Source organism: Chryseobacterium hagamense (genome assembly GCF_007991455.1).
In the GTDB taxonomy this organism is placed as follows: domain Bacteria; phylum Bacteroidota; class Bacteroidia; order Flavobacteriales; family Weeksellaceae; genus Chryseobacterium; species Chryseobacterium hagamense.
In genome coordinates, this window is sequence record NZ_BJYJ01000022.1 from 1 (window position 1) to 57,671 (window position 57,671).

Below are 57,671 nucleotides of genomic sequence, written 5' to 3' on the forward strand. Positions count from 1 at the left end.
GCTTGGGCTTAAATCAATGTTTGACCTTTCACAAAGATCTTGGTCAGGAATTAATGTTTCACTCGGTTTTGGCGGAGGAGCACAATGGAGCCGTATAAATATAAGTATTTACAATGGGAAATAATAAAAAACTTTATATCTGTATTATTTTATTGTTGATCATTATATCCTATAATTTGTTAAACACTAAATCTTTCATAAATCATATGAAACATGATTATTTTCCCAAAGAAATTAGTGGTAATATATACGATATTAATATAGTAAAAGGAGGGACATTATATTTAAAAGTTGAATCTACTTCTAAAGATGATGAAATAACTATAAGGAATTCTAACTTTGTTTTAAATCATATTAAGAAAGGTGTATTCATTACGAAATTAACTAATAGTAACAAATGCTATATTATCAAAGGTGATAGTATAATGTAATTTAACTGCTATGTTTTTTCAAAAGATGATTCTTTACAAATTGGAAAAGTGAGAAATTGGAATGATAGTTGCGGGATTAAACCACGCGATGCACAAGATAGATGGTCCTTTTCAAGATAAACAATCTCAACAAAAGAATCCTTGGGATGCAGATGGAGATGGAAAGATGAGTTTGGATGAAGCCAATAGCTGGTATAGAAAGGGAGATGGGAAGGCGGTTACTTTAGATGCAAGTAAAATAGATCTAAATTCTGTTGATACTAAAGGTTGGGTTAAGGGAAAAACATACAATGTTCAGACTTTAGTAAATTCAAGTGATGGAAGGGTTTTAGGTAATATTACGGTAAAATACCTAGGAAATAATCAAGTGAGTATATTACCTGATACTTATAACTTTGAACAACACGGAAAATTTATAGATAGTCCATTCAGAAATGCAGCAACTGTTCTTGGGAAATGGGTTGCTGGTGAAGGACAACAATATCAAATCAATTTTAAAGGAATAAATACAATTAGACCAAGAGTATATCACTTTGAAAGAGGGCCTAAATATTAATTATATGAAATATTTACATTTAGTTTTAATAATAGTTATTTTTTTATTGATATCTTGTAATAATTCCGATTTTACAGAGAAAATGCCTTTAGGTTATGAGTTTATTTTTGAGGGAGGAAATCAAAATAGATTACTGAAGGATAATAATTTAGTCATAGACAGCGGACTGGTGGATTGTAAATACAATAAATATTACATTGTTGTTTCTGTTGATACAACATTCTCTGATAACCCTCAAAAGATGCCTAAAAGTAGATTGAAATATTTAATTCAAAATATAAAGAAAGACACTGTTTTAAATAAAATTTCTTTTAGTGATTTACAAAAATTAATAAAACGCGATAAATCTTTACAGGATATAGATATTACAAAATAAAACTTCCCGGCTTTCGGTGGGATTTTTGTTTTTATAGTTCTGGATATTTTTCGGGATCTTAATAGGTATTGAAAACGGAATATATATAGACTGTTTTTTCGTTTTCGTCAAAGGAAAAGAATATCCATGTACGGAAAAGATTTAAAAGGCGCAGGGTTTAACCATTATATACATCAACCTAAAACTTCTTTTAAAGTTTATGATAGTGAAGGAGACTATATAGGAAAAATGAAAGTTGAAGCATACGAATTAATTACTAATCCAGATAATGGAGAACAAGGAGTTCATTTACAAGTAAGTTTTACGAGCACTTCAGATAAATATAAGGACTATAAATGGGTTCAAACAGTGGCGACAAATGGTCCTGATGCAAGGAGTCAAGATTTTCATATTTATAATGATCGTAGTCTACCAGATGAAAATACCAGTCCTTTTTACTATGCTAAGCGTGATTATGAAAGGTTTGGTTCTCTAATAAGAGAAGGAAATCGATATACATTTACAGATTCACCAACCAGAAGTAGACCTACTACTACTACTACTACTACTGTAGGTTGGAGGGCTGAATTGTCATTAGTCGGCTTTAACAGCAGTGGAGCTCACGCTGTACATACATTGTATTATGGATTTAATTTATATCCATCAGGTCATAGTCTAGCAATGCCTCTTACAAGCATTCAATATCCAAATAGATATCCATGGTTAAAAAAATAAAATATGAAAAATTTACTCATTGTTATAGTTATATTTTTTCTAAGCTGTTCTAAAAAAGAAACTGTAAATATTAACGCTTATCAAATAATGATAACTTACATAGGTCCACGAGACGCTCCACCTCCAGAAATTGTTCTCAGAAATAGCAAGACGGATAAGAAAGTTTTTCCAGTAACTAATTATCAAATAGAAAAAGAAGATTTGATGAAAATTGAGGAAGCATGCTATTCAGAAAAAACAGAGGCCATTAAGAATTCCTTAGTATTAGTTGAAATAAACAAAGATAACCATATTAAAAAATATTATTTCAATAAAGAAAGAGGTCTTAAGATTTTAGATAGAATTCAGGACCTAACTTCCCATTATAATAACAAATTTTTAAATAATGATTTTTTAAATTTAAAATTTATAACTAAGCAAGATTGGTATAATGATGAAGGGATTATAGGACGCTAAACTAAAGGTAATACATATTGGTGGTTAAAAAAATAGAATATGAAAAATTTACTTATTACTGTACTTATATTTTTTTTAGGTTGTTCTAAAAAAGAAACTGAAAATATTAATGTTTTTCAAATAACTGTAAGATATACAGGAGATTAAAACTCTCCATCGACGCGAATTATTCTTTCAAATAAAAAGCGGAATGAGAAGATTTTCCCAGAGGTCAATTATCAAGTAGAAAAAGAAGGTCTGATGAAAATCGAAGAAATTTCTTACTCAAAAATGAAGGAATTCAATAATGGTTTGTTGGTATTAGTTCAAATAAATAAAGATAACAAGATTCAAAGATATTTTTTCAATAAGAATGATGGTGTTGAGATTTTAGATAAAATAAAAAAAATAACTTCACATGACAATAACGATCGATTAGATGCTGATCTTTCTGATCTACAATTAAAAACTAAAAATACAAATAAGCATGCTTATAATTCATGAAAAGGTTATGGTATAAATTTTACCATAATCTTTTTTTATCATGCATAGGCATTCAATAGGAAATGCAATAAACAATTGCATTTTGATTCAGCTTCCTTCAGTATCAGTCAACAAGAAAACTCCCCGCATCCATCATCCTGCTCCCATCCCATAAACCTACGGCGCCTCCGGATCTGCGCTTAAATACCTTTTAATTTCCTAGCAACAATACTTCGTGGTAGTAGTATGGTATATCTTATTATCCCGGAAAAAGACAATAAAAATACAGAATTAAATCTGCCTTATCATATTAAAAATCCGTAATGGTTTTAACGTCTTGTTAACCAAAAAACTATAGGGTGTTGTTAATTATAAATTAATATAGCGTTTAATAATTCTTTAATATCTGTTAAAACCGTGTTAAAACGATACTCATAATGTCGTTCTATTTTTGCGCAAACAAAAAGGATATGCGTAAAGCAACACAGAAAGTACTCATCTTATCATTAACAGGACTCATCAGCGTGGAAGTGGCTGCCCAGCAAAGGGTGAAAAAAGACACTATTAAAAACATCGATGAGGTAGTAGTAACGGCTTTGGGAATCAAACGACACGACAAGTCATTAGGATACGTGGCGGAAACCATTAAATCCGAAGAACTGTTAAGAACCCAGAACAACAACTGGTCCCAGGCGTTGGAAGGAAAAGTGGCCGGTCTGAAAATCCAGACGGCAGGAGCAGGACCTTTGGGAAGTTCGATCATTAAGCTGCGAGGGGACATCTCCATGAATCCCGATCAGAATAATGCCCTGATCGTTGTTGATGGGATTCCGCTGAACAACAATACCACCGGTACCGGATTTTCAGCATACGGAGCAGGTTCCAAGGCAGATCTTCCCATTGATTACGGAAACGGGATCAATACCATCAATCCGGATGATATCGAATCCATCACCGTACTGAAAGGAGCCACCGCATCTGCGCTTTATGGTTCAAGAGGGGCGGGCGGAGCCATCATGATCACTACAAAATCGGGAAAAAGCAGGAAAGGGAAAGTGCAGGTGACTTTAAATTCCTATTCAAGTTACGACACGGTACTGAAATGGCCTGATTACCAGTACGAATATGGTCAGGGAACCCTTCAGAAGGATGCCAAAGGAAATTTCTATTATTCTTACGGCGCCTCGGCAGACGGCGTGAATACCGGTTCTACCAGCAGCGCATTCGGGCCTAAGTTTGCCGGGCAGTCTTATTTTCAGTACGATCCCGGTGTAGAAGGGCAGAGTCTGCAGCGTCAGTTATGGAGGCCGTATAAAGACAACATCAAAGGATTCTGGGAAACCGGAGCTACCTTTTCCAATAACATCGCCCTCGAAGCTTCCAACGAGAATACGTCATTCAGGTCATCTTTAACTTATCTCAAAAACGAATGGATGATGCCGAATACCGGTTTTAACCGGTTCACCGCCGCTTTCTCCCTAGATCACAAGCTAAACGAAAAACTGAAAGTAGGCATCAAGTTCAATTACAGCAAGACAAAAAGCGACAACCTTCCGGCAACGGGATACAGCAACCAGTCGATTTCCTACTTCATGATCTTCCAGAACCCGAACGTAGACCTTTCGTGGTACCGGCCGGTCTGGAAAGCCGGGAAAGACCAGGTGGAGCAGATTCACCCCTTCAGTTCCTTTATCGATAATCCTTACCTCATCGCTTACGAAATGCTGAACGGCGTGGATAAGAATTTTATAACCGGAAATGTAAACCTTAATTATAAGATTACCAAAAACTTTGAAGTAATGGTGCGTTCGGGAATGGAGCTTACCAATGAGCTGCGTACCCAGAAAAGACCGTGGAATTCCGCCAATTACCTGCAGGGAATGTACAGGGAGCAGTATGTGAAGCTGATGGATATGAACAATGATGTGTTGTTTACCTATAAAACCAAATTCAATGACTTCGATTTCAGCGCATCAGCCGGAGGAAATATCCGGTATATGGAATATGTCATGAACGACTATATTGCGGAAGGACTCTTAAAACCGGGCGTATATACCTTACCGAACGGAATCTCCAATATTTCCAAATTTGCCAGACCCAATGATAAGCAGGTAAACAGTGCCTATGCCCTGGCAACCCTGGGATATCAGAACAAAATATTCCTGGATCTTACCTCCAGAAACGACTGGAGCAGCACGCTTCCGGAGCAGAACCGCTCGTATTTCTATCCTTCGGCGGCTACCTCTTTCATCCTTTCGGATATTTTTAAGCTGACTTCAGACCGCTTCAACTTCTGGAAGCTGAGGGCTTCATGGTCCAGGGTAGGAAACGATTCCGATCCTTACCAACTGATCAAATATTACAACAACAGTGATTTCCAGGGTTCCGTAGAATCCCCGTCTTTATATCCGAACCCGAACCTGCGCCCCAATATGATTACCAGTATCGAAGCCGGAATGGATTTCAGCATCCTGAAAAACAGGCTGAGCTATACGCTGACGGCTTACCAGAACAATTCCAAAGACCAGATCGTGAGGATCCCGACCCTTTGGGAAACCGGATTCAGCAGCAAGGTCATCAATGCCGGAGAGGTCAGGAACCGCGGACTGGAAGTGACCCTGAACGCTTTCCCGGTAAAAAACAAGAACTTCTCATGGGCCGTGAATGCCAACTGGTCGATGAACAGGAATAAAATCCTTTCCCTGCCGGAGGAATTCAACGGCGAGCCTTACACGATGGGAAGTGTAGGCGGTGTGGTTTATTTTAATGCTTATGTCGGCGGTTCTCTGGGCGATATGTACGGATACGGACTGATGTATTCCCCGGACGGACAGGTCATCTATAACGCAACAGACGGATTGACGGCAAAACCCACCCAGATGAAAAGAATCGGGAACGCCTATCCGGAATGGAGGGCCGGAATCCAGAATGAATTCAGGTATAAAGGATTTACGGTAAGCTTCTCCTTCGACGGTCAGTACAAAGGGATGGCCTATTCCCAGTCCCATCACAAAATGACCGAGCAGGGGAAGCTGGAGCATACCTTAGCCGGAAGGGAAAACCCGAACGGAATGATTATCGGGGCCGGGGTGGTGCAGAATGCGGACGGATCCTATTCCCCTAACACCAAGGCGATCCTGCTCTCTACCTATTACGGAGATTATTACAGAAGGGCCAATGTGGAAACCAATACATTCGATACTTCATTCATCAAACTCAGGGATGCCCGGATCTCTTATTCCTTCCCGAGAAGCGTAACCGAGCAGCTTAAGATCACGGATCTTACCCTGGCTTTATTCGGAAGGAACCTCTGGATGTGGACGAAATTCCCGCTTTTTGATCCTGAAGCTGCTACCCTGAACGACAATCAGATTACCCCGGGGGTAGAAATGGGACAGCTGCCGACCGCAAGAACAGTAGGGATCCAGCTTAACGTTAAATTCTAAAATTTTACAACATGAAAAAATTACTTTTAAATATCGCATTGGTTGCAGGAATCGGTTTCATCCCGGTTTCATGCAGCAGAACCCTGGATGAGGTGAATACGGATAACAGCCGGATCAGCGAACCGGTGGCTTCAAAACTGCTTGTACCGGTACAGTATAATATGTCGGCCGTAAACTACATGAGGGCGAATGATTTCACTTTCGATCTGATGCAGGTTTCCCTCGATTTTCCGAACGAAGGAAATACCCTGAGCCGGTACAACATCACCGAAAATACAGGGGCCGGCTTCTGGAACAACAGCTACAAGTGGATCAAGCAGGTGAAAGACATGAGGGTGGCTGCAGAAAGAGACAACGATCCGAATTACCTCGCCATTTCCATGGTGCTGAATGCCTGGATTTATTCCAATCTTACCGATACTTACGGGGATGTGCCGTTTTCGGAAGCTTCCAGCCTGGAGGATAATATCTCCCAGCCTAAATTCGACCGTCAGAAAGATATCTACGTCCAGTTGCTGAACGACCTGAAAACCGCCAATTCCCTTTTTGTCACTACCAAAACACTGGGCGGGCCGGATCTTTTCTACAAAGCGGAAAGCGACGTAAACGGGATTACCAACTGGAAAAAGTTCTGCAATTCGCTTTCCCTGCGTTTGTTAACACGGATCCTCAGCAAGGACGGTGAAGTGAATGTAAAAGAGCGGATCCAGGAGATTATCAGCAATCCTACGATTTATCCTATTTTCCAGAGCAATTCGGAAACTGCTAAAGTGGCGGTAACAGGAGTGGCACCATTGCTTCCCCCGATTACGAGGCCTCAGGATTTTACAACGGGAAGAGCCGCTTCAGCATTCTTCGTGGAAACTTTAAAGGCGAACAATGACCCGAGAATGGCGCTTTTCTTCAGCCAGGCAAAAAATCTTTCCAATGCGAATATCGGGTATAAAGGCGCTCCTTCTGGGTATGCCTACGGAACGGTTTTCGATTATCAGCCGTCCAATATGAACCAGAACCTTTCCAAGGCTCCGCTTAATATTCTTGTATTCCCGTATGCCGAGCTGCAGTTTATCCTTTCGGAGCTGGCTTTTAAAGGCGTGATTCCGGGAAGTGCCCAGACGTATTATGAAAGCGGGGTAAAGGCTGCCATCGAACAGTGGGGAGCTACCATGCCTGCCAATTATTTCACCAATGCGAATGTAGCGTACAACGGAACCCTGGAAAGGATCATGCTTCAGAAATATGTGGCCCTGTTCTTTGTAGACCAGCAGCAGTGGTTTGAAAAGAGAAGAACCGGATTCCCGGTCCTGCCGAATAACGGAGGCTTGCTGAACAACGGAATCATGCCGTCAAGACTCATGTACCCGCCAAATCCGAGGGTATTGAATACCAACAATTACCAGGCAGCCGTACAGCAGATGGGCGGCGACAACATCAACGTAAAAGTGTGGTGGAATAAATAATCGTATAGAAAATTCAATGATTCAAAATTTGCCAGTAAGACTCTGTGTTCTCTGATAAGCAGGAAGTTATGCTGAGGTTGCGAAGTACCTCTGTGAAACTTAAAGCGGTATTGCAGTAAACAAAACTTACTGCACTCCGTTCCGGAAGCAATCTATCATGAGTAGGCTCTGTGATCTTTTATAAGTAGAACGCCTTTGTGAAACTTTAAAGCGGTATTGCAATCAAAAACTCAGCGTACTCCGTGTTCCAAAAGGAATCAACGCACAACGGATAATTTAAAGAAGTATTATAATTCAACAGAATAAACAATGAACATAAAATTTTTAATGCCCTGCCTGCTGATTTCAGCCATGGCGTTCTCCCAGGCTTCCGTTTCGGGATATGTATATGAAGACGGTAACAAAAACCAGAAAAAAGAAAACCGCGAAAAAGGAATTGAAGGCATAGCCGTTTCCAATGGCGCCCAGGTGGTCCTTACCGATAAAAACGGGAGGTACAGCCTGCCGGTTCAGGACGGGCAGACCATCTTCGTGATCAAACCTTCCGGGTACATGACGCCTGTGAACGGGAATAACCTTCCTCAATACTACTACCAGTATAAACCGAAGGGGTCGCCGGCCGATTTGAAATACAAAGGTTCGGCGCCTACCGGGGAACTTCCGAAAGAAATTAATTTTGCCCTGAACAGGCAGAACGAAAGCAAGAATTTCGACATCCTGGTCTTCGGCGATCCGCAGCCTTATACCGAAAAGCAGCTCGATTATTTCAGGAGAGCCATCGTGAACGAGGTGAAAAATACAAAGAAAAATGCCGTATTGGGAATCAGCCTCGGGGATCTGGTTGGGGATAACCTGAGCCTTCAGAAACCTTATGCGGATGTAATGAAAGAAATCGGGCTGCCCTGGTACAATGTGATGGGAAACCATGATATGAATTACGAAGCTAAGGAAGACCGGCTTTCCGACGAAACGTTTGAATCCAATTTCGGTCCGGCCAACTACTCCTTCAATTACGGAAACGTTCATTTTATGGTACTGGATGATATCCTGTACCCCGATCCGAGAGATAACAAAGGCTATTGGGGCGGTTTCCGCGAAGACCAGCTGCAGTTTATAGAAAACGACCTGAAACTGGTGGATAAAAACAAACTGATTGTCGTTTCCTTCCATATTCCGCTGGACCATAAAAACGAAGACAATTTCAGAAACTCAGACCGTCAGAAGTTGTTCGATAACCTGGCCCCTTTTAAGAATGCTTTGCTGTTATCGGCACACACCCACATCCAGCAGCAGCTGTTCTACGGCAAAGAAGCAGGGTGGAACGGTTCCAAAGACCTTCATGAGTACAATGCCGGGACTACGTGCGGCGACTGGTGGTCCGGAACTTCGGATGACCTTGGGCTGCCGACTTCTACCATGCGCGACGGTACGGCCAAAGGATATTCGTTCATCAGTTTCAGCGACAGCGATTACAAAATGAAATACAAAACTGCCGGCAAGCCGGAAGATTATCAAATTAACCTGTACGTTCCCAAAGTCGTTCCTTTCCCTTCAAAAACCTCTGCCAAAGTCCTGGCCAACTTCTTCATGGGGAGCAAAAAAGACAAGGTGGAATACAGGATAGACGGTGGGAAATGGGAAGACATGCAGTACGATGAAACGGTAGACCCGAACTTTGCGATGTCGGTTTTCAAATGGGACACGACACAGACCATGCTGGCGGGCAGAAGACCTTCCAATCCGGAAATGTCCAAACACATCTGGATAGGAGAGTTTCCGAAAAAGCTTTCCCTCGGAAAACATAAGGTTGAGGTAAAAGCAACGGATATGTACGGAAACGAATTTTCTGCAACAGAAGAATTCGATGTCCGGGATCAGATCATAATCCCTTAACTTTCATTTACTACTATACTTTCAAGGAAACCGGCCCGCTTTTGGGTCGGTTTTAATTTTTAATAATTAACCGGAACAATCGTTCACCGCAACAAACCTTCAAGGTTTAGAATAGAACGCGTTTGTGTCGTTTTAATCTCAACTTCAACCTCAAAAGTTACAGATTTATTATATCAATCGTCACCATATCGTTGGGAACACGAATTTCCGGATCATCTTTTGTAAATTTGCGGACACGAATAAAAAATTCTAAAAAAATGAATATAAACGGAAAAAATGCCGTCGTAACGGGAGGCGGAAGAGGACTGGGAAAAGCAGTGGCTTTAGCGCTGGCTGCCGAAGGGGTACACGTGGCCATCACGGGAAGAAATGAAGAAAACCTTAAAATGACGGTTGAAGAGATTAAAAAGTTCGGGGTAAATGCAACCTATGCCGTCTTTTCCGTAGACAATGAAATCCAGGTAAAGGCAGGAATCGAGCTGGTGGCAGAACAGATGGGCGGCATCGATATCCTTATCAACAATGCGGGCATCGGCGACTTCGGATCCATCGAAGAAATGCCTTCCGAAACCTGGGAGCAGGTGATCAGGACCAATCTTTTCGGAGTCTATTACGCAGCCAAAGCGGCTTATCCGTTCCTGAAGGCCAAAGGAGAAGGGGATGTAATTAACGTGGCCTCAACAGCCGGTCTGAAGGGCGGCCCGAACATGTCAGCTTACGCAGCCTCCAAAGCAGCGGTGGTTTCCCTGTCGCAATCCATGATGGCGGAGTGGAGAAAACAGAACATCCGCGTGATCACCTTGACCCCGAGCACCATCGCTTCCGATATGTCCATCCAGGGCGGCCTGACCGATGGGAATCCTGAAAAAGTCCTGCAGCCGGAAGATTTTGCCGAGTGGGTACGGGATATCCTGAAAATGAACAGACGTGCTTTGATCGCCAACGGGTCTATCTTCTCAACGAATCCGTAAGGGTTAAAGTTTAAAATTTCAGGTTCAGGGTTTTGTCTCAGGAACCTGATCGTATATCTAAAGCGGGCTCCGGTCCGCTTATTTTATGGCAGATGATTCGCGAAATACAAAAATTCTGTAAGAACCGATCATTATCCATCAGTCATCATTTATTTCGGAGCTGTTTCCGGCTATCCACTCTTACTCCTCGCGCCGCCGCTAAAGCCTCCGCCTGCTGTGGGGTAACCGTTGCTATCCGGGCTATGGCCTTGGTGGGTAGATTCGGCATCCGGGCATGAATCAACACGCGTCATATAATGTTCCCATAGATTCCACAGATTTCACGCATGGTGTGGCCTCGGCTCCGCTCAGTCACCGGATAAGCGTTCCTTAGAATCATGGGATTTAAAAATCAAAGATTTGACTCATCTTTTATTTATATTGTTATATGAATTCGCGAACCTCTTCGGGGGTTTTAGCTCATCAGGAATTTCAATCTGCAATTTAACCAAGCAATTTTAAAAATTCAATTTTTAAATATTTATTTTTGCAGCAAATTATTCACATGCAAAATTATTTAGAATTCGATTTCAGAATTACCCCGCTTCAGCCGTGGAACGAAATCCTGATGGCCGAACTGATCCAGATCGGTTTCGACAGTTTCACAGAAGAGCTGGAAGGGATTTTAGGATATATCCAGAAAGACCTTTTTAATGAAGAGGAACTGAAAGCCTTACCGCTTTTTCAGAATGAAGAAGTAAAAATCGGGTATACCTTCAAAGAAATGCCCAACATCAACTGGAATGAAGAGTGGGAAAAAAACTTCGAGCCGATCAACATCGACGATAAGGTGCTGATCCGGGCTGAATTCCACGAATCGGTTCCCGGAATGCACGAGATCGTGATCCAGCCGAAAATGTCTTTCGGGACAGGCCATCACCCTACCACCCACCTGATGATCCAGCAGATGATGGATATTGATTTCCAGGATAAAAAAGTGCTGGATATGGGTTGCGGAACTTCCGTCCTGGCCATTTATGCCAAACAGAACGGCGCCGGGGAAACCAAAGCGATCGACATCGACGAATGGTCGGTGGAAAATTCAAAGGAAAATGCCGCCCGCAACAATGTAGAACTGGATATCGAGCTTGGGACAGCCGATAATCTCGGAAACGAAAACTACGATATCATTCTGGCCAACATCAACAGGAACATCCTGATTTCCGATATCCCGACCTATGTGACCGTATTGAACGACGGAGGAAAGCTTCTGCTCTCCGGATTATGCTTCTTCGATGTGGATGACATCCTGGAAGTCTGCAGAGAAAGCGGGCTGGAGCTTAAAAAGCAGCTGCAGCGGGAAGAGTGGGTGAGCCTTCTTCTCGAAAAATAAACACCCCGGAATATTAATATGAAAACCTTTTTTACCGCTTTACTCCTGCTTACCGTTCAATTCCTCTTTGCACAGGAAGAAGTGTATGCCGACGGAATTTTTAATTTCGAAGAAAACAAACCGCAGAAAATATTTACCGCCGGTGCAAGGATCCGGCAGTCTCCTGAAGTTAACGCACAGGTCCTGGATTCTCTGCCGGCCAATCAGGAGGTATTCATCCTCAAAAAAGAAGAGAGGGTACTGAAATTAGGCGAGAGAACGGCCAACTGGTATAGGGTTTCTTATCAGAAAGGCGACCGGGCTTCCGAAGGTTATGTCTGGGGCGGGAACCTCTGCACAGGCTACCGGAATAAAAACGGCTATGATTTCCTATTGGGCCTTGCAAAGACCATCACTAAAAAAGATCCGCAGTTTCCCACGGAAACCATTCAGCAGAACATGGCTGCCGTAAAGATGATGGAAGGGCCTGCCGTAATCGATGAGGTTTCCTTTGAAACGGGCTCGGGAGAAAGTCTGAGCTATGGAACTTTTACGGTAGAAAGCAACCACAAACTCAAAAATGTTGAATTTACCTTAAAAGCTGCTGTTTCCGGGGAGGCATGCGGAATTCCCGGGTACGACCAATATATTTTAGTTACCGGTAAAAAACTTATTGCCCTGCCCCAGCTGATGAGCGTAGGAGATGCCGATGTCTATTACCATCACGAAGAATTTATTTTCCCCAATGATAAAGGCGGGGTCACCAATGCGTTCATTTATAAAATGGAGGAAATGGAAAAAGATGAAAAGGACCGTGAAAAAAGGAAAAAAGCTTCGAAAACGTATCTTTGGGACGGAACTGCTTACCGGCTGAAACAAACCCGTTGATTCCAGACAGGACTAATGAAAAAGAATACAAACCACCACGATGAAAATCTTTTCCCGGTTCTGACTACCGAAAGACTGCTGCTGCGGAGATTTCAGCAGGATGATATTGAATCCGTATACAGAGGCCTGTCGCATCCGGAGGTGATCAGGTATTATGGGGTAAGCTACGGCAGTCCGGAAGCCACTCAGGAGCAGATGGACTGGTTTGAGATGATTGAGAAAGAAGAGAAGGGTCTCTGGTGGGCCGTTTGTAACCGGCAGGACCAGGCTTTTCTTGGGGCCGTCGGGTTCAACAACTGGACGAAAGAGTACCGGAAAATCGAAATGGGCTACTGGCTGCTGCCCGAATACTGGGGCTCCGGAATTATCGGGGAAGCCGGACAGGCCGCCTGTAAATATGCTTTTCAAAAAATGGAGATCCACCGGATTGAAGCCGTCGTAGAAACGGAAAATGGCAACAGCAAAAAAGTAATGGCCCGACTGGGTTTTGAGCTGGAAGGCGTCATGAGAGACTGTGAAATAAAAGACGGAAAATTCATCAGCCTGGAAATGTACGCAAGGCTGAACCGGATTTAAAAATTAATCTTTTATCCGGATTTAAAAAACGATAGAGCAGTAATATGAAACATTCTATATTTGGAATAATGGAAGAATTTATTCCTGAAAATCCTGAAGAAGCAGATAGGCGTTATTCAGGTTTCGGGAAAGATCTTTATAGAAAAATCCAGCAAAAATTTCCGGATGTTTTCAGAAATCTGCACTATTATCAAAGAATAGGTATCCGGATCGAAGACAGCTATGCGGTATATTGTAACCATGAAAATTCATTTTGTATTCAGCTTGATCCGTTATGCGAAAAAATAATATTATGGAATGAAGAAACACAGATCGAAATTGGTATTGGTCCGATGACGAATATGGAGAAGCTTTACAATTTATTGAAAATGAATTGCTGCACAGGCAATAAACATGTAAATAGCTGTAAGAAAATGTAGATATCTTGCTGGATTCAAAAATCCGTTAGTTTTATTGTGTATAATTTAATGATTCAGAACCGGTCTTGCTTTTGGGGCCAACTCTGAAAACCGGACTTTTAAAACCATTAAAAATGAAAACTTCAAAAAAGAAGTGGTCTTGATTGTACAGAATCTACGATTTCAAACGGATCAGTTACAAAATTTTGACCGTCCCTGTTTCAACCGGGGCGGTCCTTCGGCTAAGCTTCCTTAAAACAAAAAACCTCACAACGGAAGTTGTAAGGTTGAAAGTGAGCGCGAAAGGATTCGAACCTTTGACCGTCTGCTTAGAAGGCAGATGCTCTATCCAGCTGAGCTACGCACCCTGAAATGTTTTTGAAGTCGGGGCGGCAGGATTCGAACCTGCGACCTCCTGGTCCCAAACCAGGCGCGATGACCGGACTACGCTACGCCCCGATTGAGGTCATCTTTTAACAAGAATTACCTTGTTTTTTGTGGGTGCAAATATAGAATGTTTTTTTGAATTATAAAAATAAATGTACAAGAATTTTTCGTCAATCTTAAATAAATAAGGCTTTGCCTTACTTACTTCATTCATAATCATTAGCTTAGATAAACTTATATTTAGGACAATTATTTTTACCGTTTTTTTTTTTTTTAATATAAGAAAGCCGGATGCCGGGTTTCCGGAAAATATTTAATCACTTTTTCGTGAAATGGGGTATATCTTTCTTAAAAAAATATTTTATGTGTGTATTTTCTTTATTATATTTATCACATAATGATTTATGATTAAAATATGAATAGTTATCCGGTTCCTGATAATGAAAAAGAGCGGGTTGAAAGAATGCAACTCTTTGATCTTCTGCATCAGTCTGAAGATCCTCAGATGGATATATTTGCAGAAACGGCATGCCTGATCTCCGGTTGTCCCGCCGCTTACATTGCGCTTATGGAAAGCAATACCCAGACGATCCAGAGCTGTATCGGTACTTCCATCGGAATTCTGGAGCGCAAAGATACGGTCTGCCAGTATTCAATTGCAAGTGGTGAAATAGTGGTCATCGAAGATACTTTGCTGGACGACAGAACCTCCGGCAATCAGCTGGTTTTGGAAAACAAAATCCGCTTTTATGCAGGAATGCCGCTGATGGATGAAGGATTTGCGCTTGGGACAATCTGTGTGCTGGATTATCAGCCGAGATCCTTATCCGGAGACCAGATAAATACGCTCAAAAAATTAGCCGAAGCAGTGACAAAATTGCTGCTCGCCAAAAAGAAGAATATCCAGGCCGAATATTTTCAGCAGATTTTTGATGTTTCAAATAACCCGATCTGCGTTTTGAACGATAAGCTGGAGGTGAAGGATATCAATCCTGCCTTTGAAAAAGCTTTTAAGATAAGCAGGGACGAGGTGGCCGCTGTACCTTTTATGGAGCTTTTGGGAAATCAGTCCGAAGGAGTTCAGGAAAAGATAGAAAGCTTTTCCGTGAATAACGGGGAGCTGATGATTACTACGTCTTCAAAAACGGACGACACACATAAAGTCATTATCGAGTGGTATATGAAAAGCAACCATAGCCATTCTGAAATTTTTTGCTTCGGAACCAATATGACCCAGCATATTGAAGAAAAAAGTCAACTGGCAAGTTCTGAACGCCGTTTCAGGCGCTTTTTCGAAAACGCCATCGGCCTGATGAGCATGCACGATATGGAAGGCAATATTCTTGAAGTGAATAAAAAAGGGAGGGAGATCCTGAATTATTCGGAAGAAGAGGTAGAAGGGCTGAATCTGAAGGATCTGGTTCCTGAAAAAAACCATCTGCTTCTACAGGAGTACCTCCGGCAGATCAATGAGAATAAGGAACATCTGGGTACCATGGTGCTGAAGACAAAAGAAGGGGAAGAACTGATCTGGATGTACCACAACCGGGTGGAATTTGATAAGGAAGGTAATCCCTATGTATTAAGTACCGCCCTGAATATAACGGAAAGGATGCTGCTGGAAAAAGACCTGCTCTATACAAAGAAAATACTGGAACAGACCAGTGCTGTGGCTCAGGTCGGGGGATGGGAGGTCAATCTTAAAAATCAGTCCGTATTCTGGTCCGATACCACAAAAGAGATTCATAAAGTAGCGCCCGGCTATCAGCCTGAATTCCAGGAGGCGTTACATTTTTACCGGGAAGAGGATCAGGCGAAGGTCGGGTTCTTGTTCAACAGGGCGATTTCGGAAGGAACCGGCTATGATGAAGAATTCCAGCTGGTGCGGCAGGACGGCGTCATGATCTGGGTGCGGGTGAAAGCCATTCCTGAATTTGAGAACGGATCCTGTAACAAAGTATTCGGGATTATTCAGGATATCGATGCGTTCAAGAAGCTTTACCTTGAGTTATCGAAAAAAGAAGCCATGCTGCAGTCTTTTGTCACATATGCTCCGGTTGCGGTTGCGATGTTTGACCGGAACCTCAACTATCTTTCTGCAAGCAGTTGCTGGCGCGAGGAGTTTAATATGAACGATATGGAACTTGTCGGCGAGAATATGTTTACCATCTCACCGAACGCTTCCGATGAAATCAAGAGCATTTACCGGGATGCCATCACAGGCAAAGACTATAAGAATGAGGATTTTACGCTTTCGGTCAGCCATAAGGAAGAACTGCAGCATTATAACCTTGAGGTAAGGCCCTGGTATCTTTCTGATGGAATAGTCGGGGGACTCATTGTTTCCGTACAGAATATTACAAATACCATAAAAACCAATAATGAGCTTAGAGAAGCTAAGAAAATGGCCGATATCGCAAGCAAGGCAAAATCCGAATTCTTAGCCAATATGAGCCATGAAATCCGTACCCCGCTGAACGGGGTTATCGGTTTTTCAGACCTTCTGCTGAAGACGCCGCTTAATGAGACGCAGAAACAATATCTGAACTATATCAACGAATCGGGCGAAAACCTACTCACGATCATTAATGACATCCTTGATTTCTCTAAAATCGAATCCGGTAAGATGGACCTCGTTATTGAGAAATGCAATGTGTATGATCTGGTTAATCAGGTCATCAATGTCATCCTGTATCAGTCGCAGAAGAAAAATATCGAATTGTTGCTGAATATTGATCCGGGACTTCCTAAAACTTTAATGATGGATGAATCCAGGCTGAAACAGATCCTGATCAACCTGTTGGGAAATGCCGTAAAGTTTACCGAACAGGGCGAGATCGAACTCAAGGTAGAAAAGCTGGACATAAGCGGCGAAAAAATTGTACTCCGGTTTGCCGTCCGTGATACAGGGGTCGGAATAGCAGAAGAAAAGCAGCAGTACATCTTCAATGCCTTCACCCAGGAAAACAGCTCGATCAGTAAAAAATACGGCGGAACAGGTCTTGGGCTTACCATTTCAAATAATATCCTGGGCTATATGGGAACCCATCTTCAGTTAGAAAGTACCCCTGGCAGAGGCTCCGTATTCTATTTTGATATTGAAGTTCCCTATGAACTTTCCGAACCAAATGGTGATGAAGAACTGAAAATCGAAAAAGCACTGGTCGTAGATGATAATGAAGCCAACAGGATCATCCTTCAGCATATGCTGGCTTATAAGAATATTGAATCGAAATTGGCAGCCAACGGGATGGAAGCTTTGCAGATCCTGCTGTCCGGTGAACGTTTCGATATTATCCTGATGGATTATCACATGCCGGTAATTTCAGGATTGGAGACCATCGAAAAAATAAAAGCTTTATTCAGCAAACAGGATGAGACGTCTCCGCTGGTCATTCTCCACACTTCCTCAGAGGAACATGATGTCATTAATTCTTTCCGCCAGGAAGAAAATTCCTATTTCCTGCTGAAACCCATCAAATCTGAAGAACTGTACAGAACCCTGAGAAGGGCAGTGGAAAACAATGAAAAGGAAATTCCGGGAATCGCCTCGCAGGAAAAGCAGGAACCTGTTTTACAGGTACAGGAACTGCGGGTACTGCTGGTAGATGACAATCCGGTTAATATGATCCTCAACCATAAAATAATGACCTCTCTCATTCCTGATGTACATCTTACCGAAGCGGTTAACGGACTGGAGGCCTGGGAGCTGTGTCAAAATCAGGATTTCTCACTGATCCTGATGGATGTGCAGATGCCGATAATGGATGGGATGGAAGCCACGAAAAAAATACGGCAGCTGCCGGGCTATACGGATTTGCCGATTATCGGAGTGACTGCTGGAACGATAGCAGGAGAAAAAGAAAAATGTCTGGCATCGGGAATGGATGATTTCCTCCCGAAGCCCCTGCGCCAGGCCGATCTGTTGGAAATGCTCAAAAAATATCTGACCCCGGAGAATGAAAATGTCCGGAATACGGCAGGCACGGAAGACTATCTCGACATGAGCCTGCTCTATGAGCAGACCGGAGATGATGAGGATTTTAAACAGATGTTTTTAAATCTGGTGACCAGCGAGCTCAGACTGGCAGAAAGCAGCATCAGATCGGCTGTTGCAGAAAAAAATGATGCCGAACTCGGGAAAATACTTCATAAACTCAGAGGCACGGCCGGTACGGCGGGATTGGTGAAGCTGGCAGAAACCACTTTGCATTGGGAAACAAAAAAAGATTGGCAGACCGATTCTCTTTCCCTGTTACAGGAAATTACCGGCGAAATAACCAACGGATTGAATGCGATAAAATCTTTAATCAAGTAAAAATAAAATTATGCTGGTTTGGATAAGAAGATAATGATGTATAGATCTTAAAATAATAGAGCATAAATTATTGAAAGCAGATTTGTTTGAGTAATAGATGCAGATAATTTAGTTCGTCTGAAAGCTGTTTTGAATTAAATCAAAATCCATTTTTACTTGGCTTCTTTCAGTAATTTAAGTCTGATGTAGGAATTAATCAGTCCTGGGCAGATGGTAGAAATTACCCCGGGCATCGCATGGGGTTAGATAAAGCACAGACCAATTTAGCCCTGAAAAAGTGTAAGCATTAATACAGGTTGTCACTCGGATGAGCTATTGGATTCATGACATCCTTTTATATCTCATGGAGCGTCTTCTTCGGATATCTTAGAATCATCTTTTCTCCGGATTTACGTTAAAATAGTTTGATAATCATTTATTTAAGCAGAAAACATGAAGAAGTTTTTACTTTTTTTCTTTTCAATACTTTCCCTTTCCTTTATCTGTAATTTTTATCTGGAGAGAAGGATAATTCTTGCTTTCTCAGTAATAAAGAGAAAAGAAATTAAAGATCTTGAACATAATTCCAACAAAAATTTTTACAAATACAGAATTGAAAACATAGGAGTGAGTTTACAAAAGGAATTGATAAAAATGAATACTGACGAATGTCTGTTTAAGGTAAGAAAAGATTATTTCTACTTTTTCCAGAATAAAGTTGTCTATATCCGTAATCAGCAAAGGTGCCTTAAGGTCATGGTATGCTATAATTTTCCGGAATCTGTTTTTAAAATAGAAGGATTTCAAAGCTGTAATTAATGAATAAACTAAAGGTCGTAGGAATCAGTACTAAAAACAGGTGAACTAAAAGTTCCAGAGGTATATCTTATAGTTATAATCTTCTATCAGAAAATGATTTTCATACCATCGATTCCCAACCCACATCATTGCGTTACGGGACTGATTCTTTTTTTAAGTGAGCGCAAAAGGATTGATTTTATTGAATCTTCGATCTCGAACTGTTGACCGTCCCGGTGAAGATCAGGATGCTCCGCTCAGCTGAACCGTAGCCCCTAAAAACAAAAAAACCTTACAACAGAAGTGGTAAGGTTTTTTAAGTGAGCGCGAAAGGATTCGAACCTTTGACCGTCTGCTTAGAAGGCAGATGCTCTATCCAGCTGAGCTACGCACCCATTGTAAGGTTGATTCCGCTTAGGTTGTAATTAAGCGCGTTAAAAAGTCGGGGCGGCAGGATTCGAACCTGCGACCTCCTGGTCCCAAACCAGGCGCGATGACCGGACTACGCTACGCCCCGAAAAGATATATAAGAAAGCGGAGGGTAAGGGATTCGAACCCTTGCGACACTTTCGCGTCGACAGTTTAGCAAACTGCTCCGTTAACCACTCCGGCAACCCTCCTGTTTATCTTCGTTTTTTAATGATCGTTACTCCTTTATTGCGAGTGCAAATATAGAACAGATTTCTTTATTTACCAAATATTTTTCAAGAAAAATTTCCGTATTTTTGAGGTAATAAACGACTAAAAAAAGTAACTCATGCGTAATACATTATATATCATCGGATTAAGCACGCTTGTTTTTTCCTGTACCTCGCAGCAGAACGCGAAAAAAAAACAATATATCCCCCGGACGCCCGCGGTACAGCCGAAAACGGCAGGTAAAACACAGCCGGGCGATAAGCTGAAGCCGAAAGTAACCACTGATCACGGCGTAGAATTTTTTACCACCAACATCGCCGACATTGCGAAAAATGACAACACGGCCAGTTACGGTTCCATCGTTTCTGCAAAGCCGGCAGGCTACAAAGTGGTAAAGACCTATTTCCCTGCCATTGCGCAGAATTTCAGACAGCGGTATCTCATCTTACACTATACGGCTTTACCGGATGATAAATCGGTTACCGTTCTTTCCCAACAGTCGGTGAGTGCCCATTATCTGGTCAACAATACCGGCGATAATGAAATCTATCAGTTGGTGGACGAAAACAAGCGCGCCTATCATGCAGGAGTCAGTGCCTGGAGAAACGACCGCAACCTGAATGACAATTCCATCGGGATTGAAATCGTAAACACCGGTTTTACCACCGATGCTTCCGGAAAAAGAATTTTTGTGCCGTTCGATGAGGCACAGGTGAAAAAAGTGGCTGCTCTGGTGAAAGATATTGTAACCCGCTATAATATTCCGGCAACGAATATCCTGGCCCATTCGGATATTGCGCCTACGAGAAAGCAGGATCCGGGACCGTTGTTTCCATGGAAAAAGCTGTACGATGACTATCAGATCGGGATGTGGTATGATGATGCCATTAAGCAGGGATATTATGACCTGGCAACCTCTACAGGCTTTCAGAATACGTACAACGATCCGGCTTTCATCATCAGTGTTCAGACGCAGCTGCAGAAATTCGGTTATGCACTGGATCTATCCGGAAAGTGGGATGATGCCACCAAAAAAACGATCGAAGCATTCCAGTACCACTTCCGACCGCAGAATTACGATGGAATCATGGATGCAGAAACCTTTTCGATCCTTCAGGCTTTAAACCAGAAATACCCGGTAAAATAAAGGTAACAATGTATCAATTTACCCATGAAGCAATCGGTTAGCAGAAGAATTATGCAATGCTTTTATTGTTAAATTGTTACCTTTTTAAACGGCTACATTAAATATGAATTATGGAAGATTTTAGAAAAGAAAGCGATTTACTGGGCGAACTGAATGTTCCGGTAAATGCTTATTATGGAGTACAGACGCAACGGGCGATCGATAATTTTAAAATTTCGGGACAGCTTTTATCATCATACCCGGAGTTTATCCGCGGACTGGCATTCGTAAAGAAGGCTGCGGCAAAAACCAACTACGAGCTGGGCCTGCTGGATGAAAATTTATATTTTGTAATGTCGGAGGTCTGTGATGAACTGATCAGGGGCGAACTTCACGACCAGTTTCCGGTAGATATGATCCAGGGAGGCGCAGGGACTTCGGTGAACATGAATGCCAATGAGGTAATCGCCAACCGGGTGCTTGAAAAAATGGGCAAAAACAAAGGGCAGTATGAATTCTGCTCGCCGAATGACCATGTGAATCTCTCCCAATCGACCAACGATGCTTATCCCACCGCGATTAAAATGGGACTGCTGCAGATGAATAGTTCGCTGGTGGAAAAGCTGGAAAAAATCGTAGAAGCTTTCCGGGCCAAAGGGCAGGAGTTTCAGGATGTGATTAAAATGGGAAGGACGCAGCTTCAGGATGCGGTTCCGATGACCTTGGGCCAGGAGTTTGAGGCATTCGCCGCTACTCTGGAAGAAGATATTTCCAAGCTGAATAACAACGCCGGTCTTTTTGTGGAAGTCAATATGGGCGCGACAGCCATCGGAACCGGAATTAATGCGCCGGTAGGATATGCCGTACTCTGTGCAAAAAACTTAGCGGAGATCACAGGATTTCCGGTAGTTTCCGCACCGGACCTGGTGGAAGCAACACCGGATACGGGATCGTATGTCATTTATTCATCGGCGATGAAACGCCTGGCGGTAAAATTGTCAAAAATCTGCAACGATCTGAGATTATTGGCGTCGGGGCCGAGAGCGGGACTTTCGGAGATCAATCTTCCGCCGATGCAGCCGGGATCATCCATCATGCCGGGGAAGGTAAATCCAGTAATCCCGGAGGTAGTCAACCAGGTTTGTTTCAAAGTATTCGGAAACGATCTTACGGTAACGTTTGCTGCGGAAGCAGGGCAATTGCAGCTGAATGTGATGGAGCCGGTGCTTTCCCATGCGATTATGGAAAATATCCAATTCCTGGGCAATGCGTTGGATACCCTTCGTGAAAAATGTGTTGCCGGTATTACAGCCAATAAGGAGATCTGCCTGAATATGGTGAAACACAGCATCGGGATCGTCACGGCCCTGAATCCTTACATCGGGTACAAACATTCTACCGCCATTGCTAAAGAAGCCCTGGAAACCGGAAAAAGCGTTTATAACCTGGTGCTGGAAAAAGGAATCCTTTCCCAGGAAAAACTGGATGAAATCCTTGATCCCAAGAATATGCTGAAACCGCACAATAAATAATCAATAATAAGTGATCACTGATGAACGATGTATCTGGATTTAAATCATTGATCACTTATTATGAACTGATTTATTTAAACTCTTTATCGGTGGTAAAAGAAACAAAAATGTTGAAATGACGTAATTAAGCCGGAGGTCAGAATGCTAAAAGCCCGCAATTTTTTTGCGAACTTTCACTAGATGATCTTATAGTAATAGACGCTTGTCTTTTGTATCTTTTGCGGTTAAATCAAAATCAGTTTAGATAAAATAATTGTAATTTATTCATTTTTAAATAGTTTTCTTGAAATTCTTAATCATCATTCCTGCCCATAACGAGGAAAACAACCTTCCGTTTACTCTCGGTTCCCTACTGCGCCAGAGCCATGCGGATTTTAAAGCCGTAGTTGTCAACGACGGTTCCACGGACGCTACCTCTGAAGTGATCGGAAGATATACCGGTACGGATTCCAGGTTTACTGCCATCCATCTTGGGAAATCGGCCCATCAGCCGGGTTCAAAGGTCGTCAATGCCTTTAATAACGGGCTTCATACTCAAGATATAGATGAATTTGACATCATCTGTAAATTTGATGCGGATATTATTCTGCCTGAAAACTATCTTAAAACGGTCACAAAGGCTTTTCAGGAACACCCGGAATACGGACTCGTCGGCGGCTTGTTGTATGTGGAAAAGGGCGGACAATGGGTATATGAAGGCAACTCCAATAAACATCATGTCCGGGGTCCGATGAAGGCTTACCGGAAAGAATGCTTCATTCAGATGAAAGGCATCCGGGAAACATTGGGCTGGGACAATATCGATGCCATTTTGCTGGAAAACCTGGGCTGGAAAGAAGTTGTGCTGCCGGAACTGCACGTCCGGCTGATCAAGGTAAAAGGAGCGGATTACACGATACGCCCGGCGGATTATTACGGAAGGTATTTTTACTTTTTAGGACTGAACCGTTTTTTAGCCTATATCGCGGCCTCTAAAGAAGCCATGAAAAGCAGATCGGCCGGCTTTTTCACGGATATTATAAAATCTTACGAAGGCTGCCGATCCAAAAAACTGGAATTGAAAATTTCAAAAGAAGAACGGAAGATTATCAACCGCCAGCGCTGGAATATGCTGAAGAAAAAATGGCTGAAAATGTAATTGCTGATCTTTTATTTGCTTTCAATCTCAATAGAAACGGGCAATATCATCCTAAGCTTGTCTAAGGAAGCCCATCTGTTTTAAAACAAACAAAATTGGCATTAGCCTGAATTTATCCACTGTGAAAAAAATAGCTTATATCGAAATCGACACCCATGCGGAAATAGCACACGCTTTCATGGAAATTATGGAAGGGCTGAGGTCTTTTTCAGTAGATTATTATTTTTCAGAAAAAATTAAAAATCAGGTTGATGATCATAATGTGCAGGTCTTTTTATCAGGCAGTTCGATGATCCTGGATCAATTAAAGGAGAAAAATTACGATCTGGTCATTATAGGAACCGTTCACCGGTATTTCAATATATTTGATGTCATTGCTGCAAAATATCATACGGCAGTTATCGTCCATAACATGAATTTCACAGGAGCTTCCCAGATGGAACTCATAAAGAGCATTTTTAAAAAAGACAGGATCTACCGGCTGAAACTTTTAGGGAAAGAAGGTTTATTACGATCTCCGGAAGTGTACCGGAAAGCTAAACACAAATTGGTACTGGACGAACAATTAAGTTCTGACGGATTCAGGTTCCTGCCGCTCTTTTATACCAGGCAGGCAGACCAACCGGATAATAAGGTTTTTACCATCGTAATTCCCGGCGGTGTCTCTCAAAAAAGGAGAGATTATAAAAAAGTTATTTCGACAATAAAAACCATTGAGGAGCTCATCAAGGATTCTGTTATCGATAAAAAATTACTTGAATTTGTCTTTTTAGGAAAAGCAAAAAATAAAGAGCTGAAAAATATAATCGATTTAGAACGTTCCTTGCAACATATAAATATTATGTACTTTTCGGAGAGAGTCTCTCCATCCGCTTTTAACGAATGGATGCGGAAGGCTGATGTCTTATGGTGCCCGATTCAGCAGGAAACGGAATTTTTCAGTCAAAGAGAAATCTATGGTAAAACCAAAATGACGGGAAACCTGGGCGATGCCATTAAATTCGGAAAGTGGGCCGTCTTTCCTCAAAGCTACCCATCAAAGCTTGATTTTATCATCCCGGAAGAGGAAGATGTCATCAATCAGTTTGATAGGCTTAAAGACACCCCTTATGATTTTCAGAAAGATTATAGCAAACCGATGGTTCAGCGAAAACTTGAAAAAATTTTAAATGAGATGATTACGTCAAATAACGCCGTTTAATATTTAAACATCACCAGCTGTAGGTTCATCTAAAACTTCCGGCATCCCGCTTCCTTCCTCCGGCCGACTGCCTTTTTTATTTAAACTTAAAAATACTTTTGATAAAATTCCTGTTCAGGTAATTTTCTACCGGAAATATTTTCGTGAAATAATTCCCGATAAATATCAATAAAAGGACGACTGCCGGCTTGTAAATCAGATTGATGAAATTATTGCTGAAATTCGGCAGGACAATCGCTACCGTAATCGCAAGGGTACAGATGATGGAAACAAAAATCATTTCAATAGTCAGGGGCGAAACCTTAAACATAATATAATTAAAAACAATCTTCACCACGTTGTAAGTCGTCAGGGAAATGGCGGTTGAAAGCGCTATTCCGATCAGTTTAAGATCGGTGTTTTTCAGGAAATAGAAATTCAGGGCAATGGTAAGTCCGGCCAGCAGAAGCATCACCAGGATATTGAATTTATAGTATTTGGAAAGGGAAATAATATTCCCGTTAAAACCTGTCGCCAGATCGATCAAGACTGCAGATCCCCAGATCCACACTACCGGTTCGTATTCGCGGAGCATCATCCCGTTTTTCGGCATAAAGTGGGTGAGGTAGGGAAATCCTACCATGATGCAGGAAAACAGGACGGCCCCCAGGAAATACAGGGAAAGCGATGTCTTTTTATGGAACCGGTCCAGCCCTTCCATATCACCGTCCGCGAGATGCTGGCTGATGATCGGAGCGGAAATATTAAAAAGGCCGAGCTGCGGAATGGAAATCAGGGAAATCAGGGCATACAGCGTGGAATAAATCCCGTTTTCCTCCATTCCCATATATTCGCCGATCATAAAACTGTTGATCGCCAGGTAATTCCCGAAAGTTCCAAGGAAACCGAAAAAGCTGTAGTTGGCAAATTCCTTCCAGAAATTGTCTTTTTTAAAATAGTCGGTATTGAAATCCAGGTTGATCTTTTCAAGTTTATTCGTGTAATAGATATACCCGAAAAGCATCAGGGTAAAAATCCCGAAGAAAAAGGAGAGGGCCACCTGCTGCGACATCGCAAAATAGAAAAACAGGCAGAACGCTCCCAGATTGGCTATTTTAGGAAAAAGATTATCGAAAATATTGGAGACAACGATCCGTTTATAATTGGAAGTGTATTTGTTGAAAATAGCACAAAAGGATAACACCAGGATCAGCGGCAGGATGATTTCCTTGATGTTCCACGCCTGGGTTTTCAGGAACTTGGGATAAAAGTAGGGCAGGATAAAGAAGATCCCGCAGAAAATCAGGAAATTGACAGCCACCGTAAGCAATGATAACGACAGCATATTCTGATTTTTTCCGTCTTTCTGTACGCTGTGGAAAAATTTCACGTTGGCATACGAAATCCCGAATACCACAAAGGGCACCAGCATTTCCGCCGTCTGCATGCTGTACCGGAGCTTACCGTAAAACTCGAAGTCATTCGGGAAAATAAAAATGGCTGAGACCGTGCCCAGCAGAAAACCGATATAGCCAATGATAGAATATTTAAACCCCTGTCTTGCTACTACACTCATCTTTTATTGGCTTTTAGGGATAAAAATAATATTGTTGATGTATTCCGTTTTGTTTTTTTCGTCGCCTGTATTTTTCAGAAGGATTTCTTCCGTCAGTTTTTCAGGCTTAAAATGATTTCTGTTGAGGTAATGGGCATCGTAGCCCCAGGATTCCACCTCGGAAATCTCTCTCCAGATCGGTGTTTCATGGTGCCTTTGTTCCATTTCCACCATCAGTGTCGGTGCAAACCGCCGGATCATCTCTTTCGCACCGGAAAGTGTTTTCATCTCATTACCTTCAACATCGATTTTAATAAAATCCAACCTGTTGAAATGTTTGATCTCATCCCAGTCATCCAGCCTCATTACCTGTACTTTTTCCGTATAGCTTTTTTCTTCGCCTTTTTCTCTGTATTCCGTAATCAGCGTTCCTCTGGAGGCTACGGCTTTCCCGTTGATTACCGGGACCTTAAATTCGGCAGTGGTATTTTCATCGGATAGGGCCAGCGGAAACACCTTCATGGAAGGAAACAGCCTCTTCAGGCGGCGATATAATTTTTGATTGGGTTCGAAAGCATAGATCGCTCCGGGATCAAGTTTCTTTTCCAGCTGGTAAAGAAAAGTTCCGACGTTGGCGCCAATGTCCAGAATCACTGCATTTTCAGGTAAAAAATCCTTGATCCATACCAGTTCCGGCTCTACATTCCTTGCCGAAAAATTATCTTTCGTCAGGTGATGTAAGCTTTTAAAATACCGTTCTTTATAAAAACTAGGGCTTACGTATTGCAGCTTTTCAGCGATTTTCTGATACAGGGACATGACAGGCTTTTTGACTAATCCGCAAATATAAGCAAAAATGTTAAATTACTGTTAAAAATAATTAAATATAACTGGTTGATAATCAGTAATTAATTTGTTTTCGTAAAAATATACGACATGATCTTGTCGTATATTATAATCATTTAAAATTTCGCGACAAACATATCCCGTCAATACTTGTTGATTTAGATTTTTAATTGAGGTTGGAACGTACGAAAACTTCAACTGAAGTGCAAAATTCACCATTCACTACCCAGACCTCCCCGTCAAAAATTCTTTGGATTTTCGACACCTCTTTAAATTCGGAGGGGAATTGCGGTGACGGCCGGATCCATTATTTCAATATTGTTTATTTTTACCTTCGATCTGCATAATCTGCGGGAGATTATTTCCAGCCAAATGCAGACTACCCTAAGCGGTTTAAAATTTTATTAAAGATAAATGTTTGAATATTGGTTATTCAAAGCATTAAACGACAGTGAGGAATTCACCATTTACTTGCGAAGCAAAATTCACCATTCACCCTTGCAGGAGTGGGGTATTGAGGAAATCGTTCAGCGGCTTCATCAGCTTAAAGATTTGGGTAAGATTTTCCACGGCATTTTCATCCAGGACTTCTTCATCTTTCAGGTCGTATACCACGATGAAATTTTTAAGCTTGAGGTATTCGGCCATCGGATCATCTTTTTCAAAACCCTGCGGGATCTTTTTAAGTTTGTCCTCCTGATCCAGCTCCGGAAAATGCTTTTTAAATTCTTTGTTGTTGATAAGAGCAAGAAAATCTCCGGCATACAAAGAGATTTCCTTTCTCAGTTCTTTGAGAACGCATGGCTCAGGCATATAGATTCCGCCGGCGATAAACGATTTTCCGGGTTCCAGATGCAGGTAATAGCCACCTTTCTGGCTTCCTTTTCCCATTCCCAGTGACGCTCCGAAATTGGTCTTGTACGGAATTTTGTCCTTGGAAAACCTGGTATCCCGGTAAATCCTGAATAACGACTTTTTTGCATCGATTTTCGCCAGCTCTTTATCGAAGCCGGACATTTCTCTGATCAGGTCTTCGAGAAATGCAATGATGTTTTGTTGTGATCCGGTATAGCGGTGCTTGTGTTCGGTAAACCATTCACGGTTGTTGTTCAGGGCAAGGTCTTGCAGAAATCCGAAAATTTCGGAGGAGAGGGTGGCCGGCATGTGATTTCGTTTTTTTAAGGGGTCCTGGCTGATGGTTTCAGTTCCGTCTTTCAAAATTACAAAAACTTATTCTTATGGCAATTTCTGAAAATGCATGAATACCGGCAAAAAAATCAATCCGATTTAACAAACAAAAATAATGGTTAACATTTTTTTAACCCCAGGTGCCTTTTTTTGTGGTAAATTTTTTAAAAATTAACAAAACGGTAAAGGATTCTGAATTAAACTTTGTATATTTAGAAATTAATTCAAAAACAAATCAATATTTATTGTATATTTGCAGAAATTTTATAATATTTAATGAATTTATTTACGGAGACCAATTTAAGTCCTGATATTCTTAAGGCCATTGGCGAACTGGGCTACGAAAGCCCGACAGAAATCCAAAAACAGACTATCCCTTTCATTCTTTCAGATATTCGCGACTTGATCGCACTTGCGCAGACGGGGACAGGCAAAACAGCAGCATTTTCGCTTCCGATTTTGGATATGATTGACGAAACGAGTCGCAAAATCCAGCTATTGGTGCTTTGTCCGACACGGGAATTATGTCTTCAGATTGCTAAAGACATAAAAAACTATTCCAAGTACATGAAAGACATCAAAACGACAGCCGTTTATGGTGGAAGCAGTATTATGGACCAAATGAGATCGCTTAAGGATAAACCGCAGATCATTGTGGGAACTCCGGGCAGGGTGATCGACCTGATCAACAGAAAAGCACTGGATTTTTCTGCCATTCACTGGTTGGTATTGGATGAAGCTGACGAAATGCTTTCCATGGGTTTCAAAGACGAACTGGAAACCATCCTCAGCGAAACCCCTGAAACAAAACAGACTTTCCTTTTCTCTGCCACAATGAGCAAAGAAGTGGAGAGAATCTCTAAAAATTACCTGACAAAGCCTCACCGTATTTCCGTGGGTTCCATTAACGAAGTTAAGAAGAACATCAAACACGAATATTACGTGGCCGGTTACCGTCAGAAAAAAGAGGCCTTGAAGCGACTGATCGATTCAAACCCGAACCAATATTCCATTATTTTCTGCAGAACAAGGATGGAAACCCAGGAGGTTGCCGATTTCCTGATGCAGAACGGTTATGCAGCCGACGCGCTTCACGGGGATCTTTCCCAGGCGCAGCGTGATACGGTGATGAAGAAGTTCAGACTGAAAAATATCGATATCCTGGTGGCTACGGACGTGGCAGCGAGAGGACTGGATGTAAATTCACTGACGCATGTCATCCATTATTCATTGCCTGATGATCCTGAAGTATTCGTTCACCGAAGCGGAAGAACGGGGAGAGCAGGAAAAGACGGAATTTCGATTTCCCTGATCAAGCCTGAAGAAAGCAGAAAGCTGAAGCAGATCAAATCGGTTACCAAAATCGAAATCAACGAAGCGAAGATTCCTACAGGAGAAGATATCATCAAAGCGCAGGTAGGAGGTGTTTTTGAAAGCCTGTTTGAAATCCATGAAGATTTCTTTGAGTTTGACGATTCCCTGATCCCTGATTTATCAGCTTTCACCAAAGAAGAACTAGCTCATAAATTACTTCAGTTCCAGCTGAAAGACCTGGCCCTGTATTATAAAGACCGTCATGACCTGGCTGAGCAGAAAATGAGCAGCAGGGATGATGACAGAGGAGGTTCCAGAAGAGACCGTGAAAGAGGAGGCAGAGACCGCGACAGAGGAGAAAGAAGCGAGAGAGGCGAAAGAAGAGAGCGTGGCGGAAAACCGAGAAGAAAGAACGAAGATATGGTAAGGTTCTTCTTCAACCTTGGTAAAAAGGACCAGCTGAAGAAACTTGACGTACTGGATATCATCAACAAGGCGACTTCCAATGGCAAAACCAAGAAAAGAGCAGAAATCGGCGACATCGAAATCTTAGAGAAATTCTCTTTCTTTGAAATCGAGAAGTCGTTTAAGGGAGACCTTCTGAGCAATATTTCTACCATGAAATTCAGAGGGAAAGAAATGAGGGCTGAAGAGGCCAATTAATTTCTTCCGAAAATACATTGAAAACCGGCATTTTTGCCGGTTTTTTTATTTGATAATCAGGGGTTAAGCCAATGTTAACAAAACTTAATGTCCTATTGTTTCAGGTAAGGGGGTTTTTTAAGAAATTTGCACACGAATTATAAAAACTTTACAATGGGAATTGGTAATATTTTCCACGCTTTTCAACCGAAAGATAAAATCTTCTTTGTGCTTTTCGAAAAAGTAACAGAAAACCTTGTGGCAATGTCTGAGGATTTCAACAACGGAATCAAAGATTTCGATCTGAATGATGATTCCATGCTGAAAAAGATGAGCGATTATGAACACAAAAACGATGAACTGACCCACGAGATCTTCGTTGAACTGGGGAAAAACTTCATCACGCCGTTCGACAGGGAGGACATCCACACCCTCGCTACCGGGCTGGATGATATCGCAGATTATATCTACGCTTCCACAAAATATATTTTCTTATACAAATCACCCGAAATGAAGGCGTATTCGGATTTCTCATTGCTCATCCACAAAGCTTGTCTTGAGATCCAGAATGCCATGAAAAACCTGAAAGGTTTCAAAAATATGGAGCAGGTAAAAGAAGCCTGTATCAAAGTGAACTCCATTGAGAATATCGCTGACGATCTGTTGTCCAACTCGATGGTGGAGTTGTTCGAAACCAATGATGCGATCAACATTATCAAAGTTTCATCCGTACTTAATTATCTTGAAGTCGTAACCGACAAAGCAGAAGATGTTGCCAATACGATTGAGAACATCATGATTAAATACGCTTAATTAATAATTATAATTAAACAATGGAATTTCCGATTTTACTTATAGTTATTATTGCATTGGCTTTAGTATTCGACTACATCAATGGTTTCCATGATGCTGCCAACTCGATTGCGACTATTGTTTCAACAAAAGTTTTAACTCCATTCCAGGCCGTTCTTTGGGCTGCTCTCTGGAACTTTGCGGCCTTCTTTTTAGCGGCTTATGTCATTGGAGAATTCAAAATTGGTAATACGATTGCCAAAACGGTTAATGAGAACTTCATTAATCTGGAAGTAATCTTCTCAGGACTGGTGGCGGCGATTGCCTGGAATCTTTTAACCTGGTGGTTTGGTATTCCTTCATCGTCTTCCCATACATTGATCGGAGGATTCCTGGGAGCCGCTTTAATGCACGCTTTCATGATGGATTATCATGATGTCGTTGCCGCACAGCCGAATTTAGGGATATGGGACACGTTTAAAACGGCTTTTACCCAGGTCACGCACCAAAGTGTGGTAAAATTCGATAAAGTAATTCCGATCTTCCTGTTTATTTTCCTGGCGCCTTTTATCGGAATGCTGATTTCGATCATCATTACGCTTATCATAGTGCATCTTTATAAAAAATCAAATCCGCATAAAGCAGATCAGTCGTTTAAAAGATTGCAGCTGGCCTCTTCGGCATTATTCAGTTTAACCCACGGGTTGAACGATGCCCAGAAAGTAATGGGGATTATAGGAGCGGCAATAATTTTCTACCATGTCGATATGATCCACGATCCTTTGTACCTGAACATTGCATCGGGAGAGCGTTTTAATTATTTTGCCCAGCATTATTTATGGGTACCGTTGGTATCCTTTTTAGCAATCGCCCTGGGAACAATGAGCGGTGGCTGGAAGATCATCAAAACCATGGGTACGAAAATCACCAAAGTAACACCACTGGAAGGGGTAAGTGCGGAAACGGCAGGTGCAATCACGCTGTTTATTACCGAGCATCTTTCAATTCCCGTATCTACTACCCACACCATCACAGGTTCGATCATCGGGGTAGGTTTAACGAAGAGGGTTTCCGCCGTACGTTGGGGAATCACCGTAAGCCTCCTTTGGGCATGGGTTCTTACCATTCCGATTTCGGCAATCGTTGCAGGTCTTACGTACCTGGCCGTGGCCTTCTTATCTTAACAACACATTTTAAATATATCATTAAAACTTTGCTCTCGCGGGCAAAGTTTTTTGTTTTTGCAAATTCAACCTGTTTAAATATAAAATTTGAGTTTTCATTTTTAAAACAGATGATTTTGTTTCAGGAAAGCACTTAAAAATTGTATTTTTGTTTAAACGATTAGAATTTATGGAATTTTTAGACCGATACCAGCAGATTGTTGCGGATGCCATTGCCAAATATACCTTCAAAGACAAACCGGTGGAACTGTATGAACCGATGAACTACATTATTTCCCATGGCGGAAAGCGTCTTCGTCCGATTATGGTACTGATGGCCTGCGATTTATTCGGCGGAGATCTGAAGGAAGCCATAAAACCTGCACTGGCAATCGAATTTTTCCATAATTTCACCCTTATTCATGATGATATCATGGATGAAGCACCTCTGAGAAGAAACAAACCGACCATCCATACCCTGCACGGGATCAATGTAGGGATCCTTTCCGGAGACGGGCTGATGCTGAAGGCCTACAAATTCTTTGAGGATCTTGAGCCTGAAATTTTCAAAGCCTGCATCAGGATCTTTACCCACACCGGTCTCCTTTTATGCGAAGGCCAGCAATACGACATCAATTTCGAGACCCAGGAAAATGTAACTTTTGATGACTACATCAGAATGATCACGTACAAAACCGGGGTTTTAAGTGCTTCTTCGTTTGAAATCGGATCATTGATTGCCAAGGCAAACTTCAAAGATGCCAAGGCCATTTTCAACTTCGGGAAGCACATCGGGATCGCCTTCCAGATTATGGACGATTACCTGGATGTATTCGGTGATCAGGCACAGTTCGGGAAGAAGCATGCCGGAGATATTTACGAGAATAAGAAAACCGTTCTTTACCTGATGGCGAGGGAGCATGCGACGGAAGAAGAAAGAAAGGAGCTGGATTACTGGTATTCCAAAAAAACGGATAATATCGACAAAGTATACGGGGTTGAAAAGATTTTCAGAAGAACGAAAGTGGATGAAAAAGCATTGCGCCTGATCGAAAAGCACAACGAAATCGGACAGAGCTACCTGCAGAAAATCGATATCCCTGAAGAAAAGAAAAAACCTTTTATCGAGCTGGCCAATTACCTGTTGAGAAGGGAATCATAGTCTGATAACCGGTTAATTTGAAATGACTAAAAAATTTTTAATTTTCAAGTTGACCCATTCTCAAATTTTCAAATCGAATAAATGAAATTCCGGACTGAAGTTGACATCGAAGAATCGAATAAAAAGATTGGGGTTGAAGATAAGATATTTTCAATAGGATCATGCTTTGCTTCCGAAATGTCCGAGCTGTTCAGGCAGGGGCAGCTGCAGACGGTCAATAATCCGTTCGGAACCATTTTCAATCCCTTTTCAATCAGCAACTCCATCCGGAGGCTCCACGATTCTGAATTTTATGAGGAGGAAGAGCTGATTACCTTTGATGAAGAATTTATTTCGCTGGATCATCATACCAGCTTTGATACCCGTTATGTCCATCAGACCTTGGATAAAATAAACGGTAAGATCACGGAAGGAAACCAGTTTCTTCAGGAGAGCAACTGGGTCATCATCACGTATGGGACTTCGTTTATTTATGAATTCAGCCCGAAAAAGAAACTGGTGGCCAACTGTCACCGGATTCCGCAGAAATTCTTTGAAAAGAGATTGCTGACCTCTCAGGAACTTACGGATGCGATCTATGATACGGTTTTAAACCTGAAAGACATCTGTAAGGAAGAGGTCCGGATTTTATTCACGGTATCCCCGGTACGCCATACCAAAGACGGGATGATTGAAAATCAGCTGAGCAAATCGAAACTGATCACCGCTATACATGAAATGACCGAAGGGCTGGACTACTGCCATTATCTCCCCATTTATGAAATCATGATGGATGATCTGCGGGATTACCGTTTTTATAAAGAAGACATGATCCACCCTACGGAACAGGCTGTTAATTATATTTTTGAAAAGTTCGGCAATGCTTATTTTTCTGAGGAAACCAAAGATTTTATAAAAGAGAATTTTAAAATTTCCAAAGCGCTGGAACACCGGAGCAGTGATGAAAAGGATCCCAAATACATTCAGTTTAGAGAAAAACTGAACGAAAGGATTGAAAATCAGCGAAATAAAGTAAAGCATACCATATTCTGAAACCAATGGGCCGGATTAAAAACACAGAAGGTCTCTCTACAGACCGGTTAAATGACGAATTAAGGAAAGGAGCTAAATTTGTTGTCTTTTCTTACACGATATCGGTAATTGTCATTACCTCAAGACGGACAAGCGACATCTATTTTATAAAAGCGGATGAAGCGTCTTCCAAATACAGTTGGAAATATTCTTTGCTGACTTTATTTTTCGGATGGTGGGGAATTCCGTTCGGTCCGATTTTCAGCTTGGTTTCTTTCTATAAAAATTTTACAGGCGGAAAGGAGGTGACCCAGGAAGTTCTGAACCATATTAATGCCCAATTCATCGAATCCTAAACCTTCAGCAAAGCAAATGATTGATTTTACAAACATTGATTACCTGAAAAACGGAAACGAAAGACAGCGCAAAGCCTATGAAGTTCTTTCAGGGTACCGTATTTTTGAAAAATTAAAGGCCTGTTCGCCGGTTTTGGCAGGAACCATCCCGATCGGAATCGATATCGAAGAAAGTGATCTGGATGTGATCTGTGAAATAAAAGATGAGCTGGCGTTTGAAGGGCTGCTGATGACTTGTTTTTCTGAGTTTAAGATAAAGCTCGAAAGCTTTGAAATAAATGGCGAAAACGCGGTGACCGGACAATTTATGCTGGAAGGATTTCTTATCGAAATTTTCGGGCAGAAAAAGCCTGCTGTCGAACAGCATGCATACCGGCACATGATAGCTGAATACAGAATATTACAGAAAAGAGGGGATGATTTTAAAAACCGCATCATCGAATTAAAAAGACAGGGCATCAGGACGGAGCCTGCATTCGGGATCTTACTCGGACTTGATCACCCTTATGAAGATTTATTAAAATTTTAAAAAAATGATTGATACCCATACCCATTTATACGCAGAAGAATTTGATGAAGACCGGAAAGAAGCTATTCAGAGGGCTTTGGATAAAGGAATAACCGGATTTTACCTTCCGGCCATCGATTCGGAATCCCACGAAAAAATGCTGCAGCTGGAAGCCGACTATCCGGAACAGGTTTTCTCCATGATGGGGCTGCACCCGTGCTATGTGAAACCGGAAACCTGGGAAAAAGAACTGGAAATTGTTAAGGACTATCTCGATCTGAGGGCTTTTCCGGCCGTCGGGGAGATCGGGATCGATCTGTATTGGGATAAATCCACTCTTGACATTCAGGTGAAAGCTTTTGAGCAGCAGATCGACTGGGCCATCGAAAAAGATCTTCCGATCGTTATCCATACCCGGGAAAGCTTTGATGAAACCTTTGAAGTGCTGGAAAGAAAAAAGCATTCCAAACTCCGCGGGATCTTCCATTGCTTTTCAGGTAACCCCGAACAGGCGAAACGTGCCATCGAGCTGAACTTTATTCTGGGCATCGGTGGAGTCGTGACTTTCAAGAACGGCAAGATTGATCAGTTTCTAAGTGAAATTCCTCTGGAAAAGATCGTTCTGGAAACCGATTCTCCTTATCTGGCGCCGGTTCCGTACAGGGGGAAGCGTAATGAAAGCGCATACCTCGACCTGGTAGCCGGAAAGCTGGTGGATGTCTACGGAAAGGATTTCTCTGAAATTGACCGGATTACCACAGAGAATGCCCGAAAGATATTTAACAGCCATTAGCATCTATGAAAACATTACCCAATATAACATCGCTGAGATTTTTTTTAGCGTTTCTGGTAATGATATTTCACATTCCTCTTTTTTTCAGTAAGAGAGGAATAAGTTCATTTAATGATTGGCCGGTTTTTCACAAAGGGACCGAGGCTGTTTTTATGTTTTTTTCATTAAGCGGGTTCCTTATCTTCCGGCAGCTGTATGCCGAAAAAATAAAGACTAGCGGAATCGATTTAAAAAAATTTTATCTGAGGCGTCTACTGAGAATTTTTCCCGTTTATTACCTGGTGGTCTTTATCGGGCTTTTTTATTACAATCTGTTTCTTCCTGCCATCGGGGTTCCGGTAGAAAGAAATTATGACCTGGCAAAAGGAATTCTTCTCCTGATTACCTTTTTTCCGAATGTGCTGTTGGTAAACAATCCGGGTGGGATATTGGAAATACTATGGTCCATAGGAATAGAGGAACAATGCTATCTGTTCGTTGCACCGCTTTTTCTTTTTCTTCCGGCCAGATACTACAAAATGTTCTTTCTTATATTAAGTTTTGTTTTCGTCTATCTCTATGAGTTTTCGGATCTTATCTTTCTGAAGGATTATAAAATGATTTTTTTCTATTTTACTTTTGCCGGCTGGTGCTCACTGCAGAATTTTAGAAAGCAGACATTTCAGAAATTCACGGATACAGCTGTTTATATACTGATGATCCTGTTCTTTACAACAGATCTTTTTATTGATTACCTTTCGGAACCGGCTTATTTTATTTTTGCCATGTTGCTTTTCGGATATTTCATAACCATCTTTGTCCGTAAGCCGATCTCTTTTTTCGAGAATAGAACTTTAATCTATCTGGGCAAGATATCGTATGGGATTTACATGTATCATGTTATTGTCATGCAGCTTGTCGGTTTTATCTTTCTGAAACTATTGTCGAAGTTTAAGATCAATGATACAGTAATTATCTTTTTAAGCAATTTCACCGTTATCGGCCTTACCATTTTTACGGCTCATGTTTCATACAGGTATTATGAAAAAAGATTTCTGAACAAAAAGAAGTTGTATAGAATTGGGAATAAGTAAAAACCTGATCGGAAAAATTCAGATCAGGTTCTTTTTTATTTCTTTCTCGTGAAATTTTTATTTTTCGGCTTTTTAAAACCGACTGTTGCGGATGCACCGTCCGGTCTGTTTTTATTTTTATCCGGACCCGGGCCGTTCGGTCTTGATGATTTTGGCCGTTCTCCTCTCGCACCCATCGGCTTATTATTGGAATCTCTTTTCTGAGCCACCAGGTTGTCCGTATGGAACGGATGATCCTTTACAATCGGAATTTTCATCCCGATCAGCTTCTCCGTATTTTTCAGGTTTAATAAATCAAGACCGTCTACGAATGAAATGGAGGTTCCTTCGGCGCCGGCTCTTCCTGTTCTTCCGATCCGGTGGACATACGTTTCCGAAACGTCGGAAAGTTCAAAGTTCACAACGTATTTCAGTTCGTCGATATCAATTCCCCTGGCGGCAATATCCGTAGCGACCAGAACCCTTGTTTTTCCGGATTTGAAATTGTTCAGTGCATTCTGGCGGGCATTCTGGGATTTGTTCCCGTGGATCGCCTCTGTCGTAATATGGTCTTTCTGAAGCTTTCGTGCAATTTTATCCGCGCCGTGTTTGGTTCTTGAGAATACCAGTACCGAATCGGAAATATCGTTTTTCAGGATATGGGTCAAAAGATCCAGTTTATTGTCTTTTTCCACAAAGTACACCGACTGCTTGATGGTTTCAGCCGTTGATGAAACCGGAGTTACCTCCACCTTCACGGGGTTATTCAGGATAGAATCTGCCAGTTTCTGGATTTCCGCAGGCATCGTCGCCGAGAAAAATAAAGTCTGTCTCTTCACAGGTAAAAGCTTGATGACTCTTTTTACGTCATGCACAAAGCCCATATCCAGCATCCGGTCTGCTTCATCCAGAACAAAAATTTCGATATTTTTCAGGCTGATAATTCCCTGGGCAATAAAATCCAGAAGCCTTCCCGGTGTAGCCACCAGGATATCAACGCCTTTCTTCAGGGCGGCTTCCTGACTCCCCTGCTTTACGCCTCCGAAGATCACAAGGTGTTTCAACGGAAGATATTTTCCGTAAGCTTTAATGTTTTCCTCGATCTGGATCGCCAGCTCCCGGGTTGGGGTCAGGATCAGGGCTTTGATATGGTTGTTCGGAAATTTGTTTTTGGAAAGGTTCTGAAGGATAGGAATGGCAAAAGCAGCCGTCTTCCCTGTTCCTGTCTGTGCACACCCCAGAAAGTCTTTTCCCTGGGTAATTTCGGGAATCGATTTTTCCTGGATTGGGGTAGGGTTGGTATATCCTTGTTCCTGAATTGCCTTTGCAATAGGTTCTATTAAATGTAAGTCTGTAAAATTCAAATGAATTGTTTTTATAATTAACATAAAAATTCCTTCAAAATGAAGGAATTATATTTTGCAAAGGTAAGTTAAATATTTTTAATACATCAGTTCACTTTTGTCCATTGTTGGTTGTGTCTCAGGTCTTCAAAGAATTTATACAGTTCGGCAAGTTTTTCAGTCCCCCTTTTCCCGTAATCTTCCACCTGTTTTGAAGTTCCGTCTGCAAAGTTTATTCTCAGATGAGAGGTCGGAAGGTCGGTGACATTTCTTTCGCCGTATTTTTCATTAAGGCTCTTAACATTTAGGTTATCCAGTAAAGTAATAAGTTTATTATAATCTGTTTCTTTAATGATTCCTTTAAAAGTCCCTTCCCGCGGTTTGTCGAATTCACCTTTGGAAAAACCTTTGGAAAAGTTGAAATGTTCTGCTTCAAGTACGGCAGTACGGTCCGGATTGATGGTTATTTTAAAAATAGGGCAGGATCCGAAGCAGGCTCCGGCTTCATATTCAATTTTCGAATATTTCGAATTCATTTTTTGTGAACTGCATGAAAACAAAAAAATGATCGCACATAGGCTCAGGATATATTTCATAGGTCAATTTTTTTTCCGGTATCGCTCAATAATTGTTCCAAAGTCTCTATTTGAGACCATATTGCCACGATTTACAGAAAGGTTTTAAAAGGTCTTAGAGCCGGCTGCTCAGGATAAAATTTAATTTAAAAAGATTCTTCAGATAAATTTTGTTATTTTGACGTCAGAAAAATGACGTATGTATACTTTCCTTAAATCCGTTGTTAAAAATATCATTCCTGAAGAAGTCCTCATCCGAAATGAAGATCAGCTCAGAAAACTGCTGAAACCTTTTTATCAGGGAAAAAATCATGAGTGCAATATCTGCAGGACAAAGCTTAAAAAGTTCGTGCCACTGGAAAACGGACAGCTGATCTGTCCGGTCTGCGGAAGCCTGCCCCGGACCAGGCGCCTGAATATGCTGCTGGAAACCGAATTTCTGAAACCTGACTTTTGCTTTCTGGACTTTTCCCCTTCCAGAATGCTCTATAAAAAATGGAAGAAGCGAAAGGACATCGCCTATTATCCCACCGATTTTGAAAACCAATTCCTTTCCGATTACCGGTATGATATTACCGGTATTGATGCGGAGGAAGGAAAATTTGATCTGATCGTCTGCTACCATATTTTGGAACACATTACCGAAGACCGGAAAGCCATGGGTGAACTGTACCGGGTTCTGAAAAAGGGCGGTGCTGTTTTAATCCAGACCCCTTTCAAAGAAGGAGAAATTTACGAAGATAACTCGATAAGCACCGAAGGAGAAAGGCTGAAGCATTTCGGGCAGGAAGATCATGTGCGCATCTATTCGGTCAGAGGATTGGAGGCACGCCTGAAAAAAGCAGGCTTTCAGGTAACGGTACGAACGTTTTCGGAAGCCAGGTATTATGGGTATTCACAGAATGAAAAAGTGCTGATCTGCCGGAAATAAATTACTTTACTTTTTTCCAGTCCTGATTGAACCGCATATCGAAAAGCAAGTTATACAATCTCTTTAAACCATACGTTCCGGACAGGCCGTAATCTTTAATTTTTTTAATTTTTCCGTTATCGTAAGTGATGATTAAATCTGCGGTTTGACTGTCTGTCCAGTTTACGGCATAATGCTCCTTCAATTCAGTAAAATTCAGGTAATTCAGCAGGTTTTCCAGATTTTGAAAATCGGCTCTGTTGATTTCGCTTTTAAAAGTACCTTCTCCTTTTTTAAAAGCCTTGTGTGATTTTTTTTCGAAATCCGGATCGCCGTCCTTAAAAAAATTATAATTTTCCGCCATAAATTCTGATAATCCCGATGTATTGAGCTTTAAAGTAAATACCGGACAGGTACCGAAACACATGTCAGTTTTAAATTCTATTTTCTGTATCGAATGATGGGAAGGGGTAGGATTATATTCCACCAGTCCGTCAAACTGATAATCCAGAATTTTTGAAACCAGCTTATGGGCAGTTTCATACTGGTCAGAATATGGGTCTTCTTCGTTCTCTTCAGTGATAACTTTGAGATAATCCTTTCCGTCAATAGTTATAACTAAAGGAATGGCAAAATTGAAATAAGTCGGGTTTACGGAAGTAAGCGTATAATGCTTTCCCAGGTCGAGGATAAGATTAATACTCGAATCACAGGAATAAGGTTCCTTCGTATCCGAAGAGATGCCCTGGCAGCTCTGATCGTCCCCAATAAAAACTAAATCGGTTAAGCCGTTATGATCAAAATCTCCTTTATAAAAACTTTTGGTTACTCCCAGACTGTCGGCGACTTTTTTCAGTTTATCGGATATACCGGTAGTGTTTCCGGTAAAACGCTGAACCGGTTTTAAAATAAACCTGGAATAGCGGTCGGAGGTACCGAATGTATTGTTTCTTACAAAAGACTCGACCTCAGAATCTGTTCTGAGGCCGTCTATTGTTGATGGTGCCTTGCCTTGTGAAAAGCAAAGCAGGCTGATTAAAATAAGGATGAATAAAAAGATCTTCCTATCCATGCAGTTGTTTCCAGATGGCATCTTTCAGTTCCATGAGCCCTTCGCCCGTCACGCCGGAGAAAAACAACGGCTGTTTGTTTTCCGGGAATTCTGCGGCGATTTCCTTTTTCAGCTCGTCGTCCAGAAGGTCGGATTTAGAAACCGAGACAATGAAGTCTTTATCCAGCAGTTCCGGATTGTATTCCTTCAGTTCGTTTTCCAGAATCTTAAACTCCTGGAAGTGATCCTCGGAATCGGCAGGAATCAGGAACAGCAGGATCGAATTCCTTTCGATATGCCTTAAGAAACGGTGTCCAAGACCTTTACCTTCGGCAGCCCCTTCGATAATCCCCGGAATATCGGCCATTACGAAGGATTTATAGTTCCGGTAATCCACGATCCCTAAATTGGGGGTAAGGGTCGTAAAGGCATAATTGGCAATCTTCGGCTTGGCAGCAGAGACGGAAGCCAGTAATGTGGATTTTCCGGCATTCGGGAATCCTACCAGTCCTACATCGGCAAGGATTTTAAGCTCGAAAACCACATAGCCTTCCTGTCCGTCCATTCCCGGCTGTGCAAATCTCGGCGTCTGGTTGGTGGACGATTTGAAATGCTCGTTTCCTTTTCCGCCCATTCCGCCTTCCATCAGGATGATTTCCTGGCCGTCTTCCATGATTTCCCCGATGATTTCCCCGTCTTCATTTTTGGCGATGGTCCCGATCGGAACTTCAATATAAACATCAGCCCCGTAAGCTCCGGTAAGCTGGTTTTTTCCTCCGTTTTCACCGCGTTCCGCCTTTACGTGGCGCGTATACCGGAGTGGGAGTAAAGTCCATTCATTGGCATTTCCTTTCATGATGACGTGGCCGCCGCGGCCGCCGTCACCCCCGTCAGGACCTCCTTTTGGAATATATTTTTCACGGCGAAGGTGTGCAGAACCTGCTCCTCCGTGCCCGCTTTTACAATGAATCTTTACGTAATCTACAAAATTTGACATTTCTTATAATTATGAGTTATCAGTTATGAAGCATGAGCTATGAATTGTAAGAACTTATAACTCATCACTCATAACTTTTAACTATTTTATTTTTTCCACTTCTGCGAAAAGCTTTTCAGAAATCTCATGGATGTCTCCGACACCGTTGATCTCCACATATTTGCCCTGCTGCTTGTACAGCTCAGCCACTTCTGCTGTTTTCGCGTAGTATTCTTTGATCCGGTTGCGGATGATTTCCACATTGCTGTCGTCTGATCTTCCGCTGATTTCCCCTCTTTTCAGCAGTCTTTCCTCCAGAATGGAATCTTCTACTACTAAAGACAGACAGACGTCGATTTCATCATTCAGTTCTTCTTTTACGATCTTCTCCAGGGCTTCCGTCTGAACGGCTGTTCTCGGATAACCGTCAAAAATAAATCCTGCAGCATCGGTCGGCTTTCTGATCTCGTCGATCAGCATATCCGTTGTTACCTGATCCGGAACCAGTTCCCCTTTATCGATATACGACTTGGCCAGCTTTCCAAGCTCGGTATCATTTTTCATGTTGAATCTGAAAAGGTCACCGGTTGAGATCTGCTTCAAATTGAATTTCTCGATTAAGTTTTGTGCTTGCGTACCTTTTCCGCTTCCCGGAGGGCCGAACAGAACAATGTTTATCATAATGGTTGAGCGCTTCTGACAATTGGCCGTTGGCTTCTTGCTTTTAGCTTTGTTTAGTTAATAATTACTTTTCTTAGATATTTATTTAAAAGCCAATAGCCAGAAGCTAGAAGCTAATAGCCGTATTAATGGTTGATCTGTCCGTCTTCCAGCTGGTACAGGTTCGGCAGGTTTCTTCCCAGTTCATCATAATCCAGTCCGTAACCTAAAACGAATTTATTCGGGATCTCTTTTCCGATATAATCCAGCCTGAAATCTTTTTTATAGACTTCCGGTTTCAAAAGGAAAGATGCGATCTTTACGGATTTCGGACGCTGGGTCTCATTGAAATACTTGAACAGGCTTTCTACCGTGTTCCCCGTATCCACGATGTCTTCTACCAGGATGATGTGGCGGTCTTTGACATCTTTCGTGAGTTCCATTTTCTGGTAAACGATTCCTGTAGATTCGGTTCCTGCGTAAGAGCTCATCTGGATGAAAGCAATCTCGCATTCTCCGGGATAATGCTTCAGAAGGTCTGAGAAGAACATGATGACTCCGTTCAGAACCCCGATGAAAACCGGAACTTCATCCTTATAATCTTCATAAATCTTTAAAGCCGTAGCTTTTACAATCTCCTGAATTTCGGCATCCTCCAGATAAGGAACAAAAGTTTTGTCGTGAACTTTAATACTCTCCATAAAAATTTTTAGTAGGCAGCAAAGTTAAGGATTTTTGATGAAAGGTGAATGGTTAATAGTGAATGGTGAATGGTGAATTGTCAATTTATAGCGCAGGAAGTATTGGAAAAACGTAAGGCCGCAAAAGATTCTGGAATGCGTTCTGCGGAAAAAGTGCAGGGATTTTATCTCTGATAAAATTGTTGACCGCTCGTTTTAAAGCATAAAATTTCAGAAATTAGTATGAGCAACATTAAAAATTTGACAGCATCAAATTCTTTGCGCCTTAAGACATTATTATTTTACAGAAAAGATTGCGCCTTTGCGAATTCCAACAAGAGTCAATTCATACTGAAAATCAGATGTTTTGAAATCAATAAAAATTCCTAACTTTGTTGTTCGCAAAACCAAAAAATACCAGCATGTAGAATTTAATTTCTTTCCGATGTAATCGACAATAACCGGATGGGTTGTTGCAGTTTTAACTTTTTAAAGAAAGAAATCATGATTTTTCTACACCATATATCCTTTGGGTTTCCTGCGGGAGACCTGCTTTTTAATTCTATTGATTTAACGATCCCTATAAATTCAAAGTCAGCCCTTGTCGGGAGCAACGGCACGGGGAAATCCACTTTGCTGAAAATAATGGCAAAAGAAATTGAACCCCAGGAAGGAAACGTAACCGTTCAGGGCGATTTGGTGTATGTTCCGCAGATGTTCGGGAACTTTGATGACCTTAGTATCGCTCAATGCCTTCAGATCGATCAAAAGCTTGATGCACTGCAGAAAATTACTGCCGGTGAAGTGGACGAAGTCTATTTTGAAATATTGAATGACGACTGGGACATCGAAGAACGCACCTGGCAGACTTTGCAGTACTGGAAACTTGATGGCCTGGAGCTTAACCAAAAACTGGGCAGCCTGAGCGGCGGACAGAAGACCAAAGTCCTCCTCGCGGGGATGATGATCCATGAACCGGAGGTTATCCTGCTCGACGAACCGACCAATCACCTGGATCTTGAAGGCCGGAACCTACTGTATGACTTTATCCGAAAAACAAAATCAACCGTGGTGATGGTCAGCCACGACCGTACTTTGCTGAACCTGGGAGATACGACTTATGAACTGAGCAACCTGGGAATTTCAACCTACGGCGGGAATTATGATTTTTATGCCGGACAAAAGGAGATTGAAAATGAGGCGTTGCAGAATGACATCCATTCCAAAGAACGCGCTCTGAAAAAAGCCAGGGAAAAGGAACGCGAAACGCTGGAACGCAAGCAAAAGCTCGACGCAAGAGGAAAGGGCAAGCAGGAAAAATCCGGAGTAGCCCGGATTATGATGAACACCATGCGGAACAAGGCGGAGAACAATTCTTCCAGACTCAAAGCAGTCCATGCCGAAAAGATTGAGGGAATTTCAGGCGATCTGCGTAATCTGCGGTCATCCGTAAGAAATGCGGATCAGATGAAAGTGAACTTTAATAATTCCGGCCTGCATTCGGGAAAAATCCTGATTTCGTCGGAGGAAGTTAATTTTACCTATGGTGGAGAAAATCTGTGGAAAGAAAATCTCAGCCTGGAAATCTGCAGCGGTGACCGGATCGCCATTAAAGGCCGAAACGGTTCCGGGAAAACCACATTGATCAAGATATTGCTGGGAAATCTGCAGCCTGCTACCGGGAAAATATTGAGAGCGGATTTTCAATGGATCTACATCGACCAGGAATATTCATTAATTGATAAAAAAGCTACAGTTTATGAGTTTGCCCAACGGTTTAATGATCATGCCCTGCCGGAACCGGAAGTGAAAACCCTGCTGGTGAGATTTCTTTTCGGAAAGGAAACCTGGGACAAGAAATGTGAAGTGCTGAGCGGCGGGGAACGCCTGCGTCTCCTGCTGTGCGGACTTTCCATTAGCCAGAAATCTCCCGACCTGATCATCCTCGACGAGCCGACGAATAATTTAGATCTCCAAAATGTGGCAATCCTGACGGATTCGATTAAAGAGTATCATGGAACCTTGCTGGTGATTTCGCACGATGCGGTGTTTCTGGAGGAGATTGGGGTAAGGAGCGAGGTTTTGTTGGAATAATAGATTAATTATATAAACGTCATAGGTTTAGAAACCTATGACGTTTTCTTTTATTCATCCAATTTTGAAGAAATATCCATTTGCTGATGAAGAATTCTTATAATTTCAATTTCTTCATTTTTAAGGTTAACTTTATAAAAAATGAAATGCGATTTTACTCTTGAACGAAAATATCCTTTTCTAATTTCGCTATAATCTTTACCTGATTTCGGATTTTCAGATAAGTATTCAATTTCATTCATAATCAAATCAAAATAATAATCAGCCCGTTCAGTTGACCAGATCTCAAAAGTGTACAACCAAATTTTTTCTAAATCGATTGACGCTTCTGTGCTTATTCTATATTTCATGAGTCAGCAGAATGTTTTTGATGAAGATTTTTCAAAAATTCTTTACGGTCAAAATTTTCAACAAATCCGGATTTTTCTCCTTTTTTCAATTCATTGATTAATTCTGACTTTTTAGATTCTTCAAATTCAAACATTCGTAAAGCGGCTCTCACAACTTCACTTGCGGAAGAAAATTTACCTGATTTAATCTGTTGATTAATAAAGTTATCAAAATAATCCCCTAATAATATAGATGTGTTTTTTGCCATTATTTTAATTTTAAATCAAAGATACCAATTATTGGTATTATAACAAATTCCGAATTACAGATAATTTTATTTAAAAGTGAAAACCTAAAAAATAAATTCCCCCTCAAATTTGCCCACCCAATTTTTTAAAAGTAATTTTGCATGAATCTAAAATAAAAGTAAAATATGTCAACTTACGTAGTTGTAGGTCTTCAGTACGGAGATGAAGGGAAAGGAAAAATCACGGATGTTTTATCGGCAAAATCGGATTATGTGGTGCGCTTCCAGGGGGGCGACAACGCAGGTCACACGGTGTATGTGGGTGAAGAAAAATTCGTTTTGCACCTTCTTCCGTCAGGAGTTCTTCAGTGCAAAGGGAAGTGCATCATCGCCAACGGCGTGGTGGTAAACCCTAAATCTTTCATTAAGGAGGTGAACCAGATCGAAAGCAAAGGCTTGAGAACGGATCATATTTTCATCAGCAGAAGAGCGCATGTCATCATGCCGTATCACATCCTGTTGGATACCTACCGTGAGGAAGAGCACGGCGGAACGCAGATCGGGACGACCAAAAAAGGGATCGGACCTTGCTACGAAGACAAGATCGCCAGAGTGGGCATCAGAATGATCGACCTTCTGAACCCGGAGATCTTAAGAGACAAAATCGAGAAAAACTTAAAAATCAAAAATTCTCTTTTCGAGAAATATTTCGGAAAACCGACTTTGGACGTTGAGGAAATCTACAACGAATACCTGGAAATCGGAAAACAGCTTCAGGATCGGATCGTGGATACCGAACTGGAACTGAACGAAGCCATCAGAGACGGTAAAAACGTGTTGTTTGAAGGTGCACAGGCTTTGATGCTGGACATCGACTTCGGAACCTATCCATACGTAACCTCCTCTTCACCGTCTACCGGCGGGGTTTGTACCGGGGCCGGAGTGCCGCCGACTTCCCTTCAGAACCTGATCGGGGTGGCGAAAGCGTATTGTACCAGGGTAGGAAACGGACCGTTCCCGTCTGAGTTGGACAACGAGTTAGGAGAAAGCATCAGACAGATCGGCGGTGAATTCGGAGCGACGACCGGAAGACCGAGAAGAACCGGCTGGTTAGACCTTGTTTCTCTGAAGCATGCCTGTATGATCAACGGGATCAATAATTTAGTGATTACGAAACTGGACGTTCTTACCGGTATCGAAAACCTGAAGGTAGTTACCCATTACAAAACGGAAGACGGAAAAATCATCGATTATTTCACTTCTTCTACCGAGAAATTATACCTTTATGAGCCGATCTATCAGGATCTGCCGGGCTGGAAAGAAGATATCACGAAAGCAAGAAGCTACGACGAACTTCCGGACACTGCTCAGAAATACATCGAGTTCATTGAGAAATATTTAGGAATCAACGTATACCTGGTGTCTGTAGGCCCTGAAAGAAGCCAGAACATCATCAGAAAAGAATTGTTCTAACCGAAGAATTTTAAAATAAAGAAGAGAGACGGTCATTGCGACGGTCTCTTTTTCTATTTCATGGGTTCAGTTTAAGCTTTAAAACTCATAATCACCTTTTTAAGCTTTTTTCCATAACAGCCAATTACTAATTACCATTTACCATTTACTATTAACCATTAACCATTTACTATTAACCATTAACTATCGTTTGATTTTATCCACAACAGTCAGTCGCTATTAGGCAGAAGCCAGCAGCGAATTGCCAGTTGCCATCTGGAGTCGGGAACCTGCTTTCCGCTGTATCTTTTTCGCCTTGCTGTTGCCCATCCGGAAAAAGGATGCCGCTGCAATCAGGACTAGGGCAGAAGTGATCGTCATCAACTGATCCCAAAGTATAAACATCCGTATCTCTTACGATCAATCTGTTCAGTTGTCGATACTCGTTTTTAAGTAAAGCTTACCCAGCATCCGGCTTTCCTCTTCCAGCACTTTCCCATCTTCCTATTTATCGCATAGTTAAAATTAATGCTTCTTCATACGATTTTAAATAAAACTGCGTTTTTGATAATATAGTGGCAGATGTTTTGCTGCTGAGTTATTATTTACCGTAAAATGGTAACGAACTAATAATCTATAATTAATGCTTAAATTTTAAAACAATGAAAAACATGCATCAGAATCAGGAATTTCGTTTTAATGAAGTTCTTTTCGAACACCGCAACAAAGAATACGGTGCCTACGCCTTAAGAAATGAATCCGACCGGATCTTAACCAAAGCGCTTTTTATCGGGGTAAGCCTGCTGGCAACGGTTTCCATAACACCCGTTGTTATAAATGCATTTAGAAATACGGAAACGGCCAAGGGACCAATTGAAACACCACCTCCGATGATTAACGTCGATCATCCTGATGATCCGCCTGTGGTAGTTTTACCTCCTAGATCCACATCCGCTCCAAATGTAAAAACATATGATGACAGACTTCCGGAACCTACAAAAAATGTGACGAATGAAAAAAACGTGACCCCCGATGAAAAATTAAATGCGGTTGCAAGTACACATACATCAGCGGGAGAAGAAGTTACTACTCCGACCTTTGTCCCAACAACTCCTAACATCGGAACCGGACCTGTAATCAGTACCGCTCCGCCGGCAGTCGTGCCTAAAGAAGATCCTAATGTAGTCGTTGGATCAGGAGAACTGAGCCAGGAAGCCGGATTCATCGGAGGAATCGATGCTTTCCGGAATAAAGTCATCAATAACTTCGACAGCTCGGGTCTTGCTGCTGATGAGGTCATGAAAACAACGGTTACCTTTATCGTTGAAAGAGACGGAAGCATTTCTGCGATTAAAGCTACCGGTTCCAATGCCGATTTTAATGCCGAGGCCATCAGGACCATCAAAGCCATTAAAGGAAAATGGACGCCCGGAAAAAATAAAAGAGGCGAATCCGTAAGGAGCTATTTCAAGTTTCCGATTTCGATGAAGCTTGATAATTAAGATAAAAACAGATCTTATACACTTATCCACAAAGAATTTTTTTTGTGGATAATTTTTTTTTGCAGCTAAATGGCTTATTAACAATATTTTAACTCAAATTTCGTTTTATCCGTTCATTAAGAGCACGGAAAAATGTGTATTTTTGAGCCCTAAAGTTCTAACAATGGCAAAAATCATAGGTATCGCTAATCAGAAAGGAGGAGTCGGGAAAACCACAACCGCTGTAAATCTAGCTGCAGCACTTGGGGTATTGGAAAAAAAGATATTAATTATCGATGCTGATCCCCAGGCCAATGCAACTTCCGGTCTCGGCGTGGAAGATGTAAGGTATTCCACATATAATCTTCTGGAACACAGTGTTGAAACGGCAAAATGCATCAAGCAGACGGCAACGCCCAACCTGGACATCGTTCCGTCCCATATCGACCTGGTAGCTGCTGAAATCGAACTGGTAGACAAAGAGGAACGGGAATATATGCTGAAGAAAGCACTCCAGAGTGTAAGGGCAGATTACGATTATATTATCATTGACTGTGCACCTAGTTTGGGTCTGATCACCGTTAATGCACTTACGGCAGCAGATTCCGTGATCATTCCGATCCAGTGTGAATACTTTGCTCTGGAAGGACTCGGGAAGTTGTTGAATACCATCAAGAACGTTCAGAAAATCCATAATAAAGACCTGGATATTGAAGGGTTGCTGCTTACGATGTACGACAGCCGTCTAAGATTATCCAATCAGGTGGTTGAGGAAGTCAATTCCCACTTCCCGGAAATGGTATTTGAAACCATCATCAGCAGAAACGTAAGGCTGAGTGAGGCACCGAGCTTCGGGGAAAGCATCCTAAACTATGATGCCGAAAGCAAAGGAGCCATCCAGTACATTCAGCTGGCGGAAGAAGTCTTATTGAAAAACGAAAAATTAATAAAGAATTAAAAGCAGCTAGCTAAGCTAAACGCTAAAAAATATGAAGGATAAAAAAAGAGCGATGGGACGTGGTTTGGGCGCAATTCTCAGTGCCGAATCCAAAGCAGCAATCAATTCTGCTACCGATGAAGGAGCAGATAAGTTTGTGGGGAATATTGTGGAAATTGCATTGGACGATATTTATCCCAACTCGACCCAGCCAAGAACTTATTTTGACGAAAAAGCATTAAATGAACTCGCACAGTCCATTAAAAACTTAGGGGTTATCCAACCGGTTACCTTACGGAAAGACGGTGAAAAGTTTGAAATCATATCGGGGGAAAGACGTTACCGGGCCAGTAAACTGGCAGGTTTGGAGTCCATCCCGGCTTACATCCGTCTGGTAAACGACCAGGAGCTTCTGGAGATGGCCCTTGTGGAAAACATCCAGCGTGAAGACCTTGATGCGATTGAGATTGCATTAACGTATCAGCGGTTGATGGAAGAGATCGGCCTAACCCAGGAAAACCTGAGCCACCGCGTAGGAAAAGACAGAAGTACGATTACCAATTCCATCAGGCTGTTGAGGCTGAATCCGGATATCCAGAATGCCATCCGCAGCGGTGAGATTTCCGCAGGGCACGGTAGGGCAATCATCAGTCTGGAAAGCGAAGAGCATCAGCAGCTTCTTTTCGAGCTGATTATCAAAGAAAAGCTGAATGTACGCCAGGCGGAACAGGCAGCTACCGCCATTAAAAACCCGAAATCTCCGGCCGCTAAAAGAGCAAAGGCAGAGCTTTCCAACAACTATAAAAGAGCGCAGAAGACCATTTCCGATATTCTGGATGTAAAGGTCGAAATCAAAGCCGCTCCAAACGGAAAAAAAGGGAAAATTGTTCTGGACTTTAAAAATGAAGACGAACTGGAATATATTTTATCCCACATTAAATAAATGAAAAAAATACTGTTCACATTTTTTCTGTGCGTTTTTGCTTTTGCCTTTTCACAGGTAAACCCTAACGATACGATCCGGGTGGATTACCGTCCGAAAGACAGCATCGGGGTGGAAAGAAACAATACGCAGACCGAAGCGAAAGTGGTTTCGGATCTGGAAAAGGCCAATGGCCCCACACAGAAAACACTGAAGCTCAATCCTACGAAAGCAGGTTTATATTCTGCCGTTCTTCCCGGGTTGGGGCAGGTGTACAACAAAAAATACTGGAAAGTTCCCATTGTGCTGGGAGCCGTAGGAACGGGAGTCGGAATTGCCATCTGGAATGACAATCAGTATAAAAAGTACCGTGAATATTACATCGCCAAGCTTAACGGAACCCCGAATGAATTTGTGGATACCCACCCGTTTCTGGATAAAACGGCTTTGGGGAATGCGCAGGACCGGGCCAAGCGGCAGCGTGATTATGCCATCGCCATCAGTGGACTTATTTATATCCTCAATATCGTGGATGCGGTGGTAGATGCACACTTATATGAATCCCGCCGCGATCCGGACCTCACCCTCAATCCCACAATGGTTCAGGACCAGTACGGAATTGCCCCTCCGAAAACTGGCATAAGTTTAAGTTACAGATTTTAAATAATAATAATATAAAACTGCTTTAATTACGACTTTACTGAGTGAAACGCCTTCGCGAGCGAAAGATGTGGAGAACGATTTTTAAATAAAAACTTTGCGATCTTCGCGTTAGAAATATAAGCGGAAAAACAAATAAAAATATGAGAATAGCATTGGTTGGATACGGCAAAATGGGTAAAATCATCGATGAAATCGCCACTAAAAGAGGCCATGAGATTGTTGCCCGCCTGAAAGAAACCCCAACTGCTGAAAACCTGAACAGTCCGGACGTCGTAATTGAATTTTCCCTGCCCGAAGTGGCTTATGAGAACATCAGGGCTTGTCTGGAAAATAAAATCCCGGTGATTTGCGGAACCACCGGCTGGCTGGAGGAGAAACCCGGAATTGAAAAACTGACAGAAGAAAACGGAACGGCTTTTCTTTATGGGTCCAATTTCAGCTTAGGGGTCAACCTGTTTTTTGCTTTGAACGAAAGACTGGCCGACCTGATGAAGAATGTGGATGGATATTCCTGCCAGCTGGAAGAAATCCACCATATCCATAAAAAAGATGCCCCAAGCGGAACGGCGATTTCGATCGCTGAAGGGATCTTTAAACAGAATCCAAAATTTGATTCCTGGAAACTGGAAGAGACGCAGGATAATCAATTGGGTATTTTTGCCATCCGCGAAGATGAAGTTCCCGGCACGCACAGCGTTTTCTACAGAAGCGAAGTGGATGAAATCGAAATCAAGCATACCGCCTTCAGCAGAAACGGTTTTGCATTGGGAGCGGTAGTGGCTGCAGAGTGGATCAAAGATAAAAAAGGAAATTTCACGATGAAAGATGTTTTGGGACTTTAATCTGTAACAAAATCCCTAAATTGCAGACCAATAAAAATGAATGATGATCCTTTGAATCAGAGATTATTTATCGCTCGTCATTCACCAATTATAGTATAGATTAGGCACAAAAATTTATGAATTATTTTTTAACGTATACCGTATATGTTCTCATTTTATCGGTACTGATGGGAATTTCCACCTGGAAGCTGTTTAAGAAAATGGGGTACAATCCACTATTTGCTTTTATCCCGTTTTACAATTATTTTCTTATCCTGAAAGAAACGGAACATCCGAAATGGTGGGCCGCTCTGGCCTATCTACCGATTGTAGGACCTATCATGATGTCCGTATTCCATCTGTATCTGATGAGTAAATTCGGGAAAACCTCTTTCAAGGACAAACTGCTTACGGTAATCCTTCCGTTCATTTACATGGCAACGGTAAATTACGGTAAAGATACCGAACTGGAAGACGAAACTGAAAATGAACTGTTCCTTACCGACGAAGAAAAGAGCGGAAAGAAGAAAGATTCGTTTATCGGATCAGTAACTTTTGCTGTGGTTTTCGCTACCATCATCCACGTTTTTGTAACCCAGCCTTTCGGAATCCCGACAGGATCAATGGAAAGGACGCTGCTGGTTGGTGATTTCCTTTTCGTAAACAAATGGAGCTACGGATACAGGCTTCCGATGCGTCCCCTGGCCATCCCTTTCTTACAGGGAACCATTATGGATACCGGAGAAAAAGGGAACCCGAAAGATGATCCGAAATCCTATGTAGATGCTGTAAAGCTGCCTTACGAAAGAATCTTACAGTTCAATAAGCCTCAGAAAAATGACGTTGTCGTATTCAACTATCCTCAGGATTCCGTACATACGGCGATTGACAGGAAAGATCCTTACGTTAAAAGATGTGTGGCCGTAGCAGGGGACACCTTCGAGATGAGAGCCGGAAGGCTTTTTGTGAACGGAAAGCCGGAAACGGTTCTGGGTGATCAGGAAGTTCAGCATGCTTACACCGTTAATACAGGTACCCAGCTTGATATTCCGGGCATGTACAACACCTATGGATTCCTGCCGGTAAGAGAAATGCAGAATGATAAGGGCGGATTTACCTATATGTTCCAGGGACTTACCGATAAGACGGCTAAAGACATCAAAACATTGCCACAGGTTATCAGTATGGAAGAAAACATCTATCCGAAAGATTCCGCAACGATTTCCTATAAGCTGAATGCCGATAAAACGGCCTATACAAAAAGTATCGATACCACCCAGTCTATTTTCCCGATCAATAAACCATGGAACCAGGATTGGTACGGACCTTTGAAAATTCCTAAAAAGGGTGATGTCGTGACCATTAACCAGGAATCGCTTCCGATGTACCAGTGGGTGATTTCGAAGTACGAACACAACCGGCTTGAAAATAAAAACGGTAAAATCTTCATCAACGGAAAAGAAACCAACCAGTATACGATTCAGCAGGATTACTACATGATGATCGGGGATAACCGTGATGCTTCATTGGATGCCAGATTCTTCGGTTTTGTGCCTGAAGAGAATATTGTCGGAAAGCCTATTTTTACGTGGATGAGTGTTCAGGGCGTATTTGCAGATGCAAGTTCGTCTTACCAGGCCCCGAAGAAAGTGCGTTGGGAAAGAATGTTCAAAGCCACCAATACCGGCGAAGCCAACAAGACTTCCTACTGGTGGGTTGCAGCAATGATCCTGATCCTGTTTTTCGGATGGGAATATTTCGTTAAATTATTCAGAAAGAACAAGACGGATAATAATTAATAAGTTAAAATAAATATAAATAGAATGAAGTATTTGAAAAAATACTTCATTTTTGCATTATGAATATGAAGAATGTATTACTACCGGTATTTTATCTACCGCCGATTTCCTGGTTTTCCGTATTCCTGGACCCTGAAAACGAAATCCTTTTCGAACAGTTTGAAAGCTTTCCCAAGCAGACCTACAGGAACAGGGCCAATATCTATGGGGCCAACGGTAAACTTTCGCTGATTATTCCCATTGCTCACAATGGAAGCCGGGCTTTTAAAGACATTGAAATTGCTCACCGTGAAGATTGGAGAAACCTGCATTGGAAATCCATCAAAACCGCTTATCAGAGTTCGCCGTATTTCGAGTTTTATGAAGATAAACTGAGAAAAATATACGATCTTAAAGAAAAATATGTGCTGGACTTTAATCTTAAAGCACTTGAGGTCATCCAGCAGATTCTGAAGACGCAAAAGGCATACTCTTTGAATACCGAGTATATCAAAATTCCGGAAGAAATCAGTTTCAGGGAGAAATTCTCAGCCAAGCATCCGTCGGAATCCGGTATGGATAGCTATTACCAGACCTTCTCCGACAAACTTGGATTTTTAGAAGATCTCTCAATTCTGGACCTTATCTGTAACAAAGGACCGGAATCGATGACTTATATTAAAAATATTAAACAATCATACTAGCATGAAAAAGGTATTATTAGCTGCTGTTTTTTTAGCGGGATTCGGTTTTTCAAATGCACAGGAAGCAAAATCCGGTGTGGATCCGAAAGAAGATAAAGATCTGATGACATGGTATCATAAAGATTTTGCTGCCACAAAAGTATATGGGGTAAATACCCAGAATGCCTACAAATTCTTAGAATCCAAAGGGCTTAAACCTAAAACTGTAGTTGTCGGAGTACTGGACAGCGGGGTTCAGGTAGACCATCCGGGATTGGTAAACAACGTGTGGACCAACCCGAATGAAGTTCCGGGAAATGGTAAGGATGACGATGGAAACGGATACATTGATGATGTTCACGGATGGAATTTCATCGGCGGTAAAAACGGGGATATCGATATCGATAATATGGAAGTGACCCGCGTTGTTGCCAAATACAAACCGGTTTTTGAAGGTGAAGATTCTACAAAGAATAAAGCCAACCAGACCAAGATGCCGGAAGAATTCGCGATGTATATGAAAGCGAAAGAACTCTTCTCTAAAAAAAGTGTTGAAGCCAGACAAAATTTTCAGACTTATACCATGATCAACGATGCGATCCCTACCATGGTAAGATTGTTAAACGGTAAAACCCTAACACCTGAAAATGTAGCTGCCATTAAACCGGCAGAACAGAAAGAGGCTATCGTCGTACAAGTTCTGGCCCAGGTTTCACAAAGTCCGGAATTCAAAGGAAAAACCCCGGCAGAATTTGAAAAGGCCATTTCAGGCCAGATGAAAGAAGCGCTTGATTATTTCGGGCCTCAGGCAAAACAGTACGACCTTACCTATGATCCGAGAAAAGAGATCGTTGGAGATAATTATGATGACTATTCCCAGCGAAATTATGGGAACAACCATTACGAAGGTCCGGATGCCGAGCACGGAACCCACGTAGCGGGAATCATCGCCGGTCTTCCGAACGGAAAAGAAGTTCAGTACGGTGTGGCATCAAGAGTAGCGAAAATCATGTCGGTAAGAACCGTTCCGAACGGTGATGAAAGGGATAAGGACGTTGCCAACGCCATCCGCTACGCTGTAGACAACGGTGCCAGGGTACTGAATATGAGTTTCGGTAAGCCGGTTTCTCCGGGTAAAAATGTGGTGTGGGATGCTTTTAAATATGCCCAGGATAAAGGGGTTCTTTTGGTAAAAGCCGCAGGAAATGAAAATGAAGACGTTGCCGAGCATCTGGCTTATCCTACCAACTTTAAAAATGTTACCGACGAAAAACCTTTTGTAAACAATGTTCTGGTTGTAGGGGCAAGTACCAATAATAATGATGCATTAAGAGCCAGCTTCTCCAATTACAATAAGAAGATGGTCAATGTTTTTGCTCCGGGTGAGGAGATTTATTCTACCGTACCTCATAACGAATACAAATACCTTCAGGGAACATCAATGGCATCTCCGGTAGTAGCGGGAGCAGCAGCTGTTCTTCTGGCTTATATGCCGGGATTAACGCCGGCACAGGTTATTGAATCTTTAGTAAAATCCAGCAATCCAAGCACGGCGAATCAGTTTGCAGATTATTCGCAGGCGGGAGGGGTAATTGATCTTAAAAAGGCTGCAGAATATGCCTATACTCATTTTTATAACGGTAAATCCACCTCTGCAGTTAAGGCTGTAAAATCCACAAAGAAGAAGGCTAAAAAATAGTTTATCTTCCTGTTTTTAAAGCAGAAACATATAAAGTCCGGAATTTCCGGACTTTTTTATTGCTATTATTTAATATTTGGCACGGTTTTTTGTGACTTTTATTCTGACAAAATAATAAACAACAAAATGAAAAAGTTACTATTTGCAGGGATCTTTGGAACAGCGCTTCTTGCGACTTCATGTTCCGGAGTTAAAAATGCCCAGACGGCACAGACCCAGAGATCAGAATTTCTTAAAATGAAAGGTGACTGGCAGATTGTCAGCATCGACTATGATAAAAACTTCAAAATAAAACCTTTTGATGATGGACTGGATGCACAGTGTTTCGTAGGAAGCCACTGGAGACTGATCCCTAACAACTGGACCGGCGCCTACACAATTAATGGCGGCGGAACCTGTGGTACAGGATTTACCCAGCCGATTAAACTGAATGTGGTAAGCGGTAATACTTTTGAATTTAAAAAGATTGCCGATGGAACAAAAGCCAAACAAAACACGGCAGGATATTCCTTAACACTTATCAATCAGTCAACCGATCAATTTTCACTGGAACAGAACATTCCTTTCAACGGAGAAAACGTAAGAGTCGTATACAACTTCGAAAGAGCGGGAATGAAATAATTAATTTAAAATAATAAAATATGAAACTTACAAAAACATATATTGGAGGACTTTTTCTGTCATCAGCGTTGTTGCTTACCAGCTGTGAAGCCGTAAAAAATTCTAACCACCAGCAGAGAGGTACTGCTGTAGGCGTTGCGTCGGGAGCCGTAATCGGGGGAATCCTCGGAAATAATGTAGGAAGAGGAGGAAACGGAGCAATCGGAGCAGTACTGGGAGGAATTATCGGTGGGGTTGCCGGTAATGTGATCGGTAATAAAATGGATAAGCAGGCAAGGGAAATTAAAGAAA

The 57,671-nt window shown here is 41.8% G+C and carries 52 protein-coding genes and 5 tRNA genes (1 of these 57 running past the window's edge); 40 read left to right on the forward strand and 17 right to left on the reverse strand.

Annotation, left to right across the window (positions count from 1 at the left end; all coding sequences use genetic code 11):
* Nucleotides 1-519 precede the first annotated feature (519 nt).
* The 13 genes from CHA01nite_RS15690 to CHA01nite_RS15750 all read left to right on the forward strand — a co-directional run bounded on the left by CHA01nite_RS15690 (nucleotide 520) and on the right by CHA01nite_RS15750 (nucleotide 13,999).
* Nucleotides 520-987 (forward strand): hypothetical protein, encoded by a 468-nt coding sequence (locus tag CHA01nite_RS15690; protein ID WP_146943059.1) that lies wholly within the window; start codon nucleotides 520-522, stop codon nucleotides 985-987.
* A 4-nt stretch (nucleotides 988-991) separates the two neighbouring features.
* On the forward strand, nucleotides 992-1,363 hold the full coding sequence (locus CHA01nite_RS15695; protein ID WP_146943061.1) for a hypothetical protein: 372 nt from the start codon (nucleotides 992-994) through the stop codon (nucleotides 1,361-1,363).
* Between the two features lie 126 nt (nucleotides 1,364-1,489).
* Nucleotides 1,490-2,077: a hypothetical protein gene (locus CHA01nite_RS15700; RefSeq protein ID WP_146943063.1), complete on the forward strand. Its 588-nt coding sequence runs from the start codon at nucleotides 1,490-1,492 to the stop codon at nucleotides 2,075-2,077.
* A 3-nt stretch (nucleotides 2,078-2,080) separates the two neighbouring features.
* Nucleotides 2,081-2,533, forward strand: coding sequence for a hypothetical protein (locus CHA01nite_RS15705; protein ID WP_146943065.1), 453 nt, complete (start codon nucleotides 2,081-2,083; stop codon nucleotides 2,531-2,533).
* A 240-nt stretch (nucleotides 2,534-2,773) separates the two neighbouring features.
* A complete protein-coding gene (locus tag CHA01nite_RS15710) occupies nucleotides 2,774-3,016 on the forward strand; it encodes a hypothetical protein (RefSeq protein ID WP_146943078.1) in 243 nt (80 codons plus the stop codon).
* Nucleotides 3,017-3,465: 449 nt separating this feature from the next.
* Nucleotides 3,466-6,441 (forward strand): SusC/RagA family TonB-linked outer membrane protein, encoded by a 2,976-nt coding sequence (locus CHA01nite_RS15715; RefSeq protein ID WP_146943080.1) that lies wholly within the window; start codon nucleotides 3,466-3,468, stop codon nucleotides 6,439-6,441.
* An 11-nt stretch (nucleotides 6,442-6,452) separates the two neighbouring features.
* Nucleotides 6,453-7,901, forward strand: a complete 1,449-nt coding sequence (locus tag CHA01nite_RS15720) for a SusD/RagB family nutrient-binding outer membrane lipoprotein (RefSeq protein WP_146943082.1) — start codon at nucleotides 6,453-6,455, stop codon at nucleotides 7,899-7,901.
* Between the two features lie 309 nt (nucleotides 7,902-8,210).
* A complete protein-coding gene (locus CHA01nite_RS15725) occupies nucleotides 8,211-9,794 on the forward strand; it encodes a calcineurin-like phosphoesterase C-terminal domain-containing protein (protein ID WP_146943084.1) in 1,584 nt (527 codons plus the stop codon).
* 257 nt (nucleotides 9,795-10,051) lie between these two features.
* Nucleotides 10,052-10,765: a 3-ketoacyl-ACP reductase gene (locus CHA01nite_RS15730; protein ID WP_146943086.1), complete on the forward strand. Its 714-nt coding sequence runs from the start codon at nucleotides 10,052-10,054 to the stop codon at nucleotides 10,763-10,765.
* Nucleotides 10,766-11,309: 544 nt separating this feature from the next.
* Nucleotides 11,310-12,137 carry a 50S ribosomal protein L11 methyltransferase gene (gene prmA / locus CHA01nite_RS15735; protein ID WP_146943088.1) on the forward strand — a complete coding sequence of 276 codons (828 nt, stop codon included), beginning with the start codon at nucleotides 11,310-11,312 and terminating at the stop codon, nucleotides 12,135-12,137.
* An 18-nt stretch (nucleotides 12,138-12,155) separates the two neighbouring features.
* Nucleotides 12,156-13,004, forward strand: coding sequence for an SH3 domain-containing protein (locus tag CHA01nite_RS15740; protein ID WP_146943090.1), 849 nt, complete (start codon nucleotides 12,156-12,158; stop codon nucleotides 13,002-13,004).
* A 15-nt stretch (nucleotides 13,005-13,019) separates the two neighbouring features.
* Nucleotides 13,020-13,580: a GNAT family N-acetyltransferase gene (locus tag CHA01nite_RS15745; RefSeq protein ID WP_146943092.1), complete on the forward strand. Its 561-nt coding sequence runs from the start codon at nucleotides 13,020-13,022 to the stop codon at nucleotides 13,578-13,580.
* Between the two features lie 44 nt (nucleotides 13,581-13,624).
* Nucleotides 13,625-13,999, forward strand: coding sequence for a hypothetical protein (locus tag CHA01nite_RS15750; protein WP_146943094.1), 375 nt, complete (start codon nucleotides 13,625-13,627; stop codon nucleotides 13,997-13,999).
* Nucleotides 14,000-14,272: 273 nt separating this feature from the next.
* On the opposite strand, the gene CHA01nite_RS15755 is transcribed toward CHA01nite_RS15750, so the two are convergent.
* Both CHA01nite_RS15755 and CHA01nite_RS15760 read right to left on the reverse strand, forming a co-directional pair.
* A tRNA-Arg gene (locus tag CHA01nite_RS15755) sits at nucleotides 14,273-14,346 on the reverse strand.
* A gap of 16 nt (nucleotides 14,347-14,362) precedes the next feature.
* Nucleotides 14,363-14,437 (reverse strand) — tRNA-Pro (locus tag CHA01nite_RS15760).
* Nucleotides 14,438-14,780: 343 nt separating this feature from the next.
* Between CHA01nite_RS15760 and CHA01nite_RS15765 the strand changes: the two genes are divergently transcribed.
* Nucleotides 14,781-18,683 carry a response regulator gene (locus CHA01nite_RS15765; protein ID WP_146943096.1) on the forward strand — a complete coding sequence of 1,301 codons (3,903 nt, stop codon included), beginning with the start codon at nucleotides 14,781-14,783 and terminating at the stop codon, nucleotides 18,681-18,683.
* Nucleotides 18,684-19,781: 1,098 nt separating this feature from the next.
* On the opposite strand, the gene CHA01nite_RS15770 is transcribed toward CHA01nite_RS15765, so the two are convergent.
* The 3 genes from CHA01nite_RS15770 to CHA01nite_RS15780 all read right to left on the reverse strand — a co-directional run bounded on the left by CHA01nite_RS15770 (nucleotide 19,782) and on the right by CHA01nite_RS15780 (nucleotide 20,080).
* Nucleotides 19,782-19,855: transfer RNA gene (locus CHA01nite_RS15770), tRNA-Arg, on the reverse strand.
* Between the two features lie 47 nt (nucleotides 19,856-19,902).
* A tRNA-Pro gene (locus CHA01nite_RS15775) sits at nucleotides 19,903-19,977 on the reverse strand.
* A gap of 18 nt (nucleotides 19,978-19,995) precedes the next feature.
* Nucleotides 19,996-20,080 (reverse strand) — tRNA-Ser (locus tag CHA01nite_RS15780).
* 137 nt (nucleotides 20,081-20,217) lie between these two features.
* Between CHA01nite_RS15780 and CHA01nite_RS15785 the strand changes: the two genes are divergently transcribed.
* The 4 genes from CHA01nite_RS15785 (at nucleotide 20,218) to CHA01nite_RS15800 (ending at nucleotide 25,096) form a co-directional block, all read left to right on the forward strand.
* Nucleotides 20,218-21,246, forward strand: a complete 1,029-nt coding sequence (locus CHA01nite_RS15785) for an N-acetylmuramoyl-L-alanine amidase (RefSeq protein WP_146943098.1) — start codon at nucleotides 20,218-20,220, stop codon at nucleotides 21,244-21,246.
* 110 nt (nucleotides 21,247-21,356) lie between these two features.
* A complete protein-coding gene (gene aspA, locus CHA01nite_RS15790) occupies nucleotides 21,357-22,757 on the forward strand; it encodes an aspartate ammonia-lyase (protein ID WP_146943100.1) in 1,401 nt (466 codons plus the stop codon).
* Nucleotides 22,758-23,040: 283 nt separating this feature from the next.
* A complete protein-coding gene (locus tag CHA01nite_RS15795; RefSeq protein ID WP_146943102.1) occupies nucleotides 23,041-23,895 on the forward strand; it encodes a glycosyltransferase family 2 protein in 855 nt (284 codons plus the stop codon).
* Nucleotides 23,896-24,016: 121 nt separating this feature from the next.
* Nucleotides 24,017-25,096 carry a hypothetical protein gene (locus CHA01nite_RS15800; RefSeq protein WP_146943104.1) on the forward strand — a complete coding sequence of 360 codons (1,080 nt, stop codon included), beginning with the start codon at nucleotides 24,017-24,019 and terminating at the stop codon, nucleotides 25,094-25,096.
* Between the two features lie 76 nt (nucleotides 25,097-25,172).
* Here the strand turns inward: CHA01nite_RS15800 and CHA01nite_RS15805 are convergent, their stop codons facing one another.
* From CHA01nite_RS15805 to CHA01nite_RS15815, 3 genes are all read right to left on the reverse strand, one after another.
* Complete coding sequence (locus CHA01nite_RS15805) at nucleotides 25,173-26,651, reverse strand: lipopolysaccharide biosynthesis protein (protein WP_146943106.1); 1,479 nt, start codon at nucleotides 26,649-26,651, stop codon at nucleotides 25,173-25,175.
* 3 nt (nucleotides 26,652-26,654) lie between these two features.
* Nucleotides 26,655-27,449: an FkbM family methyltransferase gene (locus CHA01nite_RS15810; RefSeq protein ID WP_146943108.1), complete on the reverse strand. Its 795-nt coding sequence runs from the start codon at nucleotides 27,447-27,449 to the stop codon at nucleotides 26,655-26,657.
* 519 nt (nucleotides 27,450-27,968) lie between these two features.
* The gene (locus tag CHA01nite_RS15815) at nucleotides 27,969-28,694 is read right to left on the reverse strand and encodes a DUF2461 domain-containing protein (protein WP_228458434.1); all 726 of its coding nucleotides are present in this window, start codon (nucleotides 28,692-28,694) and stop codon (nucleotides 27,969-27,971) included.
* A 246-nt stretch (nucleotides 28,695-28,940) separates the two neighbouring features.
* Between CHA01nite_RS15815 and CHA01nite_RS15820 the strand changes: the two genes are divergently transcribed.
* The 9 genes from CHA01nite_RS15820 (at nucleotide 28,941) to CHA01nite_RS15860 (ending at nucleotide 37,478) form a co-directional block, all read left to right on the forward strand.
* A complete protein-coding gene (locus tag CHA01nite_RS15820; RefSeq protein ID WP_146943110.1) occupies nucleotides 28,941-30,641 on the forward strand; it encodes a DEAD/DEAH box helicase in 1,701 nt (566 codons plus the stop codon).
* Between the two features lie 153 nt (nucleotides 30,642-30,794).
* Nucleotides 30,795-31,433: a DUF47 domain-containing protein gene (locus CHA01nite_RS15825; protein ID WP_146943112.1), complete on the forward strand. Its 639-nt coding sequence runs from the start codon at nucleotides 30,795-30,797 to the stop codon at nucleotides 31,431-31,433.
* A gap of 20 nt (nucleotides 31,434-31,453) precedes the next feature.
* Nucleotides 31,454-32,596 carry an inorganic phosphate transporter gene (locus CHA01nite_RS15830; protein WP_146943114.1) on the forward strand — a complete coding sequence of 381 codons (1,143 nt, stop codon included), beginning with the start codon at nucleotides 31,454-31,456 and terminating at the stop codon, nucleotides 32,594-32,596.
* Between the two features lie 169 nt (nucleotides 32,597-32,765).
* Nucleotides 32,766-33,737: a polyprenyl synthetase family protein gene (locus CHA01nite_RS15835; RefSeq protein WP_146943116.1), complete on the forward strand. Its 972-nt coding sequence runs from the start codon at nucleotides 32,766-32,768 to the stop codon at nucleotides 33,735-33,737.
* An 81-nt stretch (nucleotides 33,738-33,818) separates the two neighbouring features.
* Nucleotides 33,819-34,769: a GSCFA domain-containing protein gene (locus CHA01nite_RS15840; RefSeq protein ID WP_146943118.1), complete on the forward strand. Its 951-nt coding sequence runs from the start codon at nucleotides 33,819-33,821 to the stop codon at nucleotides 34,767-34,769.
* Between the two features lie 5 nt (nucleotides 34,770-34,774).
* Nucleotides 34,775-35,104, forward strand: a complete 330-nt coding sequence (locus CHA01nite_RS15845; protein WP_146943120.1) for a hypothetical protein — start codon at nucleotides 34,775-34,777, stop codon at nucleotides 35,102-35,104.
* 16 nt (nucleotides 35,105-35,120) lie between these two features.
* Nucleotides 35,121-35,633, forward strand: a complete 513-nt coding sequence (locus tag CHA01nite_RS15850) for a DUF4269 domain-containing protein (RefSeq protein WP_146943122.1) — start codon at nucleotides 35,121-35,123, stop codon at nucleotides 35,631-35,633.
* A gap of 4 nt (nucleotides 35,634-35,637) precedes the next feature.
* Nucleotides 35,638-36,405, forward strand: a complete 768-nt coding sequence (locus CHA01nite_RS15855) for a TatD family hydrolase (RefSeq protein WP_146943124.1) — start codon at nucleotides 35,638-35,640, stop codon at nucleotides 36,403-36,405.
* 5 nt (nucleotides 36,406-36,410) lie between these two features.
* Entirely contained in the window at nucleotides 36,411-37,478 is a 1,068-nt protein-coding gene (locus CHA01nite_RS15860) for an acyltransferase family protein (RefSeq protein ID WP_146943126.1), read from the forward strand.
* Between the two features lie 35 nt (nucleotides 37,479-37,513).
* On the opposite strand, the gene CHA01nite_RS15865 is transcribed toward CHA01nite_RS15860, so the two are convergent.
* Both CHA01nite_RS15865 and CHA01nite_RS15870 read right to left on the reverse strand, forming a co-directional pair.
* A complete protein-coding gene (locus CHA01nite_RS15865) occupies nucleotides 37,514-38,821 on the reverse strand; it encodes a DEAD/DEAH box helicase (protein WP_146943127.1) in 1,308 nt (435 codons plus the stop codon).
* Between the two features lie 86 nt (nucleotides 38,822-38,907).
* Nucleotides 38,908-39,336 carry a DUF6438 domain-containing protein gene (locus CHA01nite_RS15870; RefSeq protein WP_228458435.1) on the reverse strand — a complete coding sequence of 143 codons (429 nt, stop codon included), beginning with the start codon at nucleotides 39,334-39,336 and terminating at the stop codon, nucleotides 38,908-38,910.
* Between the two features lie 238 nt (nucleotides 39,337-39,574).
* Between CHA01nite_RS15870 and CHA01nite_RS15875 the strand changes: the two genes are divergently transcribed.
* Complete coding sequence (locus CHA01nite_RS15875; RefSeq protein ID WP_146943131.1) at nucleotides 39,575-40,306, forward strand: class I SAM-dependent methyltransferase; 732 nt, start codon at nucleotides 39,575-39,577, stop codon at nucleotides 40,304-40,306.
* 1 nt (nucleotide 40,307) lies between these two features.
* Here the strand turns inward: CHA01nite_RS15875 and CHA01nite_RS15880 are convergent, their stop codons facing one another.
* From CHA01nite_RS15880 to CHA01nite_RS15895, 4 genes are all read right to left on the reverse strand, one after another.
* On the reverse strand, nucleotides 40,308-41,357 hold the full coding sequence (locus CHA01nite_RS15880) for a DUF6438 domain-containing protein (RefSeq protein WP_146943133.1): 1,050 nt from the start codon (nucleotides 41,355-41,357) through the stop codon (nucleotides 40,308-40,310).
* Nucleotides 41,350-42,333, reverse strand: coding sequence for a GTPase ObgE (gene obgE / locus CHA01nite_RS15885; RefSeq protein ID WP_146943135.1), 984 nt, complete (start codon nucleotides 42,331-42,333; stop codon nucleotides 41,350-41,352). Before obgE ends, CHA01nite_RS15880 begins: the two co-directional genes overlap by 8 nt.
* A gap of 81 nt (nucleotides 42,334-42,414) precedes the next feature.
* Nucleotides 42,415-42,993 carry an adenylate kinase gene (locus tag CHA01nite_RS15890; protein ID WP_146943137.1) on the reverse strand — a complete coding sequence of 193 codons (579 nt, stop codon included), beginning with the start codon at nucleotides 42,991-42,993 and terminating at the stop codon, nucleotides 42,415-42,417.
* 125 nt (nucleotides 42,994-43,118) lie between these two features.
* Nucleotides 43,119-43,673 (reverse strand): phosphoribosyltransferase, encoded by a 555-nt coding sequence (locus tag CHA01nite_RS15895; protein ID WP_146943139.1) that lies wholly within the window; start codon nucleotides 43,671-43,673, stop codon nucleotides 43,119-43,121.
* 483 nt (nucleotides 43,674-44,156) lie between these two features.
* Between CHA01nite_RS15895 and CHA01nite_RS15900 the strand changes: the two genes are divergently transcribed.
* Nucleotides 44,157-45,746, forward strand: coding sequence for an ABC-F family ATP-binding cassette domain-containing protein (locus CHA01nite_RS15900; RefSeq protein WP_146943141.1), 1,590 nt, complete (start codon nucleotides 44,157-44,159; stop codon nucleotides 45,744-45,746).
* Between the two features lie 50 nt (nucleotides 45,747-45,796).
* On the opposite strand, the gene CHA01nite_RS15905 is transcribed toward CHA01nite_RS15900, so the two are convergent.
* Nucleotides 45,797-46,096 (reverse strand): type II toxin-antitoxin system RelE/ParE family toxin, encoded by a 300-nt coding sequence (locus tag CHA01nite_RS15905; RefSeq protein WP_146943143.1) that lies wholly within the window; start codon nucleotides 46,094-46,096, stop codon nucleotides 45,797-45,799.
* Entirely contained in the window at nucleotides 46,093-46,344 is a 252-nt protein-coding gene (locus CHA01nite_RS15910; RefSeq protein WP_146943145.1) for a type II toxin-antitoxin system ParD family antitoxin, read from the reverse strand. The genes CHA01nite_RS15905 and CHA01nite_RS15910 overlap by 4 nt, the downstream gene beginning before the upstream one ends.
* 165 nt (nucleotides 46,345-46,509) lie before the next feature.
* On the opposite strand from CHA01nite_RS15910, the gene CHA01nite_RS15915 reads away from it, so the two are divergent.
* The gene (locus tag CHA01nite_RS15915) at nucleotides 46,510-47,796 is read left to right on the forward strand and encodes an adenylosuccinate synthase (protein ID WP_146943147.1); all 1,287 of its coding nucleotides are present in this window, start codon (nucleotides 46,510-46,512) and stop codon (nucleotides 47,794-47,796) included.
* Between the two features lie 219 nt (nucleotides 47,797-48,015).
* Here the strand turns inward: CHA01nite_RS15915 and CHA01nite_RS20540 are convergent, their stop codons facing one another.
* On the reverse strand, nucleotides 48,016-48,180 hold the full coding sequence (locus CHA01nite_RS20540) for a hypothetical protein (protein WP_170234749.1): 165 nt from the start codon (nucleotides 48,178-48,180) through the stop codon (nucleotides 48,016-48,018).
* Nucleotides 48,181-48,437: 257 nt separating this feature from the next.
* Here CHA01nite_RS20540 and CHA01nite_RS15920 point away from each other — a divergent pair, with 257 nt between their 5' ends.
* From CHA01nite_RS15920 to CHA01nite_RS15965, 10 genes are all read left to right on the forward strand, one after another.
* Nucleotides 48,438-49,277, forward strand: coding sequence for an energy transducer TonB (locus CHA01nite_RS15920; RefSeq protein WP_146943149.1), 840 nt, complete (start codon nucleotides 48,438-48,440; stop codon nucleotides 49,275-49,277).
* 163 nt (nucleotides 49,278-49,440) lie between these two features.
* Nucleotides 49,441-50,214: a ParA family protein gene (locus tag CHA01nite_RS15925; RefSeq protein ID WP_146943151.1), complete on the forward strand. Its 774-nt coding sequence runs from the start codon at nucleotides 49,441-49,443 to the stop codon at nucleotides 50,212-50,214.
* Nucleotides 50,215-50,245: 31 nt separating this feature from the next.
* Entirely contained in the window at nucleotides 50,246-51,136 is an 891-nt protein-coding gene (locus CHA01nite_RS15930) for a ParB/RepB/Spo0J family partition protein (protein WP_146943153.1), read from the forward strand.
* Nucleotides 51,137-51,778, forward strand: a complete 642-nt coding sequence (locus CHA01nite_RS15935) for a DUF5683 domain-containing protein (protein ID WP_146943156.1) — start codon at nucleotides 51,137-51,139, stop codon at nucleotides 51,776-51,778.
* 140 nt (nucleotides 51,779-51,918) lie between these two features.
* The gene (gene dapB, locus CHA01nite_RS15940; protein ID WP_146943158.1) at nucleotides 51,919-52,620 is read left to right on the forward strand and encodes a 4-hydroxy-tetrahydrodipicolinate reductase; all 702 of its coding nucleotides are present in this window, start codon (nucleotides 51,919-51,921) and stop codon (nucleotides 52,618-52,620) included.
* A 116-nt stretch (nucleotides 52,621-52,736) separates the two neighbouring features.
* Complete coding sequence (gene lepB / locus CHA01nite_RS15945) at nucleotides 52,737-54,398, forward strand: signal peptidase I (protein ID WP_146943160.1); 1,662 nt, start codon at nucleotides 52,737-52,739, stop codon at nucleotides 54,396-54,398.
* Between the two features lie 59 nt (nucleotides 54,399-54,457).
* Complete coding sequence (locus tag CHA01nite_RS15950) at nucleotides 54,458-55,081, forward strand: WbqC family protein (protein WP_373869030.1); 624 nt, start codon at nucleotides 54,458-54,460, stop codon at nucleotides 55,079-55,081.
* A gap of 1 nt (nucleotide 55,082) precedes the next feature.
* Entirely contained in the window at nucleotides 55,083-56,759 is a 1,677-nt protein-coding gene (locus CHA01nite_RS15955) for a S8 family serine peptidase (RefSeq protein WP_146943164.1), read from the forward strand.
* A 126-nt stretch (nucleotides 56,760-56,885) separates the two neighbouring features.
* Nucleotides 56,886-57,380 carry a lipocalin family protein gene (locus CHA01nite_RS15960; RefSeq protein ID WP_146943166.1) on the forward strand — a complete coding sequence of 165 codons (495 nt, stop codon included), beginning with the start codon at nucleotides 56,886-56,888 and terminating at the stop codon, nucleotides 57,378-57,380.
* A 20-nt stretch (nucleotides 57,381-57,400) separates the two neighbouring features.
* Nucleotides 57,401-57,671 carry the beginning of a YiaD family glycine zipper/OmpA-like lipoprotein gene (locus CHA01nite_RS15965; RefSeq protein WP_146943168.1) on the forward strand. It continues 419 nt past the right edge of the window, so 271 of the gene's 690 nt are visible here — the first part of the coding sequence; the start codon lies at nucleotides 57,401-57,403; the stop codon falls past the right edge of the window.

Bases quoted from the DNA above. Each gene is read 5' to 3' on its own strand.
- CHA01nite_RS15810 (WP_146943108.1), bottom strand. From the start codon at position 27,449: ATGTCCCTGTATCAGAAAATCGCTGAAAAGCTGCAATACGTAAGCCCT.
- CHA01nite_RS15955 (WP_146943164.1), top strand. From the start codon at position 55,083: ATGAAAAAGGTATTATTAGCTGCTGTTTTTTTAGCGGGATTCGGTTTT.
- CHA01nite_RS15710 (WP_146943078.1), top strand. From the start codon at position 2,774: ATGAAAATCGAAGAAATTTCTTACTCAAAAATGAAGGAATTCAATAAT.
- CHA01nite_RS15695 (WP_146943061.1), top strand. From the start codon at position 992: ATGAAATATTTACATTTAGTTTTAATAATAGTTATTTTTTTATTGATA.
- CHA01nite_RS15920 (WP_146943149.1), top strand. From the start codon at position 48,438: ATGAAAAACATGCATCAGAATCAGGAATTTCGTTTTAATGAAGTTCTT.
- CHA01nite_RS15725 (WP_146943084.1), top strand. From the start codon at position 8,211: ATGAACATAAAATTTTTAATGCCCTGCCTGCTGATTTCAGCCATGGCG.
- CHA01nite_RS15840 (WP_146943118.1), top strand. From the start codon at position 33,819: ATGAAATTCCGGACTGAAGTTGACATCGAAGAATCGAATAAAAAGATT.
- CHA01nite_RS15825 (WP_146943112.1), top strand. From the start codon at position 30,795: ATGGGAATTGGTAATATTTTCCACGCTTTTCAACCGAAAGATAAAATC.
- CHA01nite_RS15895 (WP_146943139.1), bottom strand. From the start codon at position 43,673: ATGGAGAGTATTAAAGTTCACGACAAAACTTTTGTTCCTTATCTGGAG.
- CHA01nite_RS15930 (WP_146943153.1), top strand. From the start codon at position 50,246: ATGAAGGATAAAAAAAGAGCGATGGGACGTGGTTTGGGCGCAATTCTC.
- dapB (WP_146943158.1), top strand. From the start codon at position 51,919: ATGAGAATAGCATTGGTTGGATACGGCAAAATGGGTAAAATCATCGAT.
- CHA01nite_RS15720 (WP_146943082.1), top strand. From the start codon at position 6,453: ATGAAAAAATTACTTTTAAATATCGCATTGGTTGCAGGAATCGGTTTC.
- CHA01nite_RS15910 (WP_146943145.1), bottom strand. From the start codon at position 46,344: ATGGCAAAAAACACATCTATATTATTAGGGGATTATTTTGATAACTTT.
- CHA01nite_RS15730 (WP_146943086.1), top strand. From the start codon at position 10,052: ATGAATATAAACGGAAAAAATGCCGTCGTAACGGGAGGCGGAAGAGGA.
- CHA01nite_RS15835 (WP_146943116.1), top strand. From the start codon at position 32,766: ATGGAATTTTTAGACCGATACCAGCAGATTGTTGCGGATGCCATTGCC.
- CHA01nite_RS15870 (WP_228458435.1), bottom strand. From the start codon at position 39,336: ATGAATTCGAAATATTCGAAAATTGAATATGAAGCCGGAGCCTGCTTC.
- CHA01nite_RS15820 (WP_146943110.1), top strand. From the start codon at position 28,941: ATGAATTTATTTACGGAGACCAATTTAAGTCCTGATATTCTTAAGGCC.
- CHA01nite_RS15750 (WP_146943094.1), top strand. From the start codon at position 13,625: ATGAAACATTCTATATTTGGAATAATGGAAGAATTTATTCCTGAAAAT.
- CHA01nite_RS15905 (WP_146943143.1), bottom strand. From the start codon at position 46,096: ATGAAATATAGAATAAGCACAGAAGCGTCAATCGATTTAGAAAAAATT.
- CHA01nite_RS15705 (WP_146943065.1), top strand. From the start codon at position 2,081: ATGAAAAATTTACTCATTGTTATAGTTATATTTTTTCTAAGCTGTTCT.
- CHA01nite_RS15950 (WP_373869030.1), top strand. From the start codon at position 54,458: ATGAATATGAAGAATGTATTACTACCGGTATTTTATCTACCGCCGATT.
- lepB (WP_146943160.1), top strand. From the start codon at position 52,737: ATGAATTATTTTTTAACGTATACCGTATATGTTCTCATTTTATCGGTA.
- CHA01nite_RS15915 (WP_146943147.1), top strand. From the start codon at position 46,510: ATGTCAACTTACGTAGTTGTAGGTCTTCAGTACGGAGATGAAGGGAAA.
- CHA01nite_RS15740 (WP_146943090.1), top strand. From the start codon at position 12,156: ATGAAAACCTTTTTTACCGCTTTACTCCTGCTTACCGTTCAATTCCTC.
- CHA01nite_RS15830 (WP_146943114.1), top strand. From the start codon at position 31,454: ATGGAATTTCCGATTTTACTTATAGTTATTATTGCATTGGCTTTAGTA.
- CHA01nite_RS15875 (WP_146943131.1), top strand. From the start codon at position 39,575: ATGTATACTTTCCTTAAATCCGTTGTTAAAAATATCATTCCTGAAGAA.
- CHA01nite_RS15715 (WP_146943080.1), top strand. From the start codon at position 3,466: ATGCGTAAAGCAACACAGAAAGTACTCATCTTATCATTAACAGGACTC.
- CHA01nite_RS15960 (WP_146943166.1), top strand. From the start codon at position 56,886: ATGAAAAAGTTACTATTTGCAGGGATCTTTGGAACAGCGCTTCTTGCG.
- CHA01nite_RS20540 (WP_170234749.1), bottom strand. From the start codon at position 48,180: ATGTTTATACTTTGGGATCAGTTGATGACGATCACTTCTGCCCTAGTC.
- CHA01nite_RS15700 (WP_146943063.1), top strand. From the start codon at position 1,490: ATGTACGGAAAAGATTTAAAAGGCGCAGGGTTTAACCATTATATACAT.
- CHA01nite_RS15745 (WP_146943092.1), top strand. From the start codon at position 13,020: ATGAAAAAGAATACAAACCACCACGATGAAAATCTTTTCCCGGTTCTG.
- CHA01nite_RS15860 (WP_146943126.1), top strand. From the start codon at position 36,411: ATGAAAACATTACCCAATATAACATCGCTGAGATTTTTTTTAGCGTTT.
- CHA01nite_RS15925 (WP_146943151.1), top strand. From the start codon at position 49,441: ATGGCAAAAATCATAGGTATCGCTAATCAGAAAGGAGGAGTCGGGAAA.
- aspA (WP_146943100.1), top strand. From the start codon at position 21,357: ATGGAAGATTTTAGAAAAGAAAGCGATTTACTGGGCGAACTGAATGTT.
- CHA01nite_RS15845 (WP_146943120.1), top strand. From the start codon at position 34,775: ATGGGCCGGATTAAAAACACAGAAGGTCTCTCTACAGACCGGTTAAAT.
- CHA01nite_RS15690 (WP_146943059.1), top strand. From the start codon at position 520: ATGCACAAGATAGATGGTCCTTTTCAAGATAAACAATCTCAACAAAAG.
- CHA01nite_RS15855 (WP_146943124.1), top strand. From the start codon at position 35,638: ATGATTGATACCCATACCCATTTATACGCAGAAGAATTTGATGAAGAC.
- CHA01nite_RS15765 (WP_146943096.1), top strand. From the start codon at position 14,781: ATGAATAGTTATCCGGTTCCTGATAATGAAAAAGAGCGGGTTGAAAGA.
- CHA01nite_RS15785 (WP_146943098.1), top strand. From the start codon at position 20,218: ATGCGTAATACATTATATATCATCGGATTAAGCACGCTTGTTTTTTCC.
- prmA (WP_146943088.1), top strand. From the start codon at position 11,310: ATGCAAAATTATTTAGAATTCGATTTCAGAATTACCCCGCTTCAGCCG.
- CHA01nite_RS15935 (WP_146943156.1), top strand. From the start codon at position 51,137: ATGAAAAAAATACTGTTCACATTTTTTCTGTGCGTTTTTGCTTTTGCC.
- CHA01nite_RS15880 (WP_146943133.1), bottom strand. From the start codon at position 41,357: ATGGATAGGAAGATCTTTTTATTCATCCTTATTTTAATCAGCCTGCTT.
- CHA01nite_RS15890 (WP_146943137.1), bottom strand. From the start codon at position 42,993: ATGATAAACATTGTTCTGTTCGGCCCTCCGGGAAGCGGAAAAGGTACG.
- CHA01nite_RS15805 (WP_146943106.1), bottom strand. From the start codon at position 26,651: ATGAGTGTAGTAGCAAGACAGGGGTTTAAATATTCTATCATTGGCTAT.
- CHA01nite_RS15850 (WP_146943122.1), top strand. From the start codon at position 35,121: ATGATTGATTTTACAAACATTGATTACCTGAAAAACGGAAACGAAAGA.
- obgE (WP_146943135.1), bottom strand. From the start codon at position 42,333: ATGTCAAATTTTGTAGATTACGTAAAGATTCATTGTAAAAGCGGGCAC.
- CHA01nite_RS15900 (WP_146943141.1), top strand. From the start codon at position 44,157: ATGATTTTTCTACACCATATATCCTTTGGGTTTCCTGCGGGAGACCTG.